Source organism: Caballeronia glebae, from assembly GCF_001545035.1.
GTDB classification, from domain to species: domain Bacteria; phylum Pseudomonadota; class Gammaproteobacteria; order Burkholderiales; family Burkholderiaceae; genus Caballeronia; species Caballeronia glebae.
On sequence record NZ_FCOJ02000010.1, the window covers coordinates 57,672 to 115,342 of the forward strand.

At 63.2% G+C, this 57,671-nt stretch carries 48 protein-coding genes, 3 tRNA genes and 1 pseudogene (2 of these 52 cut by a window edge); 28 read left to right on the plus strand and 24 right to left on the minus strand.

Annotated elements, in window-relative coordinates; translation table 11 throughout:
• From AWB82_RS09255 to pgi, 3 genes are all read left to right on the plus strand, one after another.
• On the plus strand, positions 1-628 hold the 3' portion of the coding sequence (locus AWB82_RS09255) for an FAD-dependent oxidoreductase (RefSeq protein ID WP_086966924.1). Its footprint begins 665 nt before the window's first position; the window shows 628 of its 1,293 coding nt (coding positions 666-1,293); its start codon lies off the left edge, out of view; the stop codon is at positions 626-628.
• 96 nt (positions 629-724) lie between these two features.
• On the plus strand, positions 725-2,296 hold the full coding sequence (locus AWB82_RS09260) for an NAD(P)H-hydrate dehydratase (protein WP_086966835.1): 1,572 nt from the start codon (positions 725-727) through the stop codon (positions 2,294-2,296).
• Between the two features lie 190 nt (positions 2,297-2,486).
• Positions 2,487-4,121, plus strand: a complete 1,635-nt coding sequence (gene pgi, locus AWB82_RS09265; protein WP_086966836.1) for a glucose-6-phosphate isomerase — start codon at positions 2,487-2,489, stop codon at positions 4,119-4,121.
• Positions 4,122-4,179: 58 nt separating this feature from the next.
• Here pgi and AWB82_RS09270 read toward each other — a convergent pair whose 3' ends face one another.
• Complete coding sequence (locus tag AWB82_RS09270) at positions 4,180-4,881, minus strand: ABC transporter ATP-binding protein (RefSeq protein ID WP_086966837.1); 702 nt, start codon at positions 4,879-4,881, stop codon at positions 4,180-4,182.
• Between the two features lie 49 nt (positions 4,882-4,930).
• Between AWB82_RS09270 and AWB82_RS09275 the strand changes: the two genes are divergently transcribed.
• Complete coding sequence (locus AWB82_RS09275) at positions 4,931-5,551, plus strand: arylesterase (protein ID WP_407642984.1); 621 nt, start codon at positions 4,931-4,933, stop codon at positions 5,549-5,551.
• A gap of 122 nt (positions 5,552-5,673) precedes the next feature.
• Entirely contained in the window at positions 5,674-6,015 is a 342-nt protein-coding gene (locus AWB82_RS09280) for a hypothetical protein (protein WP_086966839.1), read from the plus strand.
• 125 nt (positions 6,016-6,140) lie between these two features.
• Here AWB82_RS09280 and AWB82_RS09285 read toward each other — a convergent pair whose 3' ends face one another.
• The 8 genes from AWB82_RS09285 to tig all read right to left on the minus strand — a co-directional run bounded on the left by AWB82_RS09285 (position 6,141) and on the right by tig (position 15,351).
• Positions 6,141-8,063, minus strand: coding sequence for a SurA N-terminal domain-containing protein (locus AWB82_RS09285; protein ID WP_086966840.1), 1,923 nt, complete (start codon positions 8,061-8,063; stop codon positions 6,141-6,143).
• A gap of 290 nt (positions 8,064-8,353) precedes the next feature.
• Positions 8,354-8,430 (minus strand) — tRNA-Asp (locus AWB82_RS09290).
• 25 nt (positions 8,431-8,455) lie between these two features.
• Positions 8,456-8,531 (minus strand) — tRNA-Val (locus AWB82_RS09295).
• 76 nt (positions 8,532-8,607) lie between these two features.
• Positions 8,608-8,913: an HU family DNA-binding protein gene (locus AWB82_RS09300; protein WP_268811022.1), complete on the minus strand. Its 306-nt coding sequence runs from the start codon at positions 8,911-8,913 to the stop codon at positions 8,608-8,610.
• 239 nt (positions 8,914-9,152) lie between these two features.
• Positions 9,153-11,576 (minus strand): endopeptidase La, encoded by a 2,424-nt coding sequence (gene lon, locus AWB82_RS09305; RefSeq protein WP_086966841.1) that lies wholly within the window; start codon positions 11,574-11,576, stop codon positions 9,153-9,155.
• A gap of 187 nt (positions 11,577-11,763) precedes the next feature.
• Positions 11,764-13,035 carry an ATP-dependent Clp protease ATP-binding subunit ClpX gene (clpX, locus tag AWB82_RS09310; protein WP_086966842.1) on the minus strand — a complete coding sequence of 424 codons (1,272 nt, stop codon included), beginning with the start codon at positions 13,033-13,035 and terminating at the stop codon, positions 11,764-11,766.
• A 176-nt stretch (positions 13,036-13,211) separates the two neighbouring features.
• Positions 13,212-13,865: an ATP-dependent Clp endopeptidase proteolytic subunit ClpP gene (gene clpP, locus AWB82_RS09315; protein WP_035498698.1), complete on the minus strand. Its 654-nt coding sequence runs from the start codon at positions 13,863-13,865 to the stop codon at positions 13,212-13,214.
• A 139-nt stretch (positions 13,866-14,004) separates the two neighbouring features.
• A complete protein-coding gene (gene tig, locus AWB82_RS09320) occupies positions 14,005-15,351 on the minus strand; it encodes a trigger factor (RefSeq protein ID WP_086966843.1) in 1,347 nt (448 codons plus the stop codon).
• A 526-nt stretch (positions 15,352-15,877) separates the two neighbouring features.
• Between tig and AWB82_RS09325 the strand changes: the two genes are divergently transcribed.
• Positions 15,878-17,026, plus strand: a complete 1,149-nt coding sequence (locus AWB82_RS09325; RefSeq protein WP_086966844.1) for a glycerate kinase — start codon at positions 15,878-15,880, stop codon at positions 17,024-17,026.
• Between the two features lie 24 nt (positions 17,027-17,050).
• Here AWB82_RS09325 and AWB82_RS09330 read toward each other — a convergent pair whose 3' ends face one another.
• Positions 17,051-18,499, minus strand: a complete 1,449-nt coding sequence (locus tag AWB82_RS09330; RefSeq protein WP_086966845.1) for a PepSY-associated TM helix domain-containing protein — start codon at positions 18,497-18,499, stop codon at positions 17,051-17,053.
• Between the two features lie 266 nt (positions 18,500-18,765).
• Complete coding sequence (locus tag AWB82_RS09335) at positions 18,766-19,158, minus strand: DUF2946 domain-containing protein (RefSeq protein WP_086966846.1); 393 nt, start codon at positions 19,156-19,158, stop codon at positions 18,766-18,768.
• Positions 19,159-19,432: 274 nt separating this feature from the next.
• Here AWB82_RS09335 and AWB82_RS09340 point away from each other — a divergent pair.
• A tRNA-Leu gene (locus AWB82_RS09340) sits at positions 19,433-19,519 on the plus strand.
• Positions 19,520-19,578: 59 nt separating this feature from the next.
• Here AWB82_RS09340 and AWB82_RS09345 read toward each other — a convergent pair.
• A complete protein-coding gene (locus tag AWB82_RS09345) occupies positions 19,579-19,965 on the minus strand; it encodes a DUF5594 family protein (protein WP_086966847.1) in 387 nt (128 codons plus the stop codon).
• Between the two features lie 221 nt (positions 19,966-20,186).
• Here AWB82_RS09345 and AWB82_RS09350 point away from each other — a divergent pair, with 221 nt between their 5' ends.
• Positions 20,187-21,029 carry a squalene/phytoene synthase family protein gene (locus AWB82_RS09350; protein ID WP_086966848.1) on the plus strand — a complete coding sequence of 281 codons (843 nt, stop codon included), beginning with the start codon at positions 20,187-20,189 and terminating at the stop codon, positions 21,027-21,029.
• Here the strand turns inward: AWB82_RS09350 and AWB82_RS09355 are convergent.
• Complete coding sequence (locus AWB82_RS09355) at positions 21,026-21,892, minus strand: DUF1501 domain-containing protein (RefSeq protein WP_086966849.1); 867 nt, start codon at positions 21,890-21,892, stop codon at positions 21,026-21,028. The genes AWB82_RS09350 and AWB82_RS09355 overlap by 4 nt on opposite strands.
• Positions 21,893-21,908: 16 nt before the next feature.
• Positions 21,909-22,268, minus strand: coding sequence for a hypothetical protein (locus AWB82_RS09360; protein ID WP_086966850.1), 360 nt, complete (start codon positions 22,266-22,268; stop codon positions 21,909-21,911).
• 243 nt (positions 22,269-22,511) lie between these two features.
• On the opposite strand from AWB82_RS09360, the gene ompR reads away from it, so the two are divergent.
• From ompR to AWB82_RS09380, 4 genes are all read left to right on the plus strand, one after another.
• The gene (gene ompR / locus AWB82_RS09365; protein ID WP_086966851.1) at positions 22,512-23,237 is read left to right on the plus strand and encodes an osmolarity response regulator transcription factor OmpR; all 726 of its coding nucleotides are present in this window, start codon (positions 22,512-22,514) and stop codon (positions 23,235-23,237) included.
• A 62-nt stretch (positions 23,238-23,299) separates the two neighbouring features.
• Positions 23,300-24,664: an ATP-binding protein gene (locus AWB82_RS09370; RefSeq protein WP_086966852.1), complete on the plus strand. Its 1,365-nt coding sequence runs from the start codon at positions 23,300-23,302 to the stop codon at positions 24,662-24,664.
• Between the two features lie 198 nt (positions 24,665-24,862).
• On the plus strand, positions 24,863-25,411 hold the full coding sequence (locus tag AWB82_RS09375; protein WP_086966853.1) for a peroxiredoxin: 549 nt from the start codon (positions 24,863-24,865) through the stop codon (positions 25,409-25,411).
• An 89-nt stretch (positions 25,412-25,500) separates the two neighbouring features.
• Entirely contained in the window at positions 25,501-26,025 is a 525-nt protein-coding gene (locus AWB82_RS09380) for a carboxymuconolactone decarboxylase family protein (RefSeq protein ID WP_086966854.1), read from the plus strand.
• 37 nt (positions 26,026-26,062) lie between these two features.
• Here AWB82_RS09380 and ispF read toward each other — a convergent pair whose 3' ends face one another.
• Complete coding sequence (gene ispF, locus AWB82_RS09385; RefSeq protein WP_086966855.1) at positions 26,063-26,554, minus strand: 2-C-methyl-D-erythritol 2,4-cyclodiphosphate synthase; 492 nt, start codon at positions 26,552-26,554, stop codon at positions 26,063-26,065.
• Between the two features lie 26 nt (positions 26,555-26,580).
• On the minus strand, positions 26,581-27,303 hold the full coding sequence (gene ispD, locus AWB82_RS09390) for a 2-C-methyl-D-erythritol 4-phosphate cytidylyltransferase (protein ID WP_086966856.1): 723 nt from the start codon (positions 27,301-27,303) through the stop codon (positions 26,581-26,583).
• A gap of 150 nt (positions 27,304-27,453) precedes the next feature.
• Between ispD and mfd the strand changes: the two genes are divergently transcribed.
• From mfd to AWB82_RS09405, 3 genes are all read left to right on the plus strand, one after another.
• A complete protein-coding gene (gene mfd / locus AWB82_RS09395) occupies positions 27,454-30,930 on the plus strand; it encodes a transcription-repair coupling factor (RefSeq protein WP_086966857.1) in 3,477 nt (1,158 codons plus the stop codon).
• Positions 30,931-31,008: 78 nt separating this feature from the next.
• The gene (argE, locus tag AWB82_RS09400; RefSeq protein ID WP_086966858.1) at positions 31,009-32,244 is read left to right on the plus strand and encodes an acetylornithine deacetylase; all 1,236 of its coding nucleotides are present in this window, start codon (positions 31,009-31,011) and stop codon (positions 32,242-32,244) included.
• Positions 32,245-32,267: 23 nt separating this feature from the next.
• Positions 32,268-33,272, plus strand: a complete 1,005-nt coding sequence (locus AWB82_RS09405) for a threonine/serine dehydratase (protein WP_086966859.1) — start codon at positions 32,268-32,270, stop codon at positions 33,270-33,272.
• A gap of 60 nt (positions 33,273-33,332) precedes the next feature.
• Here the strand turns inward: AWB82_RS09405 and AWB82_RS09410 are convergent, their stop codons facing one another.
• The 4 genes from AWB82_RS09410 to AWB82_RS09425 all read right to left on the minus strand — a co-directional run bounded on the left by AWB82_RS09410 (position 33,333) and on the right by AWB82_RS09425 (position 37,470).
• Positions 33,333-34,148, minus strand: coding sequence for an ABC transporter permease subunit (locus AWB82_RS09410; RefSeq protein ID WP_086966925.1), 816 nt, complete (start codon positions 34,146-34,148; stop codon positions 33,333-33,335).
• On the minus strand, positions 34,148-35,056 hold the full coding sequence (locus AWB82_RS09415; RefSeq protein ID WP_086966860.1) for an ABC transporter permease subunit: 909 nt from the start codon (positions 35,054-35,056) through the stop codon (positions 34,148-34,150). The genes AWB82_RS09410 and AWB82_RS09415 overlap by 1 nt, the downstream gene beginning before the upstream one ends.
• Complete coding sequence (locus tag AWB82_RS09420; RefSeq protein ID WP_086966861.1) at positions 35,053-36,225, minus strand: ABC transporter ATP-binding protein; 1,173 nt, start codon at positions 36,223-36,225, stop codon at positions 35,053-35,055. Before AWB82_RS09420 ends, AWB82_RS09415 begins: the two co-directional genes overlap by 4 nt.
• A 129-nt stretch (positions 36,226-36,354) precedes the next feature.
• Entirely contained in the window at positions 36,355-37,470 is a 1,116-nt protein-coding gene (locus AWB82_RS09425) for a polyamine ABC transporter substrate-binding protein (RefSeq protein WP_407642983.1), read from the minus strand.
• A 563-nt stretch (positions 37,471-38,033) separates the two neighbouring features.
• Here AWB82_RS09425 and AWB82_RS09430 point away from each other — a divergent pair.
• From AWB82_RS09430 to AWB82_RS09440, 3 genes and pseudogenes are all read left to right on the plus strand, one after another.
• Positions 38,034-39,371 (plus strand): Nramp family divalent metal transporter, encoded by a 1,338-nt coding sequence (locus tag AWB82_RS09430; protein ID WP_086966862.1) that lies wholly within the window; start codon positions 38,034-38,036, stop codon positions 39,369-39,371.
• A 194-nt stretch (positions 39,372-39,565) separates the two neighbouring features.
• A pseudogene (locus AWB82_RS09435) lies at positions 39,566-40,759 on the plus strand (phospholipase A).
• 72 nt (positions 40,760-40,831) lie between these two features.
• Entirely contained in the window at positions 40,832-41,035 is a 204-nt protein-coding gene (locus AWB82_RS09440) for a DUF1289 domain-containing protein (RefSeq protein ID WP_086966863.1), read from the plus strand.
• A gap of 76 nt (positions 41,036-41,111) precedes the next feature.
• Here AWB82_RS09440 and AWB82_RS09445 read toward each other — a convergent pair whose 3' ends face one another.
• The 4 genes from AWB82_RS09445 to AWB82_RS09460 all read right to left on the minus strand — a co-directional run bounded on the left by AWB82_RS09445 (position 41,112) and on the right by AWB82_RS09460 (position 46,948).
• Positions 41,112-42,704, minus strand: coding sequence for an ABC-F family ATPase (locus AWB82_RS09445; protein WP_086966864.1), 1,593 nt, complete (start codon positions 42,702-42,704; stop codon positions 41,112-41,114).
• A gap of 200 nt (positions 42,705-42,904) precedes the next feature.
• A complete protein-coding gene (gene thrC, locus AWB82_RS09450) occupies positions 42,905-44,350 on the minus strand; it encodes a threonine synthase (protein WP_086966865.1) in 1,446 nt (481 codons plus the stop codon).
• A gap of 11 nt (positions 44,351-44,361) precedes the next feature.
• Positions 44,362-45,684: a homoserine dehydrogenase gene (locus tag AWB82_RS09455; protein WP_086966866.1), complete on the minus strand. Its 1,323-nt coding sequence runs from the start codon at positions 45,682-45,684 to the stop codon at positions 44,362-44,364.
• Between the two features lie 25 nt (positions 45,685-45,709).
• Complete coding sequence (locus AWB82_RS09460) at positions 45,710-46,948, minus strand: pyridoxal phosphate-dependent aminotransferase (RefSeq protein ID WP_200818073.1); 1,239 nt, start codon at positions 46,946-46,948, stop codon at positions 45,710-45,712.
• A 455-nt stretch (positions 46,949-47,403) separates the two neighbouring features.
• Between AWB82_RS09460 and AWB82_RS09465 the strand changes: the two genes are divergently transcribed.
• The 10 genes from AWB82_RS09465 to AWB82_RS09510 form a co-directional block, all read left to right on the plus strand.
• The gene (locus tag AWB82_RS09465) at positions 47,404-47,778 is read left to right on the plus strand and encodes an Mth938-like domain-containing protein (RefSeq protein WP_086966868.1); all 375 of its coding nucleotides are present in this window, start codon (positions 47,404-47,406) and stop codon (positions 47,776-47,778) included.
• Positions 47,779-48,110: 332 nt separating this feature from the next.
• Positions 48,111-49,784 (plus strand): glycosyltransferase family 39 protein, encoded by a 1,674-nt coding sequence (locus tag AWB82_RS09470; RefSeq protein WP_086966927.1) that lies wholly within the window; start codon positions 48,111-48,113, stop codon positions 49,782-49,784.
• A 97-nt stretch (positions 49,785-49,881) separates the two neighbouring features.
• The gene (locus AWB82_RS09475; RefSeq protein ID WP_086966869.1) at positions 49,882-50,253 is read left to right on the plus strand and encodes an SMR family transporter; all 372 of its coding nucleotides are present in this window, start codon (positions 49,882-49,884) and stop codon (positions 50,251-50,253) included.
• A 64-nt stretch (positions 50,254-50,317) separates the two neighbouring features.
• Positions 50,318-51,475 carry a DegT/DnrJ/EryC1/StrS family aminotransferase gene (locus AWB82_RS09480; RefSeq protein WP_086966870.1) on the plus strand — a complete coding sequence of 386 codons (1,158 nt, stop codon included), beginning with the start codon at positions 50,318-50,320 and terminating at the stop codon, positions 51,473-51,475.
• Positions 51,476-51,504: 29 nt separating this feature from the next.
• A complete protein-coding gene (locus tag AWB82_RS09485) occupies positions 51,505-52,542 on the plus strand; it encodes a glycosyltransferase (protein WP_086966871.1) in 1,038 nt (345 codons plus the stop codon).
• Entirely contained in the window at positions 52,539-53,525 is a 987-nt protein-coding gene (locus AWB82_RS09490) for a formyltransferase (RefSeq protein WP_086966872.1), read from the plus strand. The genes AWB82_RS09485 and AWB82_RS09490 overlap by 4 nt, the downstream gene beginning before the upstream one ends.
• Positions 53,522-54,568, plus strand: a complete 1,047-nt coding sequence (locus tag AWB82_RS09495; protein WP_086966873.1) for a bifunctional UDP-4-keto-pentose/UDP-xylose synthase — start codon at positions 53,522-53,524, stop codon at positions 54,566-54,568. The genes AWB82_RS09490 and AWB82_RS09495 overlap by 4 nt, the downstream gene beginning before the upstream one ends.
• 9 nt (positions 54,569-54,577) lie before the next feature.
• The gene (locus tag AWB82_RS09500) at positions 54,578-55,474 is read left to right on the plus strand and encodes a polysaccharide deacetylase family protein (protein ID WP_086966874.1); all 897 of its coding nucleotides are present in this window, start codon (positions 54,578-54,580) and stop codon (positions 55,472-55,474) included.
• A gap of 71 nt (positions 55,475-55,545) precedes the next feature.
• Positions 55,546-56,007, plus strand: a complete 462-nt coding sequence (locus AWB82_RS09505) for a peroxiredoxin (protein WP_086966875.1) — start codon at positions 55,546-55,548, stop codon at positions 56,005-56,007.
• 396 nt (positions 56,008-56,403) lie between these two features.
• Positions 56,404-57,671: the 5' portion of a PhoH family protein gene (locus tag AWB82_RS09510; protein WP_086966876.1), read on the plus strand. Its footprint extends 589 nt past the window's final position; only the first 1,268 of its 1,857 coding nucleotides appear in the window; its start codon is at positions 56,404-56,406; the stop codon falls past the right edge of the window.

Below are 57,671 nucleotides of genomic sequence, written 5' to 3' on the forward strand. Positions count from 1 at the left end.
TCTGGACGGCGCGCGCGCCGCGGTCGAGCTCGCCGAATCGCACGAAGGCAAAAAGCGCGGCGCCGATGTTGAACTCATCACGGCGGACGCGATCGTCGTCGCGGCGGGCACGGGCACGCCGGGGCTCATCGGCGGCATCGAGTCGGCGTCCTCGCTCTTTGCACTGCGCGTGCATACGCTCACCGCGCCCGTTGCCTACGAGGAGCGCGCGCCGCATCTCACGGTCGTCGATTCGATCAAACGCATCACGATGACGCGCATCAATCAGCGGCTGCGCGTCAGCGGCGCCGGGGTGTTTCAGAGCGCGTCCAAGTCCGACAAGCCGCTCGACGCCACGCTTTCGCGCCGCGCGCTCGATCTGCTCGGCCAGGGCACGCACGACTGGATTCCGGGCGCGGCGCGCGTCTCTGCCGCACGCGCGTGGGACGGGCTGCGGCTCATCACCGCGGACGGCTTGCCGATCGTCGGCGCGACGCGGCATCCGCGGCTTTTCGTGAACGCGGCGCACGGCCCGGCGGGCTGGGGCCTCGCGTGCGGGTCTGCTAAAGTGGTCGCGGATCTCGTTTCCGGCGTTACGCCCGATATCCCCGCGAGCGTGCTGGCCGCGCTCGGCGTCGCTCGCTTCTGACGGCGCGGCGCGCGCGGCCCCGACGGGCACGGCGCGTGCGGACGGAAGCCGGGTTTCCGAACGATCCGATTCCCGAACCGCCTTCCGTCCGTCGCCATGACCGCTGCCCGCTCGCCCTATTTCACTCCCAAAGACGATCCGCTCGCGCTTCTGACGCTCGCCGAGTTGCGCATGCTCGAAGCGCGCGCCGCCGCCGCGCTGCCGCCGCACACGCTGATGGCGCGCGCGGGGGCCGCCGCCGCGCAATGCCTCATCGATGCGCTGGAGCACGATTCCGAATCCCGCGATTCCGGCGCGCGGCCGGTGTGGCTCGTGGCCGGCCCCGGCAACAACGGCGGCGATGCGCTCGTGATGGCCGAGCGCCTGCATCGCGCGGGCATTACGGTGAGCGTGTGCATGCCCGTCGAAGTCAAGCCCGACGACGCGCGCTGGGCGCTCGAAGCGGCGCGCGCGGCCGGCGTGGCGATCGACGATAAGCCGCCCGCTTCGTTCGACGGCTTCGGCTGGCTGGTCGACGGCATGTTCGGCATCGGCCTCACGCGGCCGCTCGAAGGCGTGTTCGCGGAGATCGCCGCGCGCATGACGCGCCGCGCGCGCACTTCGGGGCGGGTGCTCGCGCTCGACGTCCCGAGTGGTCTGAACAGCGACACCGGCGCGCCTGTGAAGTGCGGCGAGGCCGTGCGCGCGACGGACACCATCACGTTCATCGGCGCGAAACCGGGGCATTTCACTTCGCTTGGCCGCGATCTGACGGGACGGCTTTTCGTTTCGACGCTCGAAGTCGACGGGAGCGCGACGCCTTCGATCGTGCTCAACGCGCCCGCGCTTTTCGGCGCCGCCATGCCGCCGCGCGACAACGCGACGAACAAGGGCACGTTCGGCTCGCTCGCGGTGGTCGGCGGCGACACGGGCATGTGCGGCGCGCCGGTTCTCGCCGCGCGCATGGCGCTCTACGGCGGCGCGGGCAAGGTGCACGTCGCGTTTCTGGGCGAAGGCTTTCCGCCTTACGATCCGCCGCATCCGGAACTGATGCTGCATCACGTCGATGGCCTCGCGCTCGACAAGATGGACGCGCTCGCAATCGGCTGCGGCATGGGCACGAGCGAGCGCGCCAAAACGGTGCTGACCGACGCGCTGAAGCTCGACGTCCCCAAGCTGCTCGACGCCGACGCGCTCAATCTCATCGCGAAGGATGACGCGCTCGCCTCCGCCGTCGCGGCGCGTGGCGCGCAAGGCGATCCGTGCATCTTGACGCCGCATCCGCTCGAAGCGGCGCGTCTTCTGCAAACCGACGCGAAAACCGTTCAGGCCGATCGCACCGCCGCCGCGCGACAGCTTGCCGCGCGCTATGCGGCGATCGCGGTGCTCAAGGGATCGGGCACGGTGATCGCCTCGCCCGATGGCCGCGTCGCCGTGAATCCGACCGGCAACGCCGGACTCGCCACGGGCGGCACCGGCGACGTGCTCGGCGGATTGATCGGAGCATTGCTCGCGCAGAAGCTCCCTGCATACGAAGCGGCGCTCGCGGGCGTCTATCTGCACGGTCTCGCGGCGCAAACGCTCAGCGACGACGGCGTCGGTCCGGCCGGATTGACCGCGGGCGAGCTCGCGCCCGCCGTGCGAAGTCTCATCAACCGCCGCTTTTACGCGGAGCACGCGCGAAGCTGACGGTTTTCGTGCGCATGGGCAAACGTCATGACGCTTTGCAAGCATCCGTTCACGCATCGTCGCTATACTCTTTTTGATTCGGGCAACCGCGGTCGTTTAGTCGCGTTCACCAAACACGACACGCACAGGCAAGCCGAGCCGCAACCGCACGAACGTATTCCTCTGTCACCTTCAGACTACCGGACCGCTCATGACCCAACACTCGATGCTCAATTCGCTTCCTGCCTGGTCGGCGCTCCAGACGCATTACGATGCCATCTCCGGCGAGCGCCTGCGCGACTGGTTCGCACCACAGAACGACACCGCGCCGACACGCGCCGAGCGCCTCACCTTTGCGGGCGGCGGCCTCGCAATCGACTTTTCCAAGAATCGCATCAAGGACGAAACGCTCAAGCTGCTCGTCGAAGTCGCGCAACAGGCCAAAATCACCGAACGCCGCGACGCGATGTTCCGTGGCGATATCGTCAACATCACCGAACATCGCGCGGTGCTGCATACCGCGCTGCGCGCCCAGTCGCCCGATGCGCCCTTCTACGAGCAGGTGCAGAAGGAAAAGGCCAGGATGGCCGCCTTCTCCGACAAGGTTCGCGACGGCTCGTGGAAAGGCTATACCGGAAAGCGCATCCGTCATGTGGTGAACATCGGCATCGGCGGCTCGGATCTCGGGCCGAAGATGGTCGTGCATGCGCTGCATCATCTCGCGTCGAAAGATCTCGATACGCATTTCGTATCGAATGTCGACGGCGCCGATCTATGGGATGTCCTTCAGCAAGTCGACGCCGAAGAGACGCTCACGATCGTCGTTTCCAAGACCTTCACGACGCTCGAAACCATGACCAACGCGCATTCGATGCGCGACTGGTTCCTGAAGTCCGGCTGTCCTGAAGATCAGCTTGCGAAGCATTTCGTCGGCGTGTCGGCGAATCCGGCCGAAGTGGTCAAGTTCGGCATCGCGAAAGAAAACGTGTTCGAGATGTGGGACTGGGTCGGTGGCCGTTATTCGCTGTGGTCGGCGGTCGGTCTGTCGATCATGCTGTCGGTCGGTCCGAAGAATTTCGACGCGCTGCTGCAGGGTGCGGCCGCGATGGACGAGCATTTCCGCACCGCGCCGCTCGACAAGAATCTACCCGTGCTGATGGGCATGATCGGCATCTGGTATCGCAACTTCTTCGGCTCGCAGAGCGATCTCGTCGCGCCCTATTCGCAGGCGATGCATTATCTGCCTTCGTACCTCCAGCAGCTCGAAATGGAGAGCAACGGCAAGTCGGCGCGGCTCGACGGCAAGATGGTCGACTATCCGACCGCCGCCGTGATCTGGGGCGAACCGGGAACGAACGGCCAGCACGCGTTCTTCCAGATGCTGCATCAAGGGCCGACGCTGATCCCCATCGACTTCATCGCCGTGATGACGCCGGAGCATCCGCTCGTCGATCATCACGCGAAGCTGCTTGCCAACTGCTTCGCGCAGAGCGAGGCGCTCATGCTCGGCCGCACGCTTGAAGAAGCGAAGAAGGTCGCGGGCCCGGGCAAGGAAGAGCTGGCGACGCACCTGAGTTTCCCCGGCAACCGCCCGACGACGACCATCATGCTCGATGCGCTCACGCCGCAAACGCTCGGCGCGCTCATCGCGCTCTACGAGCACAAGGTGCTGGTGCAGGGCACGGTGTGGGACATCAACTCGTTCGATCAGTGGGGCGTGGAACTCGGCAAGATCCTCGGCAAGGTCGTCGAGGCGGATATCACCGCCGCGAGCGCCGATCCGGCCAAGCACGACTCGTCGACCTCGGCATTGATCGCGCGTGCGCGTGAGGCGTTGAAGCGCTAAGGCGCGCGTTGGTGCGTTGAGATGTGCAGCCCGCGGCGCTTCGGCGTCGCGGGTTTTTTTATACGCTGAGGCCGTTGACGAGCCGCCCCGCTTCGATCGTCACCGTTGCGTCGCAGCGCTCGGCGAGTTCGGCATCGTGCGTAACGAGCACGAGCGTCGCGCCGTTGCGGCGGTTCATCTCAAACATGAGATCGATGATCGCGTATCCTGTGGCGGCATCGAGACTGCCCGTGGGTTCGTCGGCGAAAAGCACGGCGGGATGCGTGACGAAGGCGCGTGCAAGCGCCACGCGCTGTTGCTCTCCGCCGGAAAGCAGCTTCGGATAGTGAGCGGTGCGCTGCGCGAGGCCGACCTGATCGAGCAGCGAGCGCGCGCGCGCCGCGATCTCGCTGTGCGGCATTTCGGCGCGCAATTCGAGCGGCAGCATCACGTTTTCGAGCGCGGTCAGATGCGGCATCAACTGGAACGACTGGAATACGAAGCCGACAGCGCCGCTTCTGAGCGCGGCGCGCTCGTCTTCGTTCAAGCTCGACAGTTCCTTGCCGAGCAAACGAACCGAGCCCTCGCTCGCGCTGTCCAATCCCGCGAGCAGGCCGAGCAATGTCGACTTGCCCGAGCCCGATGCGCCGACGATCGCGACACTGCTACCCTTCGCGATCGACAAATCGATCTGATCGAGAATCGTGAGCTCGCCCGTTGCATCCTTCACTCGCTTGCTTAAACCCCGTACTTCGATGACCGGCTCGATATTGTTTGGCATGGACACTCTGAAAAAGATCTGGCGCGGCCTCGTTCCCGCGATCGCGTTGATGGCGGCATGTTCGCCGGCCGCGCACGCCGCCGACGCGCAAGCGGCACAGCAACCGAAACCCGCAATCGTCGTGCTCGGCGATAGCCTTTCGGCCGAGTACGGCCTGCCGCGCGACACGGGCTGGGTGAAGCTCTTGCGCGACAAGCTGGCGAAGGAGCGTTTCGATTATAGCGTCGCCAATTCGAGCATCAGCGGCGACACCACGAGCGGCGGACGCGCACGATTGACCGCGGTCCTTTCACGCCTCAAACCCGCAGTCGTGATCGTCGAGCTCGGCGCGAACGATGCGCTGCGTGGCGTGCCGCTCGCGACGACGGAGACGAACTTGCGCGGCATCGTCGATGCATCGCAGTCCGCGCATGCGAAGGTTTTACTCATCGGCATGTATGTCCCGCCCAATTACGGCCCCGACTACACGCAAAAGTTCCATGCGGTCTATGAGCGTATCGCGAAGGACAAGAACGTGCCGCTCGTGCCTTTCCTGCTTGCCGGTATCGCCGACAAGCCTGCCATGTTCCAGGCCGATCAGATTCACCCGACGGTGCAGGCCCAGCCTTTGCTATTGGATAACGTCTGGCCAACCTTGAAACCCTTGCTGGGCGCCAACGCGTCGCACTAAGAAGACGCCGGCCGCAACAGCTTTGCAACATAACGCGGAGTACGGCCAGGATTCAGATATCTGAGACTTTCGCGTAACTCTTATAACCGTTCGTCTCTTGGGCGACTCTACACGGAGGTCACGTGAAACTTATCCCTCTTCTCGGCCTGACCATTGCAATCTCGGCGTGCGCTGCCCAGCCCGTTGCCAATGTCCAGCAGGTCGGCACGAGCCAGAAGGCACCGAATGTCGTCGCGCAGTGCATCGCGCAAAAGTGGGCCGACAAGTCGCAACAGCAAGTCGTGTCGCAGGACACGCTTGCGAACGATAAGGGCGTCGACGTGTATGTTCCCGGCCAGCAGCCGCCGAACGGCGCCGCAGCCGTGGTGCACCCGGCATGGTCGGGTTCGGGCACGTGGGTCGGTTTCCGCGCTTCGGGCGCTGCCGGCAGCCAGTCAACCGGCGATATTCAGGCCTGCCTGTAAGCGTAGTTCGAACGCCCGCCTTGCCGGCTTCTGTCGGGCAGGCCAAGCAAATGCCCCGCATCCTTTCGGACGCGGGGCATTTTTTATGACGCGATTTATGACTTGAGCGCCGACATGAGCGCCGATCAGTTCGACGACGCCGCTGGCGCCTGGCTCAGCTTGACCTTCGAGCGCGCCTTCAACGAGTTGAGGTACGCTTCCATGTCGGCCTGTGCGTACACCTGCGCGACTTGCTGCTGCGCGCCGGCGAGACGATCGGCCGCAACCGGCGTGGCCTTCTCGATGCCGTTGACCCGATAGATCGCGTAGCCTTCCGCGCCGAGATCGACACCGACATATGACGGCAGTTTCGATGCATCCGCCTTGAAGATCGCGCTCAACGCGACGGGCGGCAAGCCTTGCGCATCATTGCGCGAGACCGTGACCGGCGACGTGAAACCGGCGGTCGACTTCGACTTCTGCAGATCCGCGAGCTTCGCCTCGCCTTCCTTCTTCGCCGTCGCCGCGGCCATTTCCGCGACGACCTTCTTGCGCACGTCGTCCTTCACGACGTCGAACGCCGGCACGGTCGGGGCCTTGTAGTCGGTTACGCGCGCGGCGATCAGCGTGTTGCTGCCGACGTCGATGGCCTGCGTGTTGTTGCGGTCCTTCACCGAGTCCGGCGCGAACACGGCCGCGAGGAACTTCGGATTATTGAGCGGATTGTCCTGCGGCAATTGCGGATTCGGCTTCGGGCCGATCGTCGCGGTCTGGACCGTCAGCTTGTACTTGTCCGCGGTGGGCTGCAGCGACTTCGCCTTCTCGTAGACGAGATCGGTGAAGCCTTGCGCGTCGTCGGCGAAACTCTTCGCGCCCTGCTGAGCCGCGTAGTCCTTCGCGATCGAGTCCTTCACTTCATCGAACGGCTTCGTGACGGAAGGCTTCACGTCGGTGGCCTGAATGATGTGATAGCCGAAATCCGACTCGACGATATTGCTCACCTCGCCCTTCTTCAGGCCGAAGGCGGCGTCGTCGAAGGCCTTGCCGCCCGCGATCTGGCCGTGCGCGAAGTAGCCGAGATCGCCGCCCTTGCTTGCGGAGCCCTGATCGTCCGAACTCTTCTGGGCGATCTGAGCGAACTGGTCCGGGTGCGCCTTGACTTGCGCGAGCAGTTCTTCGGCCTTCTGCTTGGCCTTCGCCTTATCCGCCGCGCTCGCGTCCTTCGGCGCGTTCACGAGAATGTGGCTCGCGCGAACTTCTGCTTCCGTGCGATAGCGCTGGATGTTGTCCTCGTAGTACTTCTTGAGATCGGCGTCGCTCGGCTTCGATGCGGCCGCGATGGTCGACGGCGACAACAGCAGATACTGGATCGTGGCCGTTTCCGGCGTTGCGAAGTCGTTGCGATGCGCTTCGTAGTAAGCGGTGAGCTGCGCATCGGTCGGCTGAACCTTCGCGGTGTAATCAGCCGCGCGCAGCGACAGACCCTGCACCGAGCGCTTCTGCTCCGCGAGTTCGGTCAAACTTTGTGCAAGCGACTTCGACGTGAACGATGTCCCCTGGATGCTGCTCGGAATCTGGCTGGTCGCGATCGTATAGCGCATGCGCTCGTCGTACTGCGCGGGCGTCATGCCCTGCATCGCGAGCAGTTGCTTGTAACGATCGAGGTCGATGCTGCCGTCGGGGTTCTTGAGCGACGAGATCGTCGGATCGGACAGCAGCGCGCGGCGCACGGCGTCATCGGACGCGGTCAGATGCAGACGCTGCGTTTCGTCGGCCATCGCGCGTTGCTGCACGAGACTGTCGACCATCGCGGCGCGTGCCTCGGGCGTGTCGAACATTTTGGCGTCGAACTGCGAACCGAGCATCGAGCGGGCACGGTCCACTTGCTGCCGGAAGCCGCTGTCGAATTCGCCGCGCGTGATCTTGCGACCATTCACGCTGGCGACGTAGGAACTTTCGTCGAAATAATTGCTGAAGCCCTGAATCCCGACCATGCCCAGACCGGGCACGATGATCAGGATCAGCAGAGCCATCATCAGGCGCTGGTGATTACGGAAGAAGTCGAGCATGCGTAGCGCTGCGTGGTTATAACAAAACGCTCGATATTACAACAGTGGACGAGGAAAAGGCGAAAGGCGGGCGGGATTTGCATCTCCGGACACGAAATTGTCGCGTCGCTTGTTCGCAATGAACGGCGTCGTGCCTGGAAGTAAGGCGCTTTTCGACGATTCGGGACGTCGCGTTCACCGGCTTCAGTTCGTCATTTTCTGGCTCGAAGCAATCGTTAGCATTCTTAACGAGCGCGCGCAAAAACAAAAATCCCGCAAGCCGCGAAGCTTACGGGATTTCTTGTCGAATCTGGCGGAGCGGACGGGACTCGAACCCGCGACCCCCGGCGTGACAGGCCGGTATTCTAACCAACTGAACTACCGCTCCAGGTAGCGCGCAATGAACCGTGACCTGGTGGGTGCTGAGAGGCTCGAACTCCCGACCTACGCCTTGTAAGGGCGCCGCTCTACCAACTGAGCTAAGCACCCGGTCCGCAATTCACTCAATTTGCGCTGCGCTGAATTCAGTACCTCGTTTTTGCAAGGCCCGTATCCAGCGAGTCCGCTAGTTTAGCGCATCCTTCAGCGCTTTGCCAGGGCGAAATTTCGGCACTTTCGCGGCCTTGATCTTGATCTCGTCGCCCGTGCGCGGATTGCGCCCCGTGCGCGCGGTGCGCTTGCCCACGGCGAACGTGCCGAAGCCGACAAGCGTCACGGTGCCGCCTTTTTTCAACGTCGCACTCACGCCGCCGATGACCGCGTCGAGCGCGCGGCCGGCGGCGGCCTTGGAAATATCGGCCTGCTGCGCGATATGGTCGATCAGTTCCGTCTTGTTCATTGTGATCCCCGAATCAGTATTGGCACGTTGCAATCGATTTGGCCCAGCATCGAAGCGGATGGCATCTCGGTATGTTTGGATGCGGCGCTCATTTAACTTAGCCGAAAGAGACGTGTCAACAGGGGTTGAGCCTTATTCGGCGCGGGTTTCGGACGTTTTAGAAGATCTCTTCGAAAAACATGCGCACAAAGAAAAAAAACCCGCGGGCGAACACCCGGGGGTTTTTTAGCTTCGATCACGCAACACGGCGATCAAACCGTGCCGCGAGACGCTCAGTGCTTCACGACTTCGCCTGATGCGGGCGTGTCTTTCTGCTGCTCGGCCGCGACGGGCGCCGCCTTCGCTTCCTCTTCGGGCAACGACTGGGGCGCACGTTCGAGCGCCAGTTCCAGCACGCGATCGATCCAGCGAACCGGCACGATCTCGATGGCGTTCTTCACGTTGTCGGGAATCTCGGCCAAGTCCTTCGTGTTTTCCTCAGGAATCAGCACGAGTTTGATGCCGCCGCGATGCGCCGCCAGCAGCTTCTCCTTCAACCCGCCGATCGGCAGCACTTCGCCGCGCAGCGTGATTTCGCCCGTCATCGCGACATTGGCGCGAACCGGAATGCCGGTCAGCACCGACACCAGCGCCGTGGTCATTGCGATACCGGCGGACGGACCGTCCTTCGGCGTCGCGCCTTCCGGCACGTGGATGTGGATGTCCTTCTTCTCGAAGGACTCATCCGTGATGCCGAGTCGACGCGAACGCGAACGCACCACCGAGCGCGCCGCTTCGACCGATTCCTTCATCACGTCGCCGAGCGAACCCGTGCGGATGACGCCGCCCTTGCCGGGCATGACCGCCGCTTCGATCGTCAGCAGATCGCCGCCGACTTCCGTCCACGCGAGACCCGTAACCTGCCCGATCTGGTTGTCCTTCGCGGCCAGACCGAAGTCGTACTTGCGCACGCCGAGGAAGGTGTCGAGGTTGGACCCGTCGACCGTCACCGCGCCTTCGGCCTTCTTCAGCAGCAGCATCTTCACGACCTTGCGGCAGATCTTCGACACTTCACGTTCGAGCGAACGCACGCCCGCTTCACGCGTGTAGTAGCGAATGATGTCGCGGATGGCTTGTTCCGTAACGTCGATTTCGCCGTCCTTCAGGCCGTTGTTGCGCTTCTGCTTCGGCATCAGGTATCGCTGCGCGATGCTGACCTTCTCGTCTTCCGTATAACCCGACAGACGGATGACTTCCATCCGGTCGAGCAGCGGCGGCGGAATGTTCAGCGAGTTCGACGTCGCGACGAACATCACGTCGGACAGGTCGAAATCCACTTCAATGTAGTGGTCCGCGAACGTGTGATTCTGTTCCGGATCGAGCACTTCGAGCAGCGCGGATGCCGGGTCGCCACGGAAATCCATGCCCATCTTGTCGACTTCGTCGAGCAGGAAGAGCGGATTGCGCACGCCGACCTTGGCGAGGCTCTGCAGAATCTTGCCCGGCATCGAACCGATATACGTGCGACGGTGCCCGCGAATTTCGGACTCGTCATGCACGCCGCCCAACGCCATACGCACGAACTTGCGGTTCGTCGCGCGGGCGATCGACTGCCCGAGCGAAGTCTTGCCGACGCCCGGAGGCCCGACGAGGCACAGAATCGGCGCCTTCACTTTCTCGACGCGTTGCTGAACCGCGAGATATTCGAGAATGCGTTCCTTGACCTTTTCGAGACCGAAGTGGTCTTCGTCGAGCACGCGCTCCGCGTTCGTAAGATCGTTGTTGACCTTGCTCTTCTTGCGCCACGGCAGGCCGATCAGCGTGTCGATGTAGTTGCGCACGACCGTCGCTTCAGCCGACATCGGCGACATGAGCTTGAGCTTCTTCAGCTCGGCGTCGGCCTTCTTCTTGGCTTCCTTGGGCATGCGCGCGGCGGTGATGCGCTTCTCAAGTTCTTCGAGATCCGCACCCTCTTCGCCTTCGCCCAGTTCCTTCTGGATGGCCTTGACCTGCTCGTTCAGGTAGTACTCGCGCTGGCTCTTTTCCATCTGGCGCTTCACGCGGCCACGGATGCGCTTCTCGACCTGAAGAATGTCGATTTCGGCTTCGAGCTGAGCGAGCAAATGCTCCAGACGCTCGATCACAGGGAACATCTCAAGGATGTGCTGCTTCTGATCGAGCTTGAGCGGCAGATGCGCGGCGATGGTGTCCGCAAGACGACCCGCCTCGTCGATGCCCGACAGCGAAGTCAGGATCTCCGGCGGAATCTTCTTGTTGAGCTTCACGTACTGATCGAACTGCGAGACGATCGCGCGGCGCAGGGCTTCGGTTTCGGCGCTATCGGCGTGATCCGGCTCAAGCGGCATCACATCGCAGGAAAACTGCGTTTCCTGCTCTTCGATCGAGAGCGTTTTCGCGCGCTGCAAGCCTTCGACGAGCACTTTCACGGTGCCGTCGGGCAGCTTCAGCATTTGCAGGATGTTGGCGACACATCCTACTTCGTACATGTCCTTTTCGGTCGGCTCGTCCTTCGCCGCCGTTTTCTGGGCGACGAGCATGATGTGCTTGCCGCCTTCCATCGCGGCTTCGAGCGCCTTGATCGACTTGGGCCGCCCGACGAAGAGCGGAATCACCATATGCGGGAAAACGACTACGTCGCGCAGCGGGAGCAGCGGCAGCGTAACGCGTTCCTGCGGGAGGAGTTGGGTTCCTGACATTTCATTTCCCCATTAATGGAATCAGTTTCAGTCGTAAGTAAGGCCGTTCAGAGCTATTGCAAGCCTTTATCGGAAGGGAAAAGTCGTTAGTCAAAGATCGCGTCAGTAACATCCACAAGATAAACCGACAAAAATAAAAGGCCGTTCACGTCGCCATGAACGGCCTTTCGCCGACACACAGCCTTCTTCAGTTCGATCCTGCTACTTTCGGTGCGTCTTCGTAGATGAGCAGCGGCTTGCCGTCGCCGTCGATCGTGTTGTCGTCGACGATCACCTTCGAAACGCCCTTCATGGTCGGTAGCTCGTACATCACATCGAGCAACGCCTGTTCCAGAATCGAACGCAGGCCGCGCGCGCCGGTTTTGCGGCGAATCGCCTTTTGCGCGATGGCCTGCAGCGCCGCAGGACGAATTTCCAGTTCGACGCGTTCCATTGCGAAGAGCTTGTGATATTGCTTCACGAGCGCGTTCTTCGGCTCGATCAGAATCTTCACGAGCGCGGCTTCATCGAGCTTGCCGAGCGTTGCCACAACGGGCAGACGGCCGATCAGTTCCGGAATGAGACCGAACTTGATCAGATCTTCCGGTTCGACCTCGCGCAGCACTTCGCCCGCATCGCGATCCTGCTTGCTCTTGACGCTCGCGCCGAAACCAATGCCGGTCTTCTCGGTGCGATCCGTGATGACCTTCTCCAGTCCGTCGAACGCGCCGCCGCAGACGAACAGGATGTTGGTCGTGTCGACCTGGATGAAATCCTGATTCGGGTGCTTGCGTCCGCCTTGCGGCGGCACCGACGCCATCGTGCCTTCGATCAGCTTCAGCAACGCCTGCTGCACGCCCTCGCCCGACACGTCGCGCGTGATGGACGGGTTGTCAGACTTGCGGCTGATCTTGTCGATCTCGTCGATGTACACGATTCCGCGCTGCGCCTTGTCGACTTCGTAATTGCAATTCTGCAGCAGCTTCTGAATGATGTTCTCGACGTCCTCGCCGACATAGCCGGCTTCGGTCAGTGTCGTTGCATCCGCGATCACGAACGGCACATTCAGCATGCGCGCGAGCGTCTGCGCGAGCAGCGTCTTGCCCGAGCCGGTCGGCCCGATCAAGAGAATGTTGCTCTTCGACAGCTCGATTTCGTCCTTCTTGTCGAGATGCTTGAGCCGTTTGTAATGGTTGTACACGGCCACCGCGAGGATCTTCTTCGCGCGTTCCTGGCCGATCACGTACTGATTGAGGAGATCGCTGATTTCCTGCGGGCTCGGCAGGTCGGACTTGCTCAGTCCGGCCTCCTCCGCGGCACCTGCTGCCTCGTCGCGAATGATCTCGTTGCACAGGTCTATGCATTCATCGCAGATGAATACCGACGGCCCAGCGATGAGTTTTTTCACCTCATGCTGGCTTTTGCCGCAGAACGAGCAGTACAGCAGCTTTTCGCTACTGGAACCTTTTTTGTCCGCCATAAATGTGTAAGCCTCCGGACACTCTTGTTACATGATACGCCCTTCGATTCGCCCACGCAGATTCGCACCCGCGAGGACAAATGAAGCGCGTTTTGGCGTTGCGCCGCAGGCGCGACTTCGCACTCTTGGCCGGCTCGTCTGCGAGCGCCGGCGCGGCGGCGCCGCTCCGAACGCCTTTAGGGACGCTTGTGAAGCACCTGGTCGACGAGGCCGTAAGCCTGCGCATCGTCGCCCGACATGAAGTTGTCGCGATCGGTGTCGCGCGCGATGCGCTCGACCGGCTGACCGGTGTGATGCGACAGCAACTGGTTCAGACGTTCCTTCAGGTACAGGATTTCCCGCGCCTGGATCTCGATATCCGATGCCTGACCGCGCGCGCCGCCGAGCGGCTGGTGAATCATCACGCGCGCGTTCGGCAGCGCGACGCGCTTGCCCTTCGCGCCGGCCGCCAGCAGGAACGCGCCCATGCTTGCGGCGAGTCCCATGCAGAGCGTGGAGACATCGGGCTTCACGAACTGCATGGTGTCGTAGATCGCCATGCCGGCCGAGACCGAGCCGCCAGGACTGTTGATGTACAGGCTGATGTCCTTGTCCGGATTCTCGCTTTCGAGGAACAACAACTGGGCGACGACGAGATTCGCCGACTGGTCGTTCACTTCACCGACAAGAAACACCACGCGCTCCTTGAGGAGGCGCGAGTAAATGTCATAGGCTCGCTCGCCGCGGCCGCTCGTTTCCACGACCATCGGAACGAGGCCGAGCGCCTGGGCTTCGAAGTCCCGCGATGCGTGGGACGCCAACGTATCGAGCAATTCAGCGCGAAAGGTCATGCAATTTCCTTGTTCGGAATAAGGGTACTGAACGACAAAGGAACATCCATTAGAACGGCATGCAAACGCCCAAACTTTAATGCAAAAAAGGCGTGCGAGCCGTCAATCCGACGACTCCGCACGCCCCTTGCCTAACGCGTCAGGCTTGCGCCGTTGCGCTGGCCAGTTCTTCGAAGCTGACTTCCTTGTCGGTCACCTTGGCCTTGCCCAGGACGAAATCGACGACGTTGCTTTCGACGACGTACGCTTCCATCTCGGCGAGGCGTTGCTGGTTCGAATAATACCAGCGGACGACTTCCTTCGGGTCTTCGTAGCTTTTGGCGAATTCGTCCACTTCAGCGCGAATCTGCTCGGGCTTCGCCTGCAGTTCGTTGGCCTTCACGAGTTCGGCCAGCACGAGGCCCAGCTTCACGCGGCGCTCTGCCTGCTCGGCGAACATTTCGGCCGGGATCGGTGCGTCGGCGGCGTTCGGCACGCCGCGCTGCTGCAGATCCTGACGAGCCATTTCGACGAGGCGCTGCTGATCCTGTTCGATCAGCGCCTTCGGCACGTCCAGTTCGGAGATTTTCAGGAGCGCGTCCATGACCTGGTTCTTCACGATCTGCTGCGTGCGGCGCTTCGCTTCACGTTCCAGATTGTCCTTGATCTCGGTGCGCATCTTCGTGAGATCGCCGTCTTCGATGCCGAGCGACTTCGCGAATTCCGCATCGATTTCCGGCAGATGCGGCCACTCGATCTTCTTCAGCGTGATCGTGAACTGCGCCGTCTTGCCCGCCACGTCCTTGCCGTGGTAGTCATCGGGGAATTTCAGATCGAACGTGCGCTCTTCGCCGGCCTTCAGGCCCGTCGCGGCTTGCTCGAATTCGGGCAGCATGCGGCCTTCGCCCAGCACGAACGCGAAATCCTGCGCGCTGCCGCCTTCAAACGCGACATCGTCGATCTTGCCGACGAAATCGAGCGTCACGCGGTCGCCTTCCTTGGCTGCCGTGTCCGCGCCGCCGTCGCCGTGCTCGCCGGATTCGCCGCGTGCGTGGAAATGCACGCGCTGCTTGCGCAGGATGTCGAGCGTGCGATCGACTTCGGCTTCGGAGATGGTCGTGACCGTGCGTTCGATTTCAGCGTTCGCCACGTCGCCGAGTTGCACTTCGGGGTAGACCTCGAAGGTCGCGTCGAAGGCGTAGTCCTCGGCCGGGGTTTCCGACTTCGGCGCGAAGCTCGGCTGGCCCGCCACGCGCAGGTTCTCGGCGCGCGTGACGTCGAAGAATTCCTTGCCGACCTTGTCGCTCAGCACTTCGGCCTCGACCTGGCCGCCGTACTGCTGCGTCACCATCTTGAGCGGCACCTTGCCCGGGCGGAAACCCGGCATGCGCACGGTCTTGGCCAACTGGCGGATGCGCGAATCCACTTCCTTCTGCACCGAGTCTTTCGGCAGGGAAATCGTCACGCGGCGTTCGAGCTTGCCGAGGTTCTCAACTACGTTAGCCATGGCTGAATTCGTCCTAAAGTAAATCGTAAAATTCGGTGTTCGGTTCTTCCGCGGTTCTAAAGGCGCGGGTCCGGATACGGCCTCTGCGTGAGCCGGCCGAAATCGACGCGGGCGCCGGAAGACGCGCAAAAAGCGTCTCGCGGGAGTGCCGGAACGTCGCCCGACACGGTGTCAGTCAACAGAGCCAAGCATTTTAGCAAACAATTCCGGCCGGCCCTTCCGACGAATCGATGAACAGAGTGTTTCGCCTTGCTTTGCCTCGGAAACGGCCATTTTTCCGGGCGGATTTCGGCGTAAATCCGCCTTTTCCCGACCCGCTCGGCCGCGCAGAATTCCCGCTATCGGCACGCCGCTATTTTGCGGCGCGCGCCGCGCTGATAAGCTTGCCGGCGCACGATTCAAGCGGCGAAGCGGCCCGGCGCGCGTTCCATTGCCGCAGGGCATGAAGGGCATGCAACAAAGGCATACATAAGGCCTCGCCGCGGCTTTTCAATCGTTCCTTCCACACCAGAACATTCGAGACACCATGCCGAACGCCACGTCTTCTGCTCCCGTAATTGTCATCGCTCCCGATTCGTTCAAGGGCTCGCTTTCCGCGGAAGGCGTCGCGAACGCCATCGCGGAAGGCATCAGGCGCGCGCGGCCGGATGCCGACATCCGTATCCGCCCGATGGCCGACGGCGGCGAAGGCACGCTCGACGCAATGCTCTCGGCGGGTGGCGAGCGCCGCATGCTCAACGTGCGCGGAGCGGCCGCAGCGCGCCGCGACGCCGCCACGGGCCTGCTCGACGACGGCGGCGCGATCATCGAGACGGCGGAAGTCGTCGGCATCACCGATCCCGACGGCATGGCCGTGCCCGTCAGCGAGCGCAGCACGCTCGGCATGGGCGAGGCGATCCGCGCGCTGCTCGATTCAGGCGCGCGCAAGTTCTACGTCGCGCTCGGCGGCAGCAGCACGAACGACGGCGGCGCGGGCCTGCTCGTCGGCCTCGGACTGAGACTCTTCGACGCGGCCGGCACGGAACTCGAACCGGTGCCGTCGGCGCTCGCGCAGGTCGCGCGCATCGACGCTTCGGGGCTCGATCCGCGCGTGAAGGACGCGGAGTTCGTCGGCATGTCCGATGTCGACAATCCGCTCACAGGCGATCACGGCGCGACTGCCATCTTCGGGCCGCAGAAAGGCGTGACGCCCGAGCAAGTGGCGACGATCGACGCCGCCCTCGCCCATTTCGCCGATGTGCTCGAACCCGCGATGGGCGTCACGAAACGCGATGAACCCGGCGCGGGCGCGGCGGGCGGACTCGGCTTCGCGCTGCACATGCTCGGCGCGCGCTTCGAGACGGGCGCGGAAGTGGTGGCGCGCGAAATCGGGCTTGATGCCGCGCTCGAAGGCGCGAACTGGCTCATCACGGGCGAAGGCCGCTCCGACGTGCAGACGCTGCACGGCAAGGCGCCGTTCATCGCCTGCAAGCACGCGCGCGATCACGGAGTGCCGGCGTCGCTGCTGTCGGGCGCGGTGGATTCGGCCGCGCTGCCGCGACTCTCCGAATTCTTCAGCGGCTGCTTCTCGCCGGCTCCCGGGCCGATCACGCTCGACACGGCGATCCGCGATGCGGCGCGGCTGCTCGCCAACGAAGCCGAGCAGCTCACGCGGCTGAAGTTCGGGTCCAAATAAACCCGAAAGAGCCGCGCGGACTCGTCAGGCCGCCGCGCGCCTTGCTGCGAACGCGAGGCGGTCGAAGCACCAGACGGCGAGCATCGTCGCGCCCATCAGCGGGAAAATCATGCCGAGCAAGGTCAGGCTGCCGCGCCATGCGCGCATCGGCGGGCGCTTCGCCGGCCGCACCGGCGCGCCGAGTTCGCGCGCGGGCCGGCGCTTCATCCACATGATGAAACCCGTCACGGACAACGCAGCGAGCCCGAGCGAAATCGCCGAGCAAACGATCTGGTTCGCAAGCCCGAAGTAGCGCCCCATGTGCAGCGATGTGCCGTACGAGATCCATTTCGCGACGCGTCCGTAGCTCGCGTAATCGATGTCGGACAGCACGCGGCCGCTGTACTGATCGATGTGCAACGTGCGTTCGGCGCGCGGATCGGCGGGGAAATACGAGACCGTGTAGACGCCCGTGGGCTTCATCGGAAGCGCGATGCCGTAGTCATCGGCGATACCGTTTTTCGCGGCGAGCGCGACCACGTCGTCGATCGACACGCGCGCGGCCGATGGCGACGCAATCTCGCCATCCGGCACGGTCGTCGCGCCGACGGCCCACGGCGTCTGATGCAGCGGCAGATCGTCCATCTTCATCTGCATGCCGTGCATCGCGTGTTCGTCGGCCTGTTTCGGTTCGTGGGATGCCGCGGCGGGCGCGGTTGAATGCACATGCGCCTCGCCCCACGCGCCCTTCGGATAACCGAGCGATGCCGAAGTCGCGAGCGCCTTGAACTCCTTGCCCCACGATCCCGACCACGGCAGTCCGGAGAGCACGAAAAAGAGCGCGCCGAGCGCAATCCAGATGCCGCCCACCGCATGCAGATCGCGCCACCACGCGCGCCCTTGCAGCGAAAGACGCGGCAGCCACACGCCGCCCTTTCTCACGTTCGATCGGCCGGGCCACCACAGCGCGACGCCCGTGCCGATCATCACGAGCGTCCAGCATCCGGCGAGCTCCATCAGAAGTTCGCCGGTCTTGCCGAGCATCAAGCCGCGATGGAGATTGCGTATTTGCTTCATCAATCGATGTTCGACGGAAAGCGTGCCGAGCACCGCGCCGTCGTATGGGTTCACGTACACGCTTTCGCTTTCGCCCGAAGGCAGGCGAAAGACGAATTCGGCGCTGCGCGCGCGATCGGTTTCGATCTGCGCGAGCGTCGGCACGGCGCCGCGCGGTTCGCTTGCAGCGGCCTTTGCGAGCAGCGTCTCGCGTAACAACTGCGGGCCGTGCGTGTCGGCGACGACCATCCTGTCGCGATACATCAGCGGCTCGATCTGCGGCTGGAAACAGTAGAGCGTGCCGGTGATCGCGAGCACGACCAGCAGGGGCATCACGAAGAGTCCCGCATAGAAATGCCAGCGCCACAGCGTGCGGCGATGCGCGATGACTTCCGCGCTCGACGTCGCTGGCGCCGCGTTCGGATTGGGTGCAAGCATGGCGATTCTCGTTGAATGTGTTTCGGTGAAAGCGCGTCGGGGATGCCGACACTCGGTTCCGTGCGCTTCGTCGGCTCGACGGCGCATTCGTGGATGTGCCGCCGCTCTAACGTACCGTCAGGGTCGTGGCCGTATTCCCGGGCGTGCGATGGACCGCCGCTCCGGCATGGCGCGATTCGGTGAAACGATGTGCTGACGAGCGATCGCGCGCGTTCTTCGCGCTCATGTGCGCGACGAACATCGGGGCGACCGGACGAAAGACAGCTTCAGGAAAGAAAGGGAGGCGCGCGCGGGCTCGCGGCGTTGAAGGACTTGGACGCGACGCGATCGACGTTCGCGAATGCCGGCACGCGCGCGACGCGCTCGATCGGCGCGACATCATGCTCGACGCGCGGGGCGATCGGCAGATCGTGCGCGAGCAGTCCGCAGTACGCGCAGGCGTCGAAATGACTCGCGGCGTCGTGCGGTGCGGTTTGCGCGCCGGCGTGATGCGCTTCGTGCGCGTCCGTGGCTGATGTATCGACCGCGCAGAGCACCGCCCGGGGACCCGCGACGTTGCGCGCGGCAAGCGTCTGGCTGATGACCGGCGCGACAATGGCAAGCCACATGGCGGCGATGCCGAGCCATGCGACGAAGCGATTGCGCGCGTTGCGAGTCATGAGCGGGAATGTCGATGCTGAAGCGGAAGGTTGACCGGGATTGTAGGCAGCCGATCTGCAAGCCGCAATCTTCGGGCGCGTATGCCCGGGATCGTTGTGCATGTGGGCCTATCGCGCGCTCGCTCGCTGCGCAAGAAGCGGCGACGCGATTTCACAGACATCGGCAGATGAATCGGTTAGAATCTCCGGCTTGGCACAGTGGACCGGTGCCTGACACGGCGGCATCGCCGGGCGCGGGTCATCGCCCGCAACAGCCCAGAGCGCCTGCCGTGCTGCGAGGATGGCGGAATTGGTAGACGCACCAGGTTTAGGTCCTGACGCCCGCAAGGGTGTAGGGGTTCGAGTCCCCTTCCTCGCACCACACAAAACCCCTTTCATCGGCAAAGGGGTTTTTGTTTTTGTGGCTTTCGGCTTGGCCGGTTAAATGCTGATATCGCCCAACTCGACCGTCATCACCTCGCCTTTCGCCTGCGAGCGGCCATCGAAGTCTATGCCCGCCCGTTCCATCGCGTGCCTGATCGCGTCAGGCATCTGATCGCTCGCGCGGACGGCGGCGATCGGCCGGTCGACGTGCGACAGGAACCGCCGCACGCAGGTCGGCTGCCAGATCACGAAGACGTTGAGCGGATAGATGAGCCTGGCGTCGCTGCGACGATTCGCGGTGATGTGCAGACCTGCCGTCGGCGAGACGTGCATCTGACGCGGGCATACGCGAAAGTCGAAGCCGAAATCCGTCGCCACGCTTCTCACGAGGCGCGGCAAAAATTTGTCGCCGAATTGCCGATTCTCGGATTTGCTCAAGGCCATGAATGCCTCCGGCTTCAGCCGCCGATGGAGTCGATTGCCGCAGTGTTGCGCGCGCGAACAACAGCGTCGGTGGTTCGGCGCACAATCTTGCCGCGAGGCTGCCGGCAGCGAAGCCGCGCCTCGCCGGATAAAATGGGCGCCCGCGCGCCGGTCCGCCCGCGTGGCGAACCGCAAGACAAGAAAAGCGCGACGCCTCCCTCGAACTCCCACAAGCCCCGTTCGTGAATTTCGACGATTACTGCCAGCAAAAGGCCGCCCCTGAAGGTTCCGGCACGTACTACGCGCTGCGCCGCGCGCCGGCGGCGAGTCAGCCGCTTCTGACCGCGCTCTACGCCCTCTATCGCGAGCTCGAAGAGACCGTGAAGGAAACCAGCGATCCGACCATCGGCCGCACCAAGCACGTATGGTGGCAGACCGAACTCGGCCGGCTCGATGGCGGCGAGCCCACGCATCCCGTCACGAAGGCGTTGCAGGCGCACGCGGGAGACGCCGCGCACCCGGTTCTGGACGATGCCGGGCGCGCGTCGCTCGCTGCCGTCGTCGACGGTTTCGGCATGGATCTCGATCAGGCGCGCTATCTCGACTGGCCCGGCTTCCGGCGCTATCTCGATCAGACGGGCGGCGCATTCGCGACGGCGCTGGCACGCGCGAGCGCACGCGATCCGCAGCAGGCCGCGGTGTGGGCCGCGCCGCTCGGGTCGGCGTTGTTGCTCGCCGAACGCGTTCAGGACGTCGGCGACGATGCGCGCAATGGCCGCATCTATATTCCCATCGACGAGTTGCAGCGCTTCAGCGTGACGGCCGCCGACATCATCAATCGCAAATACGGCGATGCGTTCGTGGATCTCATGCGCTTTCAGACCGGACGCGCCCGGCAAGCGCTCGACGATGCATTGGCCGCGATTCCCGCTTCGGAACGCGCGACGCAACGCGTGCTGCGCGCGCAGGCCGCGCTGTCGCTCGCGCTCTTCGACGAGATCGAGCGGGAAAACTTTCAGGTGCTGCATCAACGCATCGCGCTCACGCCGATCCGCAAGCTGTGGATCACGTGGAAGACGCGTTAGACGCGAAGAATCCGCAGCGGCTCGAAGCGCGCGCCGAGGATCGATGAGGAATCGACCTGACCGCATGCGTCGAGCACGGTCGCATAGAGCCTTCTGAAGTCGACGCCGACCGGCAAGCCGCCGTCCGCATCGAGTCGATCGAGTTGCGGCGGCATGCCGAAAAGTCCGCCGCGCACGCGTCCGCCCATCATGAAATGCGCCGCGGCCGCGCCGTGGTCCGTGCCGCCGGCCGCATTTTCCCGCGCGGTGCGTCCGAATTCCGAACGCGTCATCACGAGCGTGCGGCTCCATGCGCCGGACGCGATCAACGACGCCCGCAGCGATGCGAGTTGCGAAGCGAGACCGGCAAGACGCGCCGCATGCCGATCCAACTGATTCTCGTGCGTGTCGAAACCATGCAACGTGATGCGACTTACCGTCACGCTTGACGCATGGAATTCGTTCACGCGATCGAGCCATCCATCGGCGCGATATTCATCGGCATGCGACGCAGTGTCCCAGATCTGGCGCGAGCGGAAATGCGAGCGGTTGGGTGCGTCGTAACCGACGCCCTGCACGATCGCCAGATCGCGCGCGCGCCACGCGCTCATCAGCGGCAGCAGCGACGGATGTAGAGCCGTGCGTTCATCGAGCATCAACGCGCGATCTCTCGATATCGCGAGGTGCGGCCGCAACACGCGATAGCGCGCGTCGGCGATCGGGATAACCGTGTTGAGCGCATCGTTGCCGCCTTCGAGATCGACGAGCACGAGCGAGCGAATGGAAGACGAAGTATCGGAATGTGCGATGGCGCACGCATCGCTGATACTGCCCGCGCATCCCGCGAACGCACCGGCAATCGAGAGGAATTGACGTCGGTTCATCGCGAAAACGCGTGGCTTACCGCTTATAGAGATCGCGCACCGCTTCTTCGATGTGCTGGCGCAAGAGACGCCGCTCGTCGGCGGTCATCACCGTGTGGCGTGGCGGACGCGCGGGCGGAGTCTGGTCGACTTGCTGGATGGGTTGCATGGCCGGCGCTTTCGGATCGTGATCGTGGCTGGAAGAGGCCGAACCTTTGCTCACGCGCTGCTGCGCGCGAATCATGCGGCCATCGAAACGATTCGGGGAACTCGTGAAGCCCGTCGACTGCGCATAGGCGTGAGGCGTGCTCAGTACTGCGTAAAGCGCACTGGCAAGAAGTGTATTTCTGAGAATGCGCTCGGTGCGCACGGGTCCGCGCTGCCGCGCTCCCTTCATGTTGTTCCCTTCGTTGCTCGACAACCGGACAGCCTCAGTCTTTTCGCGCACGTTTATCCGTGGCTTGGTCGGGCGCACGACGCGCTGGTCTAATGGAGTATCTACCGAATGGCGGGCTTAGGTAAAGCAGTGTACGCACCAAAATCTTAGGCCGTGCCACAGGTCCCGTAAATTTTGTAACGAACTGTTACACTCGCTTTTGTTACAAACTCGGTGCTTGAACAAACGCGCTAAGATGCCGCCATGGAAACCAAGAACCCTTCAAAAATTCTCGTTGTCGACGACGATCCGCGCCTGCGCGATCTGCTGCGGCGTTACCTCGGCGAACAGGGCTTCAACGTGTACGTTGCGGAAAACGCGCCGTCCATGAACAAGCTCTGGGTGCGCGAGCGTTTCGATCTGCTCGTCCTCGATCTGATGCTTCCCGGCGAAGACGGTCTTTCCATCTGCCGGCGTCTGCGCGGCAGCAACGACCGCACGCCTATCATCATGCTCACCGCGAAGGGCGAGGACGTCGATCGCATCGTCGGTCTTGAAATGGGCGCGGACGACTATCTGCCGAAGCCTTTCAATCCGCGCGAACTCGTCGCGCGCATTCACGCGGTGCTGCGTCGTCAGACGCCGTCCGAATTGCCGGGTGCGCCGTCCGAAACCACCGAAGTATTCGAGTTCGGCGAGTTCGCACTGAATCTCGCGACGCGCACGCTCACGAAGAACAGCCAGGAAATTCCGCTGACGACCGGCGAGTTTTCGGTGCTCAAGGTGTTCGCGCGCCATCCGCGTCAGCCGCTTTCGCGCGAGAAGCTGATGGAGCTCGCGCGCGGCCGTGAATACGAAGTGTTCGACCGCAGCCTCGACGTGCAGATCTCGCGCCTGCGCAAGCTGATCGAGCCCGATCCCGGCAGTCCGCGTTTCATCCAGACCGTGTGGGGCCTCGGCTATGTCTTCATCCCCGACGGCGCGGCCTGATCGATCTTTAAGCGAGTTTCGTCACGCTTTCCCCACTTCACCGAGCTGAACCCGACAGACTCATGCGCATCGACAGGCGGCTACTGGCGCTCGCGTTCGGCGGCCTGTTCTGGCGAACCTTCGCGCTGATCGCACTGCTCATCGCAGTCAGTCTCACGGCGTGGTTCCAGAGCTTTCGCGTGATCGAGCGCGAACCGCGCGCGCAGCGCGTGGCGCTTCAGCTCGTCGCCGTGGTCAAGCTCACGCGCACCGCCCTGCTCTATTCCGACCCCGATCTGCGCCGCGCGCTGCTTCAGGATCTGGAGAGCAACGAGGGTGTGCGCGTGTATCCGCGCGAGACCAGCGACAAGTACAAGCTGCAGCCCGATGAATCGCTCAACCGGCTGATCGAGCGCGACGTGCGCGGGCGGCTCGGCAACGAGACGATCATCGCGCAGTCGGTGAACGATATTCCCGGCGTCTGGATCAGCTTCAAGATCGACGACGACGATTACTGGGTCGCGCTCGATCGCGATCAGCTCGACACCGTCACCGGCCTGCAATGGGCCGGCTGGGGCGTGTTCGCGCTCGCGCTGTCGCTCTTCGGCGCGGCGTTCATCACGAGTCTTGTGAACCGGCCGTTTGCGCGGCTGGCGCTCGCGGCGCGCAAGGTCGGCTCGGGACAATCGCCGGAGGCTTTGCCCGAACGCGGCATGGGCGTTGCGGCGGAAACCAATCGAAGCTTCAACCAGATGGTGCAGGATCTCGAACAGCTCGAAGCCGACCGCGCGCTGATGCTCGCGGGCATTTCGCACGATCTGCGCACCCCGCTCGCGCGCCTGCGTCTCGAAACGGAAATGAGTCCGTCGGACGAAGCGACCAAGCTCGCAATGGTCGACGACATCGAGCAGATGGACATGATCATCGGACGCTTTCTCGACTATGCGCGGCCAATGCAGCGCATGCCCGAGGCCGTGGATCTGTCGATGATCGCGGGCGAGCTTGCCGCCCGCTTCCAGGCCGACGACGGCGTCGTCATGCACACCGATCTTGCGCAAGGCGCGGTCATCGAGGGCGATCCCACCGATGCGCGGCGCGTGGTCGGCAACCTGCTCGAAAACGCGCGCAAATACGGCCGCAGCGAACACGACGACGTCGCACGCATCACGCTGCAGACGCGGGTCGTGCACGGCAGGGTCGAACTCTCCGTGATGGATGAAGGCTGCGGCATTCCCGACGATCAGGTCGCGCTCATCACGCGCCCGTTCTATCGGGTCGATACGGCGCGCACGCAGGCGAACGGCACGGGTCTCGGCATGGCGATCGTGCAGCGCCTCGTCACCCGGCAGCGCGGCACGCTGCGTCTGCGCAACCGCACGCCCCTGCCCGGGTTCGAAGTGACCATCGATTTCCCGTCCATGAAAGGCGGCGTCCGTTTCGACGGCTAAGCGTGCGCTCTATCGGCGCCTTCGCGAAAATCTATCCGATTTGTTCGTTAAAAACTATCGAATCAATTATTTAAATAAAGTTAAGATGAACCGGGTTAACGCTCAACGCGCCTGGCACGAAAGTGTCATGCGGGCGTTACGGCGATCCAGTAATTTGGTTGGCGCTTGTTCTTTCAACGATTTCACAGGAGTTTCCGCATGAAGACCGTTGGCGATAAAGTCGAAGCGTTCACTGTCACCGCTGCAAAGCCGGGTTTCAATCATCCCGAAGAGAACGGTCAGTCGGCCTTCGAGGAAATCACCGAGCAATCCTTCCCGGGCAAGTGGAAGATCATTTATTTTTATCCGAAGGACTTCACGTTCGTGTGCCCGACGGAAATCGTCGAGTTCGCGAAATTGGCGAGTGATTTCGAGGACCGCGACGCGATTCTGCTCGGCGGCAGCGTCGATAACGAGTTCGTCAAGCTGGCGTGGCGCCGCGAGCATAAAGACCTGAACAAGCTGAATCACTACGCGTTCGGCGACGTGAAAGGCGAACTGATCGATCAGCTCGGCGTGCGCGACAAGGAAGCCGGCGTGGCCCTGCGCGCGACCTTCATCGTCGATCCGGACAACGTCATTCAGCACGTGTCGGTCAACAACCTGAACGTCGGCCGCAGCCCGGAAGAAGTCCTGCGTATTCTCGACGGTCTGCAAACGGATGAACTGTGTCCGTGCAACCGCGCTGTCGGCGGCTCGACCCTGTAAGCGTTCCTGGATGCCGCGAAGCCCGCCATCGCGCCGAATGTGTTCGGCCGAGCGGCGGGCTTTTTAACGCACTCGAAAAGGAGAAAACGATGGAATTTCTGTCTGCGATCAAGGGACTGGTGCCCGACTACGCAAAGGACATCCGCCTGAATGTCGACGGCACGATCGCGCGCTCGTCGCTCGAAGGCAATGACGCGGTCGGCGTGGCGCTTGCCGCCGCGTATGCCGCGAAAGCGCCGAAAGTTGTCGCGATCATTCGCGAAGCGGGCGTGTTGTCGCCGGAAGAGACGAATGCCGTGCTCACAGCCGCCGCGCTGATGGGCATGAACAACGTCTGGTATCCGTATCTGGAAATGGCCGACAACGCCGACCTGAAGACGCAGCCCGCCGGCTTGCGCATGAACGCATACGCGTCGCACGGCGGCGTCGGCAAACGGCGCTTCGAGATGTACGCGCTCGCGGCGTCGATCGTCGGCAAGTGCCATTTCTGCGTGAAATCGCACTACGAGAATCTCGTGGCCGAAGGCATGTCGACGACGCAATTGCGCGACGTCGGCCGCATCGCGGCGGTGATCAACGCCGTCGCGCTGACGATCGAAGCCGAAGGGAAGTGACGCTTCCCGCCACGCTTTCACGGCGTGGCGCTTCGCTCTACCCGTCGATCGACGTGCGGCGCAGCAGCACCGCGGCCTGCGCCTCGATACCTTCCTTGCGCCCGAGATAGCCGAGCTTCTCGTTCGTCTTGGCCTTCACGTTCACGCGGTCCACCGAGAGGTCGAGATCGGCGGCGATGTTTTCGCGCATAGCATCGATATGGGGGCTGAGCTTCGGCGCCTGCGCGATGATCGTGCTGTCGACGTTAGCGATCGCGAAACCCGCCTCCGACACACGTCTGAACGCTTCGCGCAGCAACACGCGGCTGTCCGCGCCGGCGAATTCGGTCGCCGTGTCCGGAAAATGCCGGCCGATATCGCCGAGCGACGCCGCCCCGAAGAGCGCGTCGGTGATCGCGTGCAGCAGCACGTCGGCGTCCGAGTGGCCGAGCAGACCGCGCTCGTAGGGAATCGTCACGCCGCCGATGATGAGCGGGCGGCCCTCGACGAGCTGGTGGACGTCGTACCCTTGTCCGATTCTGAAATCCATCGATGCAAACCTTGGTTGAGTGTGAGTCAGACGCTGCCGGAAAGCATTGCGCCCGCGAGCGCGAAATCTTCCGGATAAGTGACCTTGAAGTTGCGCAGGCTGCCCTGAACCAGCTTCGGCGAGTGCCCGAGCCATTCTATGGCGCTCGCTTCGTCCGTCAGGTCGTGGCCGTCGTGACGGGCACGCTCGATCGCTGCGCGCAGCATGCCGAGCCGGAACATCTGCGGCGTCTGCGCCTGCCAGAGCCCGTCGCGCGACTCGGTGCGGGCAATGCGTACATCGTCGGCGGGCGAACCGGGCATGTTCGGTGCGACGCGCTTCAAGGTATCCGCGACGGGCAGCGCGAGAATGCCGCCGATGGCATCATCGCGCAGTTCCGCGACAAGTTTGCGAATCAGCGCCGGCGTGATGCCGGGGCGCGCGGCGTCGTGTACGAGCACCCAGTCGTCGTCGCGCGCGCCGAATCTCGCGAGCGCGATAAGCCCGTTGTACACCGACGCCTGACGCGACGCGCCGCCGCAGCGCTCCACCGCGAAACGTAGTCCGGCGAAGCGGCGCGCGTCGAAATGATTGTCGTCCGGTGCAAGCACGACGAGCGTCTGCGAGAATTCGGAGCACGCGTCGAAGGCCGCGAGCGTGTACGCGAGCATCGGGCGGCCCGCGACCGTCTGGTATTGCTTAGGGCTGGGCGCGCCGGAGCGGCTGCCGGTGCCGGCGCAGGGAATCAGTGAGAACAGGCGGGAAGTCACGGGCGAATAGAGGGCAAATAAAGGGCAAATGAAGTGGGCAAAGTCAAAGTCGATGCCCGGATTTTATAATAGGTCTTTCGCGACCACGTCCCGCACAGTTGGGTTCGACTCTCCGAACCCGCGTTTGCCGGACGGCTCCATGCACACCTTATGCCTTCCAAAGCCGCCAAAGCGCAGTCCAGTTCCCCCATCGCGCTCGTGAAACCGGGTCAGCGCTTCGTCTTCGACGGCGCGAGCGGCTCGTCCGATGCGCTCGCCATTGCGCGCTATCACGCGGCGTATCGCGAGAGCGTGCCGCTCTTGACGGTCGTCACCGCGGGCGCGGTCGATGCGCAACGTCTCGCCGCCGAAATCCCCTTCTTCGCGCCCGATGCACGCGTGCGCCTTCTTCCCGACTGGGAGACGCTGCCGTACGACACGTTCTCGCCGCACCAGGATCTCGTCTCGGAACGTCTCGCGACCCTGCACGATCTCGGCGAAGGCCGCTGCGACATTCTCATCGTGCCCGCGACGACGGCGCTCTATCGCATGCCGCCCGCGTCGTTTCTCGCGGCTTACACGTTTTCGTTCACGCAGGGCGAGCGGCTCGACGAAACCAAGCTCAAGGCGCAGTTGACGCTCGCGGGCTATGAGCACGTGAGCCAGGTCGTGCGGCCGGGCGAGTATTGCGTGCGCGGCTCGCTCATCGACCTGTACCCGATGGGCTCGGCGCTGCCGTATCGCATCGACCTGTTCGACGATCAGGTGGACTCCATCCGCGCGTTCGATCCCGACACGCAGCGCAGCCTCTACCCCGTGCGCGACGTGCGGCTTTTGCCGGGCCGCGAGTTTCCGTTCGACGAAGCCGCGCGCACCGCCTTTCGCAGCCGCTGGCGCGAAGTCTTCGAGGGCGATCCGAGCCGCTCGCAGATCTACAAGGACATGGGCAACGGCGTGCCGTCGGCGGGCATCGAATACTATCTGCCGCTCTTTTTCGACGAAACCGCGACGCTCTTCCATTACTTGCCGCAAGGCTCGCAGCTCGCTTTCGTCGGCGACATGGATGCCGCGATCAAGCGCTTCACGCACGACACGAAGCAGCGCTACGACTTCCTCTCGCACGATCGCGAGCGGCCCTTGCTCGAACCGCGCCGGCTCTTTCTGACCGACGACGATTTCTTCACGTTCGCGAAGCCCTTCGCGCAGTTGAAGTTCCCCGCCACGCCCGAAGGCGGCTGGTCCGTGCCGTTGCCCGGACTCGCGATCGACCGTCACGCCGACGAGCCGCTGCTTGCGCTGCGCCACTATCTGGAGCAGACGGAAAATCGCGTCATGCTCGTCGCGGAATCGGCGGGACGTCGCGAGACGATTCAGCAATTGCTCGTCGACAACGGCCTGCGCAGCGAGTTGCGCGACACGTTCCAGGAATGGCTGGCTGCCGACGGCAAGTTCACGCTCGGCATCGCGCCGCTCGCCAACGGCTTCGCCCTGCCGACGGAAAAGCTTTCGATCGTCACCGAAACGGAGTTGTACGGACCGCTCGCGCGTCGCGCCGGACGACGCCGCCAGGAACAGGCGAGCAACGTCGATTCGATGGTGCGCGACCTCGCCGAACTGAAGATCGGCGATCCGGTCGTGCATGCGCAGCACGGCATCGGCCGATACATGGGCCTCGTGTCGATGGACCTTGGCGAAGGCGATACCGAGTTCCTGCATCTCGAATACCACAACGAAGCGAAGCTGTACGTGCCGGTCGCGCAATTGCACGTGATTTCGCGCTATAGCGGCGCGGACCCGGACAGCGCGCCGTTGCATACGCTCGGCTCCGGTCAGTGGGAAAAAGCCAAGCGCAAGGCCGCGCAGCAGATCCGCGATACGGCCGCCGAACTGCTCAACCTCTACGCGCGCCGCGCCGCGCGCGAAGGTTATGCGTTCAAGCTCGAACCGCGCGACTACACCAAGTTCGCGGAAAGCTTCGGCTTCGAGGAAACGCCCGATCAGGCCGCGGCGATCGTGTCCGTCATCGGCGACATGACGAGCGGCAAGCCGATGGACCGCCTCGTGTGCGGCGATGTCGGCTTCGGCAAGACGGAAGTCGCGCTGCGCGCCGCGTTTATCGCGGTGATGGCGGGCAAGCAGGTCGCGATTCTCTCGCCCACCACGCTGCTCGCGGAACAGCACACGCAAACCTTCACCGACCGCTTCGCCGACTGGCCCGTGCGCATCGCGGAGTTGTCGCGCTTCAAGAGCGGCAAGGAAGTATCGACTTCGATTCAGCAGATCAACGAAGGCTCGGTCGATATCGTCATCGGCACGCACAAGCTCTTGTCGAGCGATGTGAAGTTCAAGCAGCTGGGGCTCGTGATCATCGACGAGGAACATCGCTTCGGCGTGCGGCAGAAGGAAGCGCTCAAGGCCCTGCGCGCGGAAGTCGACGTGCTCACGCTCACCGCGACGCCGATTCCGCGCACGCTCGGCATGGCGCTCGAAGGTCTGCGCGATTTCTCCGTGATCGCGACCGCGCCGCAGAAGCGGCTCGCGATCAAGACCTTCGTGCGCCGCGAGGAAGACGGCGTGATCCGCGAGGCGATGTTGCGCGAACTGAAGCGCGGCGGCCAGGTGTACTTCCTGCACAACGAAGTGGAAACGATCGAGAATCGCCGCGCGATGCTGGAGGCGCTGGTGCCCGAGGCGCGCATCGCGGTCGCGCACGGACAGATGCACGAGCGCGAACTGGAGCGCGTGATGCGCGATTTCGTCGGCCAGCGCGCGAACGTGCTGTTGTGCACGACGATCATCGAGACCGGCATCGACGTGCCGAGCGCGAACACGATCCTCATGCATCGCGCGGACAAGTTCGGTCTCGCGCAGTTGCACCAGTTGCGCGGGCGTGTCGGGCGCTCGCACCATCAGGCATACGCGTATTTGCTCGTGCACGATCCGCAGGCGTTGACGAAGCAGGCGCAGCGCCGGCTCGAAGCCATTCAGCAGATGGAGGAGCTCGGCTCGGGCTTCTATCTCGCGATGCACGATCTGGAAATTCGCGGCACCGGCGAAGTGCTCGGCGACAAGCAATCGGGCGAAATTCAAGAGATCGGTTTCCAGCTTTATACCGACATGCTGAACGACGCCGTGCGCGCGCTGCGGGAAGGCCGCGAGCCAGATCTGAATGCACCGCTCGCGGCGACGACCGAGATCAATCTGCACGCGCCCGCGATCCTGCCGGCCGACTACTGCGCCGACGTGCAGGAACGCCTTTCCCTGTACAAGCGGCTTGCGAACTGTGAATCGAGCGATGCGATCGACGGCATTCTCGAAGAGCTCATCGACCGCTTCGGCAAGTTGCCGCCGCAGGCGCACGCGCTTGTCGAGACGCATCGGCTGCGACTCGCCGCGAAGCCGCTCGGCATCTCGAAGATCGACGCGGGCGAGCAGTCCATCTCGCTGCAGTTCATTCCGAACCCGCCTGTCGACGGCATGAAGATCATTCAGATGGTGCAGAAGCACAAGCACATCAAGCTGGCCGGGCAGGACAAGCTGCGCATCGAGTCGCGCAGCCCCGATCTCGCCGTGCGGATTTCGACCGTGAAAGAGACGTTGCGGGCCTTGGGCGCGCCGGTGCGACAGCCTGCTGCTGCACTGCGGTAAAGGCTTTGCGGAATTTCGGCTCCTGCGGGAAAGCCCTCGTTTGGGCTATGATCGAACTCTATCCGCAGGAGTTAAAACATGTCACAGATCGCTGAATCGGCGCATCTCGAAGCTTCATCTTCCTCGTCCGGTCTTTCATCGCCGATCTCGCTGCCGTGGGTCGAGCGCCTCGTTTCCATCGATACCGTCAGCCGTAATCCGAATCTCGGCCTGATCGAAACCGTGCGCGACGCATTGCGCCAGGCGGGTATCGAAGCGACCATTACCAACGATCCGCGCGGCCAGTGGGCGAATCTCTTCGCCACGGTCCCGGCGCACGACGGCGCGACCAACGGCGGCATCGTGCTGTCGGGTCATACGGATGTCGTGCCGGTCGACGGCCAGGATTGGCAGAGCGACCCGTTCAAGCCCGAAGTGCGCGACGGCCTGCTCTACGGCCGGGGCTCGTGCGACATGAAGGGCTTCATCGGCGCGGCGCTCGCCATGCTGCCGAAAATGCAGGCGACGAAGCTCGCGAAGCCCATCCACTTCGCGCTTTCCTATGACGAGGAAGTTGGCTGCGCCGGCGCGCCGCTGATGATCGCCGACCTGCAAAAGCGCGGCCTGAGGCCCGATGGCTGCATTGTCGGCGAGCCCACATCCATGCGCCCGATCATCGCGCACAAGGGCATCAACACGTACCACTGCTGCGTGCGCGGGTTCGCTGCGCACTCGTCGCTGACGCCGAAGGGTCTGAACGCCATCGAGTATGCGGCGCGGCTCATCTGCCACATCCGCGATCTCGTCGATGAGTTCCGCGCAAACGGCCCGTTCGACGAACTCTACGACGTGCCCTTCACCACCGGGCAGACGAGCACGATCAAAGGCGGCAACGCGATCAACACCGTGCCCGCCGAGTGCAATTTCGAGTTCGAATTCCGCAATCTGCCGACCATCGATCCGGACGGGATTTTCAAACGCATCGAGTCGTATGCGCACGAAACGCTGCTGCCGAAGATGTTGAAGGAACACGGCAACGCGGCAATCGAATTCACGAAGCTCGCGTCCGCGCCCGGCCTCGACGCCACCGAACAGGCCGCGATCACGCAACTCGTGCGCGCGCTCACGGAAAACCAGGAGAAGCACAAGGTCGCCTACGGCACCGAAGCCGGTTTGTTCGCGAACGCGGGCGTGCCGAGCATCGTGTGCGGGCCGGGCAATATCGAGCAGGCGCACAAGGCGAACGAGTACGTGTCGCTCGAACAACTCGTCCAGTGCGAGGCGTTCCTCGGCAAATTCATCCACAGCATGTCCGTCGAAGCACAGCCCCGCTGACCTTCTCTGAACAACAACAGGCCATGTCCACTGCCACGCAGCATTCCGACAATACGATCGACGGCACGCCCATTCCGACGCTCGACGAGATCGCCGAGCAGCACATGGCGCTCACGCCGTGGGTCGCGCGCACGCCAACCTTCGAGCGTCACGATTTTCCGACGCTCGAAGGCACGCCCGTCACGTTCAAGTTCGAACTATTTCAGGCGAGCGGCACGTTCAAGGCGCGAGGCGCGTTTTCGAACATCCTCGCGCTCACCGACAGCGAACGTTCGGCGGGCGTCACGTGCGTCTCGGCGGGCAATCACGCGGTGGCCGTGGCCTACGCGGCGCAGCGCATGCAAGTGGGCGCGAAGGTCGTCATCATCAAGAGCGCGAGCCCGGCGCGCGTGGCGCTTTGCCGGCGCTTCGGCGCGGAAGTCGTGTTCGCGGAGAATGTCGCCGAGGCGTTCGATGTCGTGCGGCGCGTCGAAGCGGAAGAAGGACGCGTGTTCATCCATCCGTTCAACGGCTATCGCACGGTGCTCGGTACGGCGACGCTCGGTTATGAGTGGACTTCGCAGGCGCCCGATCTCGACGCGGTGATCCTGCCGATCGGCGGCGGCGGCCTGGCCGCGGGCGTATCGACGGCGATGCGTCTCGCGAACCCGTCGCTGCATGTGTACGGCGTGGAGCCGGAAGGGTCCGACGCGATGAAACGCAGCTTCGAGGCGAATCACACGATCAAGATGGGCGCGATGCACGGTATCGCCGATTCGCTGATGGCGCCGCACACCGAGCAGTACAGCTATGAGCTGTGCCGGCGGCATATCGATGACATCGTCACCGTGTCGGACGGCGCGTTGCGTCAAGGCATGCTGCAGCTATTCAGCGAACTGAAGCTCGCCGTCGAACCGGCGTGCGCCGCCGCCACGGCCGCCCTGCTTGGACCGTTGCGCGAGCGCTTGCACGGCAAGCGCGTCGGCGTGCTGTTGTGCGGCACCAATACCGATCCGGCGACCTTCGCGAAGCATCTGGCGAACGCCTGAAATGCGCGCGGCCCCGTTCAGGGGCCGCGGTCTCATCCCTATTCCAAAGCGAGTCAGGCGTTACAACACCTCAGCGAGCCTTCTGCGTTCGCTGCGCTGCATGAACGCATTCGCCGCGATCACGCCCACCGTCACGAGCGCGATGAACAAGGTCGCGAGCGCGTTCATCTCCGCGTTCAGACCCAGACGCACGCGCGAGAACACGACCAGCGGCAATGTCGTCGAGCCGGGGCCGGACAGGAACGCCGACAGCACGAGATCGTCGATCGACAGCGTGAACGACAGCAGCCATCCGGCGACGAGCGCCTGCGAGATGAGCGGCAGCGTGATCGAGAAGAACACGCGCAGCGGCGTCGCGCCGAGATCGAGCGCGGCTTCCTCCAGCGACGGATTCAGTTCCCGCACGCGCGACTCCACGATGATCGCGACATACGAGATGCACAACATCACGTGCCCGATCCAGATCGTGAAGAAGCCGCGATCCGGCCATCCGATGAGCTTCGCCATTTCGACGAACAGCAGCAGCAGCGAAATGCCCTGAATGACTTCGGGAATCACGAGCGGCGCGTTGATCATGCCCGCGTAGAGCGTGAAGCCCCTGAAGCGCCCCATGCGCGCGAGCACGAAACCCGCCCACGTGCCGATCACGACCGACGCGCACGCCGTCAGAAACGCGATGCGCAACGAAAGCCACGCAGCGTTGATGAGTTCGTCGTCGGTGACGAGTGCGCGATACCACTTGAGCGACGGCTCGGTCCAGACGGTGACGAGCGGCGAATCGTTGAACGAATAAACGATGAGACTCAGGATCGGGATATACAGAAACGCAAACCCGAGGCCGAGCGCGGTGATTTGCAACGGACGGCTCACCTTGATCATCGCTTGCCCTCCAGTTGATTCGCCTGGAAGTGCTGGAAGAGCGCCATCGGCACGAGCAGCAGCAGGACCATCGCGCAGGTGACGGCGGAAGCCATCGGCCAGTCGGCGTTGTTGAAGAACTCGTTCCACATGACGCGGCCGATCATCAGTGTGTCCGCGCCGCCGAGCAGTTCGGGGATCACGTACTCGCCCACTGCCGGAATGAACACGAGCAGGCAGCCCGCGATGATGCCGTTCTTTGACAGCGGCAACGTGATCTGCACGAACGCCTTCCACGGCTTCGCGCCCAGATCGTAGGCCGCTTCGAGCAAGGTCAGATCCATCTTCACGAGATGCGCGTAAAGCGGCATCACGAGAAACGGCAAATACGAATACACCATGCCGATATAGACCGCGATGTTCGTGTGATACAGCTCGATCGGCGAATGCAGCAAGCCGATCGACATGAGGAAGTTGTTGAGCAGGCCGTTGTTCTTGAGAATGCCGATCCACGCGTACACGCGAATCAGGAACGACGTCCAGAACGGCAGCATCACGGCCATCATCAGGATGTTGCGCGAGGCCGGATTCGAGCGGGCGATGTAATACGCCATCGGATAGCCGATCAGCAGGCACAGCAGCGTCGACACCGCCGCGACCAGCAGCGAGTTCATGTAGGTCGCGAAGTACAGGCTGTCCTGCACGAGGAACGCGTAGTGCGCGAAATCGAGCGCGATATGCATCACGCCCTGTTCCATCGTCACGAGATCCGTGTACGGCGGAATGCCGAGCTGACTGTCCGAGAAGCTGATCTTCACGACGAGCAGGAACGGCACGAAGAACAGCAGCAGCAGCCACAGATACGGGCCGCCGATGACGAGCGTGCGTCCGGACACGCCGATGCGTTTGAGCCAGTTCATCATCATGCGGTCAGCACGACGCCCGCCGACGCGCTCCAGCGTACATAGACTTCGTCGTCGAAGCTGGGCGAATCGATTTCGCCGATTGCAAGGCTCGACAGGTTCGCGACCACGACCTTGCCGGAATCGAGCGTCACGTGATAGAGCGTATAGCCGCCCATATACGCAATGTTCGTGACCTTGCCGCGGCCCCAGTTGTACGTGCCTTCGGGCGGCTTGCGCGTGAGTGCGATGCGCTCAGGACGCACGGAGATCGTTACCGGCATGCCGAGCGGCCCGGTAATGCCGTGGCTCACATAGAGACGCACCGGCAGGTCCGGCGATTCGATGAAAATGGGATCCGGCTCGTCCTCGACGACATTGCCATCGAAGAGATTCGTCGAGCCGATGAACTGCGCCGAGAAGCGGGTGTTCGGATACTCGTAGACTTCGTGCGGCGTGCCGAGCTGCACGATCTGCCCTTCGCTCATCACGGCGAGGCGATTGGCCATCGTCATCGCCTCTTCCTGATCGTGCGTCACCATGATGCAGGTGACGCCGACCGTGTCGAGAATATTGACGAGCTCGATCTGCGTGCGCTGACGAATCTGCTTGTCGAGCGCGGACATAGGCTCGTCGAGCAAGAGAAGTTTCGGGCGCTTCACGAGGCTGCGCGCGAGCGCGACGCGCTGCTGCTGGCCGCCCGACAACTGATGCGGCTTGCGCTTGGCGAACTTCGCCATCTGCACGAGTTCGAGCGCGTTGCCGACGCGGTCCTTCAACTCGCCGCCTTTCACGCCTTCCTGTTTCAGCCCGAAGGCGACGTTCGCCTCCACGCTCATATGCGGAAAGAGCGCGTAGGACTGAAACATCATGTTGGTCGGCCGGTTGTACGGCGGCATCTTCGCGAGGTCTTCTCCGTCGATCAGGATTTGCCCTTCGGTCACGGATTCGAGCCCGGCGAGCATGCGCAGAAGGGTCGACTTGCCGCAGCCCGAGCTGCCGAGCAGCGCGAACAACTCGCCCTTCTTCACTGACAGGTTGACGCCCCGCACGGCCGTCGTCTCGCCGAATTTCTTCACGACGTCGACGATCTGCACGAAGTTGTCGTCCGTGTCCGGGGCCGATGGGGCACTGCCCGGCTCGCGACGGCCGGAATTAGGCGCTGCCTTCAACGCGCTCGACTGCTCACTCATGATTGCCTGTTCGACTCCGTGCTTCCATGCGTCTTTCGTGACGCGCCTCGCCGCGCGATGCGTGTCACGAACAAAGCCCCCGGCGGTCCAGGGGCTTCGTCGATCAAAAGAATAACCGGCTTCTGGATTTCATCGACCGGACTTGAATTCCGTCCAGAGCCGCGTCTGCAGGCGCTGGATTTCCGGCGGCAGCGGCTTTAGCAAGAACAGCGTCTTGATGACGTCCGGCGGCGGATACACGGCCGGATCGTTCGCGACATCCTTGTCCACGTACTTGCGCGCTTCGAGGTTCGCGCTCGGGTAGTACACCGCGTTCGTGATCGCCGCGTGAACCTGCGGCGTCTCGATGTAGTTGATCCACTCGTGCGCCGCGTCCTTATTCTTGGCGTCCTTCGGAATCGCCATTACGTCGAACCACACGGGCGCGCCGCCCTTCGGAATGTAGTACTCGATCTTGAACGCCTTCTTCGCCTCGACGGCGCGGTGCTTCGCGATCACGACGTCGCCCGACCAGCCGTAGGTGAAGCAGATGTCGCCGCCAACCATGTCGTTGATGTAACCCGACGAGTTGAACTGCGTGATGTACGGGCGGATCTTCTTCATCATCGCGAGCGCTTCGCGATAATCGGCCGGGTTCGTGCTCATCGGATCCTTGCCGATGTAGTGCAGCGCAGCCGCGAACATCTGGTCCGGCGCGTCGAGCACCGAGACGCCGCACGCCTTCAGCTTCGAAATATTCTCGGGCTTGAAGAGGATGTCCCAGTTGTTCAGTTCGGCGTTCGGGCCGAGAATCTGCCTGGCCTTGTCGACGTTGTAGCCGAGGCCGGTCGTGCCGTAGGCCCAGGGCACCACGTACTTGTTGCCCGGGTCCGCGCCTTCGACGAGCTTCATCAGGTCGGGATCGAGGTACTTCAGGTTGGGCAGCTTCGACTTGTCGAGCGGCGCGAAGATGTTCGCGGCGATCTGCTTGCCCGCGTAATTGCTCGTCGGCACGACGATGTCATAGCCGGAACGGCCGGTGAGAAGCTTGGCCTGCAGGGTGTCGTCGCTGTCGTAGTTGTCGTACTTCACCTTGATGCCGGTCTGCTTGGTGAAGTTGGGAATCGTGTCCTTCGCGATATAGTCCGACCAGTTGTATACGTTCAACTGCGTGTCCTTCGCGGATGCCGCGAGCGGAGTCAACATCGCGGCGCATGCCAGGGCGCCCGCCAGCTTGGCCGTGCGGCTCGCCAGTTTCTCGTGCATCTCGATTCTCCCTTGTTCCGACTTGTCACGACGTCGCGCCGCGCGGACCCGGCGCGTTTTCTTATCGCCGATCGACCCGCGACTCCCTTAAAACCCCGAAAACTACCATTAAACGCAAGCGCGACAAAAAACTAATGCGCCGCGTGTCGCGCAAAATGTACACGCCTTGGCGCCGTGCGGCCACAGTCTTGCCACGCGGGCCTTTCCACGGCCTCACGCCGCTTGCGGACAGCCGGAAAGAGCGCGCATTTTAGCCCCTAATCGGCCGCCGCTGCACCCGATAAAACCACACTCGCCAAAGTGACACGCGAGCGTAAGCCCGATGCAATGTCATCATTCGCGATCGGTCGCCTGCATCCCTTTGCGCCGTCGTTTCGTAGAGTCCTGCGAGAGTGGCGAGCGCGAATGAGCCGGACGTCCGAGCCTGACGAATAGCCAGCGGAACAGTTGTTGCGAGCCAATTCGACGTGCGCCGCGAACCGCGGCGTCTTCCGAACCGGCAACGCACGCGCTACGACTGACACGAAGCCGCCGTTGCATCGCTATTCGAGGCTGCCTCCCGCATGAATACCAATCCGTCCGCGCTCGCCCAGCTTTCTGCCGCGAAATCCGACGCGCAGTCGCCCGCGGCGAGCCGCGAGGATCTGCAGCGCGCTGCGCACCCGCACGGACGCTGGTATTCGTTCGCCGGCGCGGGTGCGCTCGTGGCCGTCGGCTACATGGACCCCGGCAATTGGGCGACGGCGCTCGCGAGCGGCGCGCGCTACGGCTACTCGCTGCTTTTCGTCGTTCTGCTCGCGAGTCTCATGGGCATGCTGCTGCAATGGATCGCATCGCGCGTGGGTGTCGTGACCGGGCGGGACCTCGCGCAACTGTGCCGCGAGCGCTACAGCCGGCGCACGACGCTCGTGCTGTGGATCGCGTGCGAGATTGCGGTCGTCGCGTGCGATGTCGCGGAAGTCGTCGGCAGCGCGGTGGCGTTGCAGATGCTCTTCGGCATCTCGCTCACGGCGGGCGTGCTGTTTTCGGCGGTCGCGGCTTTCGCGATGCTCGCGCTGCAAAGCCGCGGCAAGCGCCCGCTGCAGCGCGCGGTAACGGCGCTGATCTGCTTCGTGAGCTTCTGCTTCGTGGTCGAACTTGCGCTGACGCATCCGGTTCTCAGCGACGCGCTGCGCGGGCTCGCGCCGTCGCGTGAACTGCTGCGCGATGCGGGCATGCTCTGGCTCGCCGCCGGCGTGCTTGGCGCAACGGTGATGCCGCACAACCTCTATCTGCACTCCGCGCTCGTCAAGGAACATGCGAGCCCGCGCGACGACGCGACCATCGGGCGCGCGCTTCACGGCGTGAACATCGACACGTTCGGCTCGCTCGGGCTCGCGTTCATCGTCAACGCATCGCTGCTGGTGGTCGCGGCGGCGGTCTTCCACGCGAACGGGCACACCGATGTCGACGATCTCGCCGATGCGCATCGTCTGATCGCGCCGCTCGTCGGCAGTCATTGGGCGGGCGTCGTGTTCGCCGCCGCGCTGCTCGCTTGCGGCCTGAACGCGACGGTCACGGGCACGCTCGCCGGCCAGGCGGTGATGGAGGGCTTCCTGCGCCTCAAAATGGCGCGCTGGGCCCGGGCGCTGCTGACGCGCGGCCTCGCAATCGGTCCGGCGCTGGTCGCGGTCGCGAGCTTCGGCCAGCACGGCTCCAACGCGCTCCTGGTCGCGACGCAGGTCGGGCTGAGCCTGCAATTGCCGCTCGCCGTGATTCCGCTCGTGCGCTTCGCCTCCGATGCCGGGCTGATGGGCCGCTGGCGCGTCGCGCGCGTGCCGCTCGCGCTGGCGTGGATGTGCGCGGGCGTGATCGTCGCACTGAACGGCGCGATGCTCTGGCAGGCGCTTTTTTCAAGCTGACATCTATTTCATGCCGATTTCGTTCCGATTTCGTTCCGATTTTCGAGATCGTGGCGCGACTCGTGCTATCAGACTCTTCCTATGCCCGCCCGCCTCTGCCCCGACAGGACACGAACTGCATGCCCCACGGCCCACGATCGCTTCCACTGAAAACTTCCCGCCGCGCTCGCACGATCACGCTTCTTTGCGCCGGCATGGGCGCATGCGGAGCGGTTCACGCGACCGTCGCGGTGCTGCAGCCGGCGCGAGAAGCCGCCGCCTCGCAACCGCTCGAACTGACGCTCCTCTATACCGACGATGACGCGAAAACCCTCACCGTCGATGTACCGAAGCAACTGACCGTGAACCTGACCAACGGCGATCTGCCGCCCGCGCCGCTCGCGCTGCAACGCGATCCCAAGGTGCCGGATCGCTTGCGCCTCGCGCCGGGCCAATATCGCCGCGTGCGCTTTTCCGCGCCGTGGCCCGATTCGGCGCGCGGCACGGTAAAGATCGATCCAGTGGGCTTCGATGCTTCGCCGATGCTCGTCACGATCAATCGGAGCGACACCCAGACTCAGGTCGCCGCCGCGGAAAAGACCGAATCGCAAGCCACGACGCCCGCGCAACTCGCGAGCGCGACGGCCGCCGCGAACACCGCCATCGTTCCGACGTCCAGCACCGACACCTTGCTCTCCGGCCGCTTCTCGACCTTCGAGCCGATCTATTTCGCGGACGGCAAGAACGGCGACAATCTCGCGAAATTCCAGTTCAGCTTTAAATACCGCCTGCATCTGCCCGACGATCCGCGCTCGCGCGGCTTTCTCGATAACCTCTACTTCGGCTACACGCAGACGGCGATATGAAATCTCTCGGCCGAATCTGTGCCGTTTCGCGACATCAGCTTTCAGCCGCAACTGTTCTACTACGTGGAGGACACGGGCTGGAAGAGCGCGCTCTTTACGCGCATGGGCGTCTCGGCGGGCATCGGGCACGAGTCGAACGGCAAGAGCGGCGACGAATCGCGCGCGATCAATATCGCGTTCGTGCGCCCGACGTGGGAGTTCGGCGATCTCAACGGCAATCACCTGACGCTCTCGCCGAAGTTCTATTACTACCTTTCGAAGGCCGGCAACGAGGACATCGCGAATTATCGCGGCTACGTGGATTTTCTCGTGAAGTACGGCAGCCCGGATGGCTGGCAACTCGCGACGACGCTGCGCAAAGGCACGAAACACTGGTACGGCAGCGTGGAATCGCAACTTACCTATCCGCTCGCGAAGCTGATCGGCAGCGCGTGGGGCGGCTACCTGTTCGTGAGCTATTTCAACGGATACGGCGAGGACATCCTCGATTACAACCAGCGCAATCACTGGATCGCGCGGATAGGCTACAGTATCGCGCGTTGAGTTTTTTTACGATTTTGAACGCCGCGTTGCCGCCCTCTTTTTCCGGCGTCGATTCGGTCACGAGTTAGCCTAATGTCTTCGAATCTTCACGATCTGCCTGATAGTCCCTGCATCGGCGTATGCTCCACGCTCTTCGACGAAGTCTGCAAAGGCTGCGGCCGCACGGCCGGCGAAGTGTCCAACTGGGTGTTCCTGAACGACGACGAAAAACGCGCGATCTGGGCGCGCATCACGCGCGAAGGCACGGCGATGCGGTTCCGTAACGACAAGCTCTGAGCGCAATGAAAAACGGCCCGCTCTTTCGAGACGGGCCGCTTTTTTCACAGCGTGCGCGAAGCGGCGATAACCGTGATTACTGAATGCCCTGACTCGTCAGGAAATCCTCGTAATTCCCGCCGAAGTCGCGCAGCGTGCCATTGGTCTTCACTTCGATGATCCGGTTCGCCAGCCCGCTCACGAATTCGCGGTCGTGCGACACGAAGATCAGCGTGCCTTCGAACTTGTCCAGCGCGATCTGCAGCGATTCGATGGACTCCATGTCCATGTGGTTCGTCGGCTCGTCCATCAGCAGCACGTTGTGGCGGCCGAGCATCAGCTTGCCCCAGATCATGCGGCCCTTCTCGCCGCCCGACAGCACCTTCACGTTTTTCTTGATGTCGTCCGCATTGAAGAGCAGACGGCCGAGCGTGCCGCGCATCATCTGCTCGTCGTCGCCTTCCTTGCGGTACTGGTCGATCCAGTCGGTCAGCGTCTCGTCCTTCGGAAACTCTTCGTACGTGTCCTGCGGCATGTAGCCGACGTTCGCGTTTTCCGCCCACTTGACCGTGCCGTGATCGAGCTCCAGCGCGCCCTTGAGCGACTTGAGCAGCGTGGTCTTGCCCGCGCCGTTCTCGCCGATGATCGCGATACGCTCGCCCGGTTGCACGCTCAGCGAGAAGTTCTGAAAGATCGTCCGGTCGTACTTCTTCGTGATGTCTTCCGCGACCACCGCGATGTTGTGCAGCTTCTTTTCGTACTCGAAGCGAATGAACGGGTTCTGACGCGACGACGGCTTGAATTCCTCGATCTTGATCTTGTCGATCATCTTCAGACGGCTGGTCGCCTGACGCGCCTTCGACTTGTTCGCCGAGAAGCGGCGCACGAAGTCCTGCAGATCGGCCACGCGATCCTTCGCCTTCTGGTTCGCGGCCTGCTGACGCTCGCGCGCCTGCGTCGACGCGAGCATGTAGTCGTCGTAGTTGCCCGGCCAGACCTTCAGCGTGCCGTAGTCCATGTCCGCCATGTGCGTGCAGACCTGGTTCAGGAAGTGTCGATCGTGCGAGATGATGATCATCGTCGAGTTGTACTGGTTGAGCACGTCTTCCAGCCAACGGATCGAGTTGATGTCGAGGTTGTTGGTCGGCTCGTCGAGCAGCAGCACGTCGGGCTTTGAGAACAGCGCCTGCGCGAGCAGCACGCGCAGCTTCCAGCCCGGCGCTACGTTGCTCATCGGGCCGTTGTGATCCTTGATGTCGATGCCGATGCCGAGCAGCAGTTCGCCCGCGCGCGCCTCAGCCGTGTAGCCGTCGTATTCGGCGAACTTGGCTTCGAGATCGGCGGCGCGCATGTAGTCGTCGTCGGTCGCGTCGGGGTTCGCGTAGATCGCGTCGCGCTCGGTCATCGCGGCCCACATTTCGGTGTGGCCCATCATGACGACGTCGAGCACGCGCATGTCTTCAAACGCGAACTGATCCTGGCGCAGCTTGCCGAGGCGCACGTTCGGCTCCAGCATGACGTTGCCCGACGACGGCTCCAGATCGCTGCCCAGAATCTTCATGAAGGTCGACTTGCCGCAGCCGTTGGCGCCGATCAGTCCATAGCGATTGCCTTCGCCGAACTTGACCGAGATGTTCTCGAAGAGGGGCTTGGGCCCGAATTGCATGGTGATATTGGCGGTAGACAGCACGGCGCGTCCTTTTGAATGGGGTACGACGAAAAACCTAAGATTTTAACAGCTTTTGGCGGACTTTTGCCTGCGAGCGGCGATTGCGGGGACATCGGCCGGGCGCGGTTTTGGTGCCGCATCATGAAAAAAGGGCACGGCCGATGCGGCCGCGCCCCGTGCATTCCGGCTGCGATCCGCACGAGGCGGATGCGCCTTTCGCGTTATGTGCGCTCGGCGATGAACGCCTTCACCACGCCTGCATCCGCGGGAACGATATCGAACTTTTGCGGCAGTTTTTCAAGTCCCACGAATGCGGACGGCCGCTCCGGCTCGCGATTGAGCGCCTCGCGGATCGTCTCGCCGAACTTGATCGGTTGCGCCGTTTCCAGAATAATCATCGGCACGCCGGGCTTGAGATTCTCGCGCGCGACCTTCACGCCGTCGGCGGTGTGCGTGTCGATCATCGTGTGATAGCGCTCGAACACGTCGCGGATCGTCTTCACGCGGTCGTCGTGGCCGCTCTTGCCCGACACGAAGCCGAATTCCTTCACGCGCGCGAAATCGCCGCTCGCCGCGAGGTCGAAGCCGCCCTTCTCCTCCACGTCGCGGAACAGTTGCAGCACGCGCGCCGGGTCACGGCCGAGCAGGTCGTGCACGAAACGCTCGAAATTCGAGGCCTTCGAGATGTCCATGCTCGGACTGGTCGTGTGATACGTCTCCGCCGCGCCGCGCACGCGATACACGCCGGTCTTGAAGAACTCGTCGAGCACGTCGTTTTCGTTAGTCGCGACCACGAGCTGATCGATCGGCAGGCCCATCATGCGGGCGATATGTCCCGCGCACACATTGCCGAAGTTGCCCGACGGCACCGTGAACGACACGCTTTCGCCGTTGCTTCGCGTCGCGGCGAAATAGCCCTTGAAGTAGTACACGACCTGCGCGACGACGCGCGCCCAGTTGATCGAATTGACCGTGCCGATCTTGTGCTTCGCCTTGTATGCGTGATCGTTCGATACGGCCTTGACGATGTCCTGGCAATTGTCGAAGTTGCCCTCGACCGCCAGATTGAAGATGTTCAGGTCCTGCAGCGAGAACATCTGCGCGGTCTGGAACGCGCTCATCTTCTTGTGCGGCGACAGCATGAACACGCGCACGCCGGTCTTGCCGCGCATGGCGTATTCGGCGGCGCTGCCGGTGTCGCCCGAAGTCGCGCCGAGAATGTTCAGCGTTTCGCCGTGCTTCGCGAGCGCGTACTCGAACAGATTGCCGAGCAGTTGCATCGCCATGTCCTTGAAGGCGAGCGTCGGACCGTTCGACAGTTCCAGCAGAGAAAGCGTCGTGCCGTTTTCCTCGCCGAGCGTCTTGAGCGGCGTGATCTGCACCGCGCTCTCTTCGTGGCGCACGTTGCTGTAGACCTGCGCCGTGTAGGTCTTGCGCGTGAGCGAGCGCAGGTCGTCGGCGGGAATGTCGTCGCTGAACTTCGACAGCACTTCGAATGCGAGATCCGCGTACGACAGCGTGCGCCAGCGCGCGAGTTCATCGGCGCCGACCTTCGGATATTGCGCCGGCAGATACAGGCCGCCGTCTTTCGCGAGGCCGCCGAGCAGAATGTCCGAGAACGTGTGGCGCTCGTTCGTGCCGGCGCCGCGCGTCGAAATGTAGTTCATCGTGCTTGCCCTTAGTTGAGCGCTTCCATGCGCAACTTCGTCACTTCCGAGACGACCGTGGACAGCGCCTCGATCTGCACGATCGCCGCGTTCACGTTCTTTTCCACCGTCTCGTGCGTGATGAGGATGATGTCGGTCTCGCCCTTGTTCGCGCCGTCGACTTCTTCCGATTCCTTCTGCAGCAGCGCGTCGATGGAGATGCCCTTGTCCGCGAGAATGCGCGTGATGTTCGCGAGCACGCCGGTCACGTCCGCGACGCGCAGGCGCAGGTAGTAGCCGCTCGTTATTTCGTCGATCGGCAGGATCGGCGTGTTCGAGAGGCTGTCCGGCTGGAACGCCAGATGCGGCACGCGATGCTCGGAGTCGGCAGTATGCAGGCGCGTCACGTCGACGAGATCGGCGACCACCGCCGAAGCGGTCGGCTCCGCGCCCGCGCCCTTGCCGTAGTACAGCGTCGTGCCGACCGCATCGCCGTGCACGACGACCGCGTTCATCGCGCCTTCGACGTTCGCGAGCAGGCGCTTGGCCGGAACGAGCGTCGGATGCGTGCGCAACTCGATGCCCTTCTCCGAACGCCGCGCGATGCCAAGCAGCTTGATGCGATAGCCCAGATCCTCGGCGTAGCGAATGTCGATGGCCGCCAGCTTGCTGATGCCTTCCACATACGCGCGATCGAATTGCACCGGCACGCCGAACGCAATCGCGCTCATGATCGTGACCTTGTGCGCGGCATCGACGCCTTCGATGTCGAAGGTCGGATCGGCTTCCGCGTAACCCAGTTCCTGCGCGGCTTTCAATGCGGTCGCGAAGTCGAGCCCGCGGTCGCGCATCTCCGAAAGAATGTAGTTCGTCGTGCCGTTGATGATGCCCGCGATGTATTCGATGCGGTTCGCCGTCAGCCCTTCGCGCAGCGCCTTGATGATCGGAATGCCACCCGCCACCGCCGCCTCGAACGCGACCATCACGCCCTTTGCGCGCGCGGCCTCGAAAATCTCCGTGCCGTGTACCGCGAGCAGCGCCTTGTTGGCCGTCACGACATGCTTGCCGTTCGCGATCGCGCGCAGCACCAGCTCGCGCGCGAAGCCCGTGCCGCCGATCATTTCGCACACGATATCGATGGAAGGATCGTCGACGACCGCGTTGAAGTCGTCCGTCACCGCGACGCCTTCCTGCTTCGCGGCTTCCGCCTTCGCCGGCGTGCGCACCGCGACGCGCGAAATTTCGATGCCGCGTCCCGCGCGTCGTTTGATTTCTTCCTGGTTACGGCGCAGCACCGTGAAGGTGCCGCTGCCAACCGTGCCGAAGCCCAAGAGTCCTACTTTGATCGGTTCCATGCAGCGCGAGTCTTTAAAAGAGAGATTAAGCGGAATGTCGTTTGCGATAGCCGTCGAGGAAGCGCGCGATCCGGTTGATCGAATCCGCGAGATCGTCGACGTTCGGCAGGAAAACCACGCGGAAGTGATCCGGCGTCGGCCAGTTGAAGCCCGTGCCCTGCACGAGCAGCACGCGCTCTTCGAGCAGCAGGTCGGTGATGAACTGCTGGTCGTCCTGGATCGGATACATCTTCGGATCGAGCTTCGGGAACATGTAGAGCGCGGCTTGCGGCTTCACGCAGGTCACGCCGGGAATGGCCGTGAGCATGTCGTAGGCGAGCTCGCGCTGCTTGTAGAGACGCCCGCCCGGCACGATCAGGTCGTTGATGCTTTGATAGCCGCCGAGCGCCGTCTGGATTGCGTACTGGCCGGGCACGTTCGGGCACAGGCGCATCGACGCGAGAATGCCGAGGCCTTCGAGATAGTCCTTCGCGCGGCGGCGATTCTCTTCGATCAACCCGGAAATCGCCATCCAGCCCGCGCGATAACCGCACGAACGGTAACTTTTCGAGAGGCTGTTGAACGTGACCGTGATGACGTCTTCGGACAGCGCGCCCATCGACGTATGCGTTTGCCCGTCGTAGACGATCTTGTCGTAGACCTCATCGGCGAAAATAATCAGGCCGTGCTCGCGCGCGAGCGCGATCAGTTCGCGCAGCAGGTCGTCCGAGTACAGCGCGCCCGTCGGATTGTTCGGGTTGATGACGACGAGCGCCTTCGTATTCGGCGTGATTTTCGCGCGGATGTCGTCGAGATCGGGCATCCAGCCGTTGCTCTCGTCGCACATATAGTGACGCGGCGTGCCCGACGACAGGCTCACCGCGGCCGTCCACAGCGGATAATCCGGCGCCGGAAGGAGCACTTCGTCGCCGTCGTTCAGGAGCGCCTGCATCGCCATGACGATCAGTTCCGACGCGCCATTGCCGATGTAGATATCGTCCAGTTCGACGCCCGTCACGCCCTTTTGCTGCGTGTAATGCATGATCGCCTTGCGCGCGGCGAACACGCCCTTCGAATCCGAATAGCCCGACGAACCCGGCAGGTTGCGGATCATGTCCTGAATGATCTCGTCCGGCGCCTCGAAACCGAACGGCGCCAGATTGCCGATATTCAGCTTGATGATGCGATGACCTTCCTCTTCGAGGCGCTTCGCGTGTTCGAGCACGGGCCCGCGAATGTCGTAGCAGACGTTTTGCAGCTTATTGGATTTGAGAATCGGTTTCACGGCTGGCGCTCTGGGTCTGATGTGAATGCGGACTGGTTTTTGTGATGTCGGTCAGGTGCGGCCCGGTCTTCCGGACAGCCAGTCCCGCGCGCGAGCCGCGAGCGGGCGTTGCAATAAATACCGAGGTTGAAGCCTGAAGGCGGCTCGCCCGGACGGCTCGCTCTGTTCCGAGCGCCGAACGATGCATTTTAGACGCCGCGCCAGGTAAGGCATGGGCGATGCGGACCGGATTGCGTGTCGAAGGCGGCTTGTGGCGGCGCGCGAGCGCAACGGGCGGCGCACGAGCAAGCCCGGCAGCCGAAAAGTTATAATTTACTGATTATGGCTCAGTTCCGCAATGCACCAATCGAATGCGCCGGAGCAGGCGCCGGTGGCGTTGCAAACGCGCGCGCGGAGCGCTTCTCACGCCGCCGCGCCCGCCGAGTCTCTTCCCTTTCCCTTGCCGGATCATCGTTTTGAAACTGCACCAGGATAACAACAGCGCGCTCAACACCATCACGAGCTACGGAGACGGCTTCGTGGCGATCAATCTCGAAAGACACGAAGGCAGCGTGATCGTCATGCCGCGCACGCCCGTCACGCCGTGGCCGGTGTCGTCGTTCGAGGCGCTCACGCCCGAGCATTTCGATGCGCTCGTTCAGGAGGCCCCGGAAGTCGTCATTTTCGGTAGCGGCTCGCGACTGCGCTTTCCGCATCCGCGCCTCACGGCGCAACTGGCGAAGCAACGCATCGGCGTCGAGACGATGGATTTCGGCGCGGCCTGCCGTACCTACAACATCCTGATGGCTGAAGGCCGGCGCGTGGCCGTTGCGCTCCTGATCGAAGCCTGAGGGAAGCCCTAAGGAACCGCTAAGGAAGCGCTGACACACTCGCGCCGCTCGTCCGATATCGGAGCGAGCCGGTGCTTGCCGATTGTCAAATTCGAGGAGCGTCGGACGGCCGTGCGCTACACTCCCGCCCGGCATCCGTCGTTGCGGTACGCGCGGGATACGGCGCGAAGGCATCGCAACCACTATGTGCGCGGCGTGTGCCCGAAACTGCGAACTCGCGTCGAAAATTCGTGTCGGGGCCTGCGCCGGGTTGCATCCCCGCGTAGCGCGCATTCATCGCCCATTTGGTTTTCATTAGCGCCGCACATCGCGGCATCGGACAGGTCGACTTCATGAACGATACGCCTACACGGCTACCGCTCACGCGTCTCTCGCTCATTCTTCTCGTACTCGCGCTCGCGATCATCTGGTTCGCGCCGCTCGGATTTCGTCATCTCGTGCCAAGCGACGAGGGCCGTTACGCCGAAATGGCGCGCGAGATGTTCGTGACCGGCGACTGGATCACGCCGCGCTACAACGGCTACAAGTACTTCGAGAAGCCGCCGCTGCAAACCTGGGCGAACGCTCTCAGCTTCGCGTGGTTCGGCATCGGCGACTGGCAGGCGCGGCTCTACACGGCGCTCACGGGCTTCGTGGGCGTGCTGCTCGTCGGCTATACCGGCACGCGCGTGTTCAACGCGCTGACGGGCTTCGCCGCCGCGGTGATCCTCGCGACGTGCCCGTACTGGAACCTGATGGGCCACTTCAACACGCTCGACATGGGCCTGTCGTTCTGGATGGAATTGACGCTCTGCGCGCTCTTGCTCGCCCAGCGCCCCGGCCTGCCGACGCGCGACGTGCGCCTCTGGATGTGGCTATGCTGGGCCGGAATGGGCGCGGCCGTGCTGTCGAAAGGCCTCGTCGGCCTGATCCTGCCGGGCGCGGTCCTCGTCCTGTACTCGCTCGTGTCGCGCGACTGGGCGCTCTGGAAGCGGCTCTATATCGGCAGCGGGCTGATCGTATTCCTGATCGTGACCGGCCCCTGGTTCGCGCTCGTGCAGATGAAGAACCCTGAATTCTTCAACTTCTTCTTCATCGTCCAGCAGTTCAAGCGCTATCTGACGCCCGAGCAGAACCGCCCCGGCGCGTTCTATTACTTCGTACCGGTGCTGATCGTCGGCTTTCTGCCGTGGCTGTCGATCGCCTTTCAGAGCGTGCGCCACGGCCTGAAGGCACCGCGCCAGCCCAACGGCTTCGCGCCGGTCACGATGCTGCTGATCTGGTCGGCGTTCATTTTCGTGTTTTTCAGCGCGTCGCATTCGAAGCTCATTTCGTACGTGCTGCCGATCGCGCCGGCGCTCGCGCTCGTGCTCGGGCTCTATTTGCCGTCGCTGACCAAGACGCAATACCGCAGGCATCTGATCGGCTACGCGATATTTCTGATCGCCGCGGCGTTCGGGGCGATTTTCCTCGGCCGCGCGGGCAGCGCGAACACGCCGAACGCGCTCTATCGCGAGTTTCAGATCTGGGTGTACGCGGGCCTCGCCGTCGCATTCGTCGTGACGATATTCGCGCTCTGGCTGAACCGGCGTAGCGTGCTGGCGGGCGCGACCGGACTGGGCGCGGCCTGGTTGCTGCTCGGCACGATCGCCGGCTCGGGCCACGACGTCTTCGGCACGCAAAGCTCGGGCGTGCCGCTCGTGCCGGCCGTGAAGGCCGCGATGGCCAAGCTGCCGCCCGACACGCCGTTCTACTCGATCGCCAAGCTCGATCACACGATGCCCTTCTACCTCGGCCATACGATGATCATGGTCGGAGAGGCCGACGAACTGACCTTCGGCGTACAGACCGAGCCGCAAAAATGGGTGCCGAGTATCGACGAATGGGTCAGGCTGTGGGATTCGAAGCGTTACGCGCTCGCGCTGATGCCGCCGTCGCGCTACGACGAACTCGTGGCACGCCACGTGCCAATGCAGGTGATCGCTCGCGACGAGCGCCGCGTGATCGTGGAGAAGCCGCAGCCGTGAGCGCGTGTTTTCCTCTCAATCGCGATGCTGCGCTGCACGATCGTTCGGCATTTCGCGATGAACCGAGTATCCTTGTTCCGCATTTGAAAAACGCACGATGAACCCGATTTCCTTTATTTGCATCGTCATCGGCGTATCGTTGAACGCATGCGCCCAGCTCCTGCTCAAAGCCGGCGTGAACGCGGTGGGCCATTTCGACATGACGGCCGCCAATATCCTGCCGGTCGGCATCAGAATCGCGACGCAGTGGCCCATCATCGGCGGGCTTGCGTGTTATGTGCTGAGCGTCGTCGTGTGGATCGTCGGGCTGTCGCGCGTGGATGTGTCGATCGCCTACCCGATGCTCTCGCTCGGCTACGTCGTCAACGCGTTCGCGGCTTGGTACCTGTTCGGCGAAGTGATGTCGATGCAGCGGCTCATCGGCATCGGCATCATTCTGATCGGCGTCGTGGTGCTCGCGCGCGGCTAGGCGCGGCTATTTGGCGGACCGAAGCGGCGGCCGGATCAATTCATCTTTATTAAACGCATAGTCCATGACTCAATCAACGCGGCCGTTTTTGCCCTTCGTGAAGCCCGAAATCGACGAAGAAACCATTCAGGGCGTCGTCGACGTGCTGCGCTCGGGCTGGATCACGACCGGACCGCAGAATCAGCAGTTCGAAGCCGAGTTGTCGGCCTACGTGGGCGGCCGCCCGGTGCGCGCGTTCAACTCGGGCACCTGCACGATGGAGATCGGCTTGCGCATCGCGGGTGTCGGCCCCGGCGACGAAGTCATCACCACGCCGATGACCTGGGTGTCGACGGCCAACGTGATCCTCGAAGTCGGCGCGACGCCGGTGTTCGTCGATATCGATCCGGTCACGCGCAACATCGACCTGAACCTGCTCGAACGCGCGATCACGCCGCGCACGAAGGCGCTCATGCCTGTGTATCTGGCGGGCCTGCCCCTCGACATGGACAAGCTCTACGACATCGCGCGCGCCCACAAGCTGCGCGTGATCGAGGACGCAGCGCAGGCGTTCGGCTCGACCTGGAAGGGCGAGCGCATCGGCGCGATCGGCGACATCGTGTCGTTCAGTTTTCACGCGAACAAGAACGTGACGTCCATCGAAGGCGGCGCGCTCGTGATGAACAACGAAGACGAAGCGGAACTCGCGCGCAAGTACCGGCTGCAGGGCATCACGCGCACCGGCTTCGACGGCATGGACTGCGACGTGCTCGGCGGCAAATACAACCTGACGGACGTGGCGGCGCGCGTCGGACTCGGTTCGCTGCGGCGCGTCGAAAGCATCACGAGGCAGCGTCATGAACTGGCGCGCCTTTACTTCGATGCCTTCAAAGGCGGCGCGGCGGTCAAGCTCGGCATCGGCTTGCCGGTCGAGAACTTCACGGATCACAACTGGCACATGTTTCAGATCGCGCTGCCGCTTGAGAAGCTCAAGCTTTCGCGCGCGGAATTCATGGCGCAACTGAAGGAACGCGGTATCGGAAGCGGCGTGCACTATCCTGCGCTGCACCTGTTCACGCTGTATCGCGCGCGCGGCTTCACGGAGGGCATGTTCCCGCATGCGGAGCGTTACGGCGCATCGAATGTGACGCTGCCGCTCTTTCCGGGAATGACCGCCGAAGACGTGACGCATGTCGTCGAGTCGATCGACGAGATCTGCGAGCAGTTCGGACACAACGGGTAACACGGACCATCAAGGACAATCAGCGCAACATGAGTCATTTCGATTTTCCGGCGACGTCCCCCGAGCTTTCGGTGATCATCCCGGTGTACAACGAGCAGGACGGCCTGGCCGCCCTTTTTCAGCGCCTCTATCCGGCGCTCGATGCGCTCGGCACGTCGTACGAGGTGATCTTCATCAACGACGGCAGCCGCGACAAATCGCCCGCGCTGCTCGCGCAGCAGTTCCACGCGCGGCCCGACACCACGCGCGTCATTCTGCTCAACGGCAACTACGGTCAGCACATGGCGATTCTCGCGGGCTTCGAGCAGTCGCGCGGCGAGATCGTCGTCACGCTCGACGCGGACCTGCAGAATCCGCCGGAGGAAATCGGCAAGCTCGTCGCGAAGATGCGCGAAGGTTACGACTACGTCGGCACCATTCGCCAGCAGCGCCAGGACAGCCTGTGGCGCAAGAAGGCATCGCGCGCGATGAACCGTCTGCGCGAGCGCATCACGAAGATTCGCATGACAGATCAAGGCTGCATGCTGCGCGCGTACAGCCGCCATATCATCGATACGATCAATCGCTGCGGCGAGATCAACACGTTCATTCCCGCGCTCGCGTACACCTTCGCGCAGAACCCGATCGAAGTCGGTGTCGCGCACGAAGAGCGTTTCGCGGGCGAATCGAAGTATTCGCTCTACAGCCTCATCCGCCTGAACTTCGATCTCGTTACGGGCTTTTCGGTCGTGCCGCTGCAATGGCTGTCGTTCATCGGCGTGATTCTGTCGGTCGGCTCGGCGGGTCTGTTCCTGCTGCTGTTGATTCGCCGTTTCATGTTCGGCGCGGAAGTCCAGGGTGTGTTCACCCTCTTCGCCATCACGTTCTTTATGCTCGGCGTAATCATCTTCGCGCTCGGGCTGCTCGGCGAGTACATCGGGCGCATCTATCAGCAAGTGCGCGCGCGGCCCCGCTATCTCGTGCAGACCATCCTCGAACAGCGCGACGGCGTGCCGGTCGCCGCCAGGCCGTTGCAGGACGCCGTGCAGCAAGTCGTCGCCGTCACGCGCGAGGAAGACGGCCGATGAAGCCGCGTGCAGTCGTCTTCGCCTATCACAATGTCGGCGTGCGCTGTCTGCAGGTGCTGCTCGCACGCGGCGTCGATGTCGCGCTCGTCGTCACGCACGAGGACAACGCGAGCGAGAACATCTGGTTCGGCAGCGTCGCGCAGGTCGCGGCGGAGCATGGCATCGACACGATCACGCCGTCCGATCCGAAGTCGCCCGAACTCCACGACGCCGTGGAAAAGCTCGCGCCGGACTTCATCTTCTCGTTCTATTACCGCCACATGCTGCCCGTCTCGCTGCTTTCGCTCGCGCGGCGCGGCGCGTACAACATGCATGGCTCGCTTCTGCCCAAGTATCGCGGCCGTGTGCCCACGAACTGGGCCGTGATCAACGGCGAAACCGAGGCCGGCGCGACGCTGCATGAAATGGCGGAAAAGCCCGACGCAGGCGCGATCCTCGCGCAAACGCCGGTGCCCATCCTCCCCGACGACACCGCTGCGCTCGTCTTCGACAAGACCGTCGTCGCCGCCGAGCAGACGCTCTGGCGCGTGCTGCCCGCGCTGCTCGCAGGCGACGCGCCGCATCTGCCGAACGATCTTGCGTCGGGCAGCTATTACGGCGGACGCAAGCCGGAAGATGGCCGCATCGACTGGTCGCAGGCCGGGCAGCGCGTCTATAACCTGATTCGCGCGGTCGCGCCGCCGTATCCGGGTGCGTTCACCGATCTCGGCGCGGATCGTTTCATCGTCGCGCGGGCGCGGCTCGTACCCGAAACGGGCGCGCCAGGCGTTTCTCCCGAAAGTCTCGGTGAGTTGCGGGGTTTGCCCCCGGGCCTAAGGGTGGCGGATAATGCGCTGTTTGGCGTCTGCGGCGATGGCCGCGTCATCGCCATCCACGAATTGCGTCACCGGCCCCTCAACGCCGACGCGCAACCGTCGGGCGAAGAACGCACCGTCGATCCTTCCGAATTCGGCCGAATCATTCAATCCTCTCGTCATTCATGAAAAAAGTTCTGATTCTGGGTGTCAATGGCTTCATCGGCCATCACCTGTCCAAGCGCATCCTCGAAACCACCGACTGGGAAGTCTTCGGGATGGACATGCAAACCGATCGCCTGGGCGACCTCGCGAATCACGAGCGGATGCATTTCTTCGAAGGCGACATCACGATCAACAAGGAGTGGGTCGAGTATCACGTGAAGAAGTGCGACGTGATCCTCCCGCTCGTCGCGATCGCGACGCCGGCCACTTACGTGAAGCAGCCGCTGCGCGTGTTCGAACTCGACTTCGAAGCGAATCTGCCGATCGTGCGTTCGGCGGTGAAGTACGGCAAGCATCTGGTGTTTCCGTCGACCTCCGAGGTGTACGGCATGTGCACCGACGAGCAATTCGATCCGGAAAATTCCGTGCTCTCCTACGGTCCGATCAACAAGCCGCGCTGGATCTACGCGTGCTCGAAGCAGCTCATGGACCGCGTGATCTGGGGCTACGGCATGGAAGGGCTCAACTTCACCTTGTTCCGTCCGTTCAACTGGATCGGCCCGGGCCTCGACTCGATCTACACGCCGAAGGAAGGTTCGTCGCGCGTCGTGACGCAGTTCCTCGGTCATATCGTGCGCGGCGAGAACATCAGCCTCGTCGACGGCGGCGCGCAGAAGCGCGCGTTCACCGACATCGACGACGGCATCGGCGCGCTGATGAAGATCATCGAGAACAAGGGCGGCGTGGCGTCGGGCAAGATCTACAACATCGGCAACCCGAAGAACAACTTCTCGGTGCGCGAACTCGCGAACATGATGCTCGCGCTCGCGAACGAGATCCCCGAGTATTCGGACAGCGCCAAGAACGTGCAACTGGTCGAGACGTCGTCGGGCGCGTACTACGGCAACGGCTATCAGGACGTGCAGAACCGCGTCCCGAAGATCGACAACACGATGCAGGAACTCGGCTGGGCGCCGCACGCCACCATGGACGACGCGCTGCGCAAGATCTTCGAAGCGTACCGTGGCCACGTGGGCGAGGCCCGCAAGCTGGTGGAACAGGCGTAAGGCGCGCGCGTGGCTCGCATCGTTCTGAAAATCGACGTCGATACGCTGCGCGGCACGCGCGAAGGCGTCCCCAATCTCGGCCGCCTGCTGGACAAGTACAGCGCTCGCGCGACGTTCCTCTTCAGCCTCGGCCCGGATCACACCGGCTGGGCGCTGCGGCGTGTCTTCCGGCCCGGCTTTCTCAAGAAAGTGTCGCGCACGTCGGTGGTCGAGCACTACGGCTTGAAGACGCTCATGTACGGCGTGCTGCTGCCGGGGCCGGACATTGGCCGCGAAGCCGTATCGGAGATGCGCGCGATCCACGAGGCCGGCTTCGAGTGCGGCATCCATACGTGGGATCACGTCTACTGGCAGGACAACGTGCGCGGGCGTGATCGCGACTGGACCGTCGCGCAGATGCAGCAGAGCCACGCGCGCTTTATCGAGATCTTCGGCGGGCCGCCCGTCACGCATGGCGCGGCCGGCTGGCAGATGAACGGTTACGCATTCGAGCAGATCGACGCGTGGGGCATGCGTTACGCGTCCGACGGGCGCGGCCACACGCCGTACATTCCCGTGCTGGAGGGCCGCACGCTGAACCACATCCAGATGCCCACCACGCTGCCGACGCTCGACGAAGTGCTCGGTGTCGATGGCGTCGACGAGAGCAATGTCGCGGCGCACATGCTGCGTCATACGGCGAACAATCCGCACGATCAGGTGTTCACGCTGCACGCCGAGCTCGAAGGCCAGAAGCTCGCGCCTGTATTCGAGCAACTGCTCGCCGGCTGGCGCGCGCAGGGACACAGCTTCGCCACGATGGGCGATTACCATGCGGTGCTGGACCGCTCGTCGCTGCCCACGTACCCTGTGACGTGGGGCGAGATTGCCGGCCGCGCGGGCGAGCTGATCATCCAGCCGGGCTGAAGCGGCGCGTGGCCGCTTCCTGTTCGCCTCGCTTTTCTCAACAACAAACCAGAACAACCGGAGAAACCTACGTGTCAGTCGCAGTCGATCAGCCCGTTCCCGACTTCACCGCACCCGCGACGGGTGGCGAGTTCACGCTTTCGAGCCTGCGCGGCACGAAAGTCGTGCTCTTCTTCTATCCGAAGGACAACACGCCCGGCTGCACGACCGAGAGCCTGCAATTCCGCGACCACTACGATCAGTTCAGGGCGGCCGGCGCGGAAGTGATCGGCATCTCGCGCGACAGCGTGAAATCGCACGACAACTTCAAGGCGAAACTGGAGCTGCCGTACACGCTCGTTTCGGACGGCGACGAAGCCATCTGCTCGATCTTCGATGTCATCAAAATGAAGAAAATGTATGGCAAGGAAGTGCGTGGCGTGGAGCGCTCGACCTTCCTCATCGACGCGAAAGGCGTGCTCCGGCGCGAGTTTCGCGGCGTCAAGGTGCCAGGCCACGTAGAGGCGATCGTCGAGGCTGTACAAGCGATTTGAGGCACGTTATATTGGTTCGCAATGAGCGCCTGCCCTCCCCATTCCCTTTGTTCCAGCGCGAGCCGCCGTGTGCCTGTCGGTACGGTAGGCATGGACCCGGGCTATGCGGAGCCGGCAAGGGAAAGGCGCTCTGAAGCTGTAGTCAGCCGCTGGTTCCGGTAGTCGGAACGGCGGCTTTTTTATTTGGCGTCGCACAGAAACCACGATTCATCGGCTCGCGCGCGACGTGTCGCACGCAACCTCCAAGGAGCAGATCGAAACCTAGGCGAACCGGCGATTTCGACAACGAAGCGCGCCTCCGGGCGCAAACTGCGGGATCGTATTGCTTCGAGGGCATACGAGCAGGATGCGACAGGCGGCGCACGATACAGACCCGATTCCTTTCGAGGGAACACCATGCCTTTGCCTACTGCCCCGGCCAAGCTCGGCCATCTCCTTCCGGCTGAAGAATACAAGGCCAAAGCCCGGCCTTCGAAGCAGTCGAAAAAACAAGCCGCGGCGAGCGACGACGACGCCTATGGCGCGGTCGAGACTGTCGCCGCCGAGCGTCCCGCCACGAACGCCGCGCACACGCTGCGCTCGATCGCGAGCGAGGTGCTGACCCAGATTCCGGCCGAGCCGCATGTCGATGCGGCCGTGCCGCCGCCCGCACCGGGCACTGTGCCTACGCGCGGCCGAAAAACCAAACAGACCGCAGCGCTCCTGCAGCCGGCGCCGGGCGTCCGCGCCACGCCGGAAGCAGTCGAAGCCCGCACCGCGCGAGCCGAAACGCCAGTCGCGCCCGAGGCATCGGCGCCGCCCGCCGCGCGAGACGCGCGCGCGCCGAACAAACGTCGCAAGAGCGCGGCCGCCGAAACCGAACTGCGCAAGCTCTTCGTGCTCGACACCAACGTGCTGATGCACGATCCGAGCTCGCTCTTTCGCTTCGAGGAACACGACGTCTATCTGCCGATGATGACGTTGGAAGAACTCGACAACCACAAGAAGGGCATGTCGGAAGTGGCGCGCAACGCGCGTCAGGTGAGCCGCACGCTCGATGCGCTCGTCGCGAACGCCGGCAACATGACGGAAGGCATTCCGCTCGCCGCGCAAGGCAATCGCGACGCGCTCGGTCGCCTCTATTTCCAGACGACGCTCACGGACATCGAGCCGGTCGAAGGCTTGCCCGTCGGCAAGGCGGACAACCAGATTCTCGGCGTCGTGCGCGCGTTGCAGAAGGAGCGCCCGGATCGCCAGGTCGTGCTGGTGTCGAAAGACATCAACATGCGCATCAAGGCGCATGCGCTCGGCCTGCCCGCAGAGGACTACTTCAACGATCAGGTTCTCGAAGACAAGGACCTGCTCTACTCCGGCGTGCGCGCGCTGCCGCAGGATTTCTGGACCAAGCACGCGAAGGGCATGGAAAGCTGGCAGGACACCAAGACCGGCACGACGTATTACCGCGTGACCGGGCCGCTGTGTCCGTCGATGCTCGTCAACGAGTTCGTCTATCTCGAACCGCAGAATGGCGAGCCGTCGTTCCATGCGGTCGTGCGCGAGCTGAACGGCAAGACGGCGCTTCTGCAGACGCTGCGCGACTACGGTCATCACAAGAACAATGTGTGGGGCATCACCGCGCGCAACCGCGAGCAGAACTTCGCACTCAATCTGCTGATGAACCCGGA

What these genes read in the sequence shown, in the direction of transcription:
- AWB82_RS09470 (WP_086966927.1), top strand. Translation starts at nt 48,111, where the DNA reads ATGAACGATACGCCTACACGGCTACCGCTCACGCGTCTCTCGCTCATT.
- AWB82_RS09330 (WP_086966845.1), bottom strand. Translation starts at nt 18,499, where the DNA reads ATGCTTGCACCCAATCCGAACGCGGCGCCAGCGACGTCGAGCGCGGAA.
- mfd (WP_086966857.1), top strand. Translation starts at nt 27,454, where the DNA reads ATGCCTTCCAAAGCCGCCAAAGCGCAGTCCAGTTCCCCCATCGCGCTC.
- AWB82_RS09480 (WP_086966870.1), top strand. Translation starts at nt 50,318, where the DNA reads ATGACTCAATCAACGCGGCCGTTTTTGCCCTTCGTGAAGCCCGAAATC.
- argE (WP_086966858.1), top strand. Translation starts at nt 31,009, where the DNA reads ATGTCACAGATCGCTGAATCGGCGCATCTCGAAGCTTCATCTTCCTCG.
- AWB82_RS09375 (WP_086966853.1), top strand. Translation starts at nt 24,863, where the DNA reads ATGAAGACCGTTGGCGATAAAGTCGAAGCGTTCACTGTCACCGCTGCA.
- AWB82_RS09415 (WP_086966860.1), bottom strand. Translation starts at nt 35,056, where the DNA reads ATGATGATGAACTGGCTCAAACGCATCGGCGTGTCCGGACGCACGCTC.
- AWB82_RS09405 (WP_086966859.1), top strand. Translation starts at nt 32,268, where the DNA reads ATGTCCACTGCCACGCAGCATTCCGACAATACGATCGACGGCACGCCC.
- AWB82_RS09380 (WP_086966854.1), top strand. Translation starts at nt 25,501, where the DNA reads ATGGAATTTCTGTCTGCGATCAAGGGACTGGTGCCCGACTACGCAAAG.
- tig (WP_086966843.1), bottom strand. Translation starts at nt 15,351, where the DNA reads ATGGCTAACGTAGTTGAGAACCTCGGCAAGCTCGAACGCCGCGTGACG.
- AWB82_RS09440 (WP_086966863.1), top strand. Translation starts at nt 40,832, where the DNA reads ATGTCTTCGAATCTTCACGATCTGCCTGATAGTCCCTGCATCGGCGTA.
- AWB82_RS09425 (WP_407642983.1), bottom strand. Translation starts at nt 37,470, where the DNA reads ATGCACGAGAAACTGGCGAGCCGCACGGCCAAGCTGGCGGGCGCCCTG.
- AWB82_RS09285 (WP_086966840.1), bottom strand. Translation starts at nt 8,063, where the DNA reads ATGCTCGACTTCTTCCGTAATCACCAGCGCCTGATGATGGCTCTGCTG.
- AWB82_RS09475 (WP_086966869.1), top strand. Translation starts at nt 49,882, where the DNA reads ATGAACCCGATTTCCTTTATTTGCATCGTCATCGGCGTATCGTTGAAC.
- lon (WP_086966841.1), bottom strand. Translation starts at nt 11,576, where the DNA reads ATGTCAGGAACCCAACTCCTCCCGCAGGAACGCGTTACGCTGCCGCTG.
- AWB82_RS09270 (WP_086966837.1), bottom strand. Translation starts at nt 4,881, where the DNA reads ATGCCAAACAATATCGAGCCGGTCATCGAAGTACGGGGTTTAAGCAAG.
- AWB82_RS09495 (WP_086966873.1), top strand. Translation starts at nt 53,522, where the DNA reads ATGAAAAAAGTTCTGATTCTGGGTGTCAATGGCTTCATCGGCCATCAC.
- AWB82_RS09260 (WP_086966835.1), top strand. Translation starts at nt 725, where the DNA reads ATGACCGCTGCCCGCTCGCCCTATTTCACTCCCAAAGACGATCCGCTC.
- AWB82_RS09370 (WP_086966852.1), top strand. Translation starts at nt 23,300, where the DNA reads ATGCGCATCGACAGGCGGCTACTGGCGCTCGCGTTCGGCGGCCTGTTC.
- AWB82_RS09455 (WP_086966866.1), bottom strand. Translation starts at nt 45,684, where the DNA reads ATGGAACCGATCAAAGTAGGACTCTTGGGCTTCGGCACGGTTGGCAGC.
- AWB82_RS09485 (WP_086966871.1), top strand. Translation starts at nt 51,505, where the DNA reads ATGAGTCATTTCGATTTTCCGGCGACGTCCCCCGAGCTTTCGGTGATC.
- AWB82_RS09490 (WP_086966872.1), top strand. Translation starts at nt 52,539, where the DNA reads ATGAAGCCGCGTGCAGTCGTCTTCGCCTATCACAATGTCGGCGTGCGC.
- ompR (WP_086966851.1), top strand. Translation starts at nt 22,512, where the DNA reads ATGGAAACCAAGAACCCTTCAAAAATTCTCGTTGTCGACGACGATCCG.
- AWB82_RS09325 (WP_086966844.1), top strand. Translation starts at nt 15,878, where the DNA reads ATGCCGAACGCCACGTCTTCTGCTCCCGTAATTGTCATCGCTCCCGAT.
- clpX (WP_086966842.1), bottom strand. Translation starts at nt 13,035, where the DNA reads ATGGCGGACAAAAAAGGTTCCAGTAGCGAAAAGCTGCTGTACTGCTCG.
- thrC (WP_086966865.1), bottom strand. Translation starts at nt 44,350, where the DNA reads ATGAACTACATTTCGACGCGCGGCGCCGGCACGAACGAGCGCCACACG.
- AWB82_RS09430 (WP_086966862.1), top strand. Translation starts at nt 38,034, where the DNA reads ATGAATACCAATCCGTCCGCGCTCGCCCAGCTTTCTGCCGCGAAATCC.
- clpP (WP_035498698.1), bottom strand. Translation starts at nt 13,865, where the DNA reads ATGACCTTTCGCGCTGAATTGCTCGATACGTTGGCGTCCCACGCATCG.
- AWB82_RS09360 (WP_086966850.1), bottom strand. Translation starts at nt 22,268, where the DNA reads ATGAAGGGAGCGCGGCAGCGCGGACCCGTGCGCACCGAGCGCATTCTC.
- AWB82_RS09420 (WP_086966861.1), bottom strand. Translation starts at nt 36,225, where the DNA reads ATGAGTGAGCAGTCGAGCGCGTTGAAGGCAGCGCCTAATTCCGGCCGT.
- AWB82_RS09345 (WP_086966847.1), bottom strand. Translation starts at nt 19,965, where the DNA reads ATGGCCTTGAGCAAATCCGAGAATCGGCAATTCGGCGACAAATTTTTG.
- ispF (WP_086966855.1), bottom strand. Translation starts at nt 26,554, where the DNA reads ATGGATTTCAGAATCGGACAAGGGTACGACGTCCACCAGCTCGTCGAG.
- AWB82_RS09275 (WP_407642984.1), top strand. Translation starts at nt 4,931, where the DNA reads ATGGCGGCATGTTCGCCGGCCGCGCACGCCGCCGACGCGCAAGCGGCA.
- AWB82_RS09355 (WP_086966849.1), bottom strand. Translation starts at nt 21,892, where the DNA reads ATGAACCGACGTCAATTCCTCTCGATTGCCGGTGCGTTCGCGGGATGC.
- pgi (WP_086966836.1), top strand. Translation starts at nt 2,487, where the DNA reads ATGACCCAACACTCGATGCTCAATTCGCTTCCTGCCTGGTCGGCGCTC.
- AWB82_RS09335 (WP_086966846.1), bottom strand. Translation starts at nt 19,158, where the DNA reads ATGACTCGCAACGCGCGCAATCGCTTCGTCGCATGGCTCGGCATCGCC.